The sequence below is a fragment of the Pseudovibrio sp. WM33 genome, from assembly GCF_001623165.1.
Taxonomy (GTDB): domain Bacteria; phylum Pseudomonadota; class Alphaproteobacteria; order Rhizobiales; family Stappiaceae; genus Pseudovibrio.
Genome location: NZ_LMCK01000141.1, coordinates 3550 through 60620, shown reverse-complemented (window position 1 = coordinate 60620; position 57071 = coordinate 3550). Strand labels below are relative to the sequence as shown.

At 53.5% G+C, this 57071-nt stretch carries 53 protein-coding genes (1 of these 53 running past the window's edge); 28 read left to right on the top strand and 25 right to left on the bottom strand.

Annotation, left to right across the window (positions count from 1 at the left end):
• Positions 1-1050, top strand: the 3' portion of a protein-coding gene (gene pobA, locus PsWM33_RS24705) for a 4-hydroxybenzoate 3-monooxygenase (protein ID WP_063301987.1). Its footprint begins 168 nt before the window's first position; 1050 of the gene's 1218 nt are visible here — the last part of the coding sequence; the start codon falls outside the window, past its left edge; it ends in the stop codon at positions 1048-1050.
• A gap of 55 nt (positions 1051-1105) precedes the next feature.
• On the opposite strand, the gene PsWM33_RS24700 is transcribed toward pobA, so the two are convergent.
• The 6 genes from PsWM33_RS24700 to PsWM33_RS24675 all read right to left on the bottom strand — a co-directional run bounded on the left by PsWM33_RS24700 (position 1106) and on the right by PsWM33_RS24675 (position 6325).
• Positions 1106-1999, bottom strand: a complete 894-nt coding sequence (locus tag PsWM33_RS24700; protein WP_063301986.1) for an alpha/beta fold hydrolase — start codon at positions 1997-1999, stop codon at positions 1106-1108.
• 143 nt (positions 2000-2142) lie between these two features.
• Positions 2143-2814 (bottom strand): HAD family hydrolase, encoded by a 672-nt coding sequence (locus tag PsWM33_RS24695; protein ID WP_063301985.1) that lies wholly within the window; start codon positions 2812-2814, stop codon positions 2143-2145.
• Positions 2815-2957: 143 nt separating this feature from the next.
• Positions 2958-3515: a DUF3885 domain-containing protein gene (locus PsWM33_RS24690; protein ID WP_057461494.1), complete on the bottom strand. Its 558-nt coding sequence runs from the start codon at positions 3513-3515 to the stop codon at positions 2958-2960.
• A gap of 120 nt (positions 3516-3635) precedes the next feature.
• Positions 3636-4442: a gamma-glutamyl-gamma-aminobutyrate hydrolase family protein gene (locus PsWM33_RS24685; RefSeq protein WP_063301984.1), complete on the bottom strand. Its 807-nt coding sequence runs from the start codon at positions 4440-4442 to the stop codon at positions 3636-3638.
• 67 nt (positions 4443-4509) lie between these two features.
• Complete coding sequence (locus PsWM33_RS24680) at positions 4510-5484, bottom strand: amino acid ABC transporter permease (RefSeq protein ID WP_063301983.1); 975 nt, start codon at positions 5482-5484, stop codon at positions 4510-4512.
• A 4-nt stretch (positions 5485-5488) separates the two neighbouring features.
• Entirely contained in the window at positions 5489-6325 is an 837-nt protein-coding gene (locus PsWM33_RS24675; protein WP_063296161.1) for a transporter substrate-binding domain-containing protein, read from the bottom strand.
• Between the two features lie 126 nt (positions 6326-6451).
• On the opposite strand from PsWM33_RS24675, the gene PsWM33_RS24670 reads away from it, so the two are divergent.
• The 9 genes from PsWM33_RS24670 (at position 6452) to PsWM33_RS24630 (ending at position 14464) form a co-directional block, all read left to right on the top strand.
• Positions 6452-7387, top strand: coding sequence for a LysR substrate-binding domain-containing protein (locus PsWM33_RS24670; protein ID WP_063301982.1), 936 nt, complete (start codon positions 6452-6454; stop codon positions 7385-7387).
• Positions 7388-8029: 642 nt separating this feature from the next.
• Entirely contained in the window at positions 8030-8962 is a 933-nt protein-coding gene (locus tag PsWM33_RS24665; protein WP_063301981.1) for a LysR family transcriptional regulator, read from the top strand.
• Between the two features lie 184 nt (positions 8963-9146).
• Positions 9147-9845: a glutathione S-transferase family protein gene (locus PsWM33_RS24660; RefSeq protein ID WP_063301980.1), complete on the top strand. Its 699-nt coding sequence runs from the start codon at positions 9147-9149 to the stop codon at positions 9843-9845.
• A 414-nt stretch (positions 9846-10259) separates the two neighbouring features.
• The gene (locus tag PsWM33_RS24655; protein ID WP_063301979.1) at positions 10260-10910 is read left to right on the top strand and encodes a hypothetical protein; all 651 of its coding nucleotides are present in this window, start codon (positions 10260-10262) and stop codon (positions 10908-10910) included.
• Positions 10891-11325, top strand: a complete 435-nt coding sequence (locus PsWM33_RS24650) for an acyl-CoA thioesterase (protein ID WP_063301978.1) — start codon at positions 10891-10893, stop codon at positions 11323-11325. Before PsWM33_RS24655 ends, PsWM33_RS24650 begins: the two co-directional genes overlap by 20 nt.
• A 32-nt stretch (positions 11326-11357) precedes the next feature.
• Positions 11358-12554: an acyl-CoA dehydrogenase family protein gene (locus PsWM33_RS24645; protein WP_063301977.1), complete on the top strand. Its 1197-nt coding sequence runs from the start codon at positions 11358-11360 to the stop codon at positions 12552-12554.
• 61 nt (positions 12555-12615) lie between these two features.
• Complete coding sequence (locus PsWM33_RS24640; RefSeq protein WP_063301976.1) at positions 12616-13164, top strand: hypothetical protein; 549 nt, start codon at positions 12616-12618, stop codon at positions 13162-13164.
• A complete protein-coding gene (locus PsWM33_RS24635) occupies positions 13161-13832 on the top strand; it encodes a M23 family metallopeptidase (protein ID WP_063301975.1) in 672 nt (223 codons plus the stop codon). The genes PsWM33_RS24640 and PsWM33_RS24635 overlap by 4 nt, the downstream gene beginning before the upstream one ends.
• Before the next feature lie 80 nt (positions 13833-13912).
• Positions 13913-14464: a gamma-glutamylcyclotransferase gene (locus tag PsWM33_RS24630; RefSeq protein WP_063301974.1), complete on the top strand. Its 552-nt coding sequence runs from the start codon at positions 13913-13915 to the stop codon at positions 14462-14464.
• A 38-nt stretch (positions 14465-14502) separates the two neighbouring features.
• Here PsWM33_RS24630 and PsWM33_RS24625 read toward each other — a convergent pair whose 3' ends face one another.
• The 5 genes from PsWM33_RS24625 to tsaA are packed head-to-tail and all read right to left on the bottom strand — an operon-like array spanning position 14503 to position 19966.
• The gene (locus PsWM33_RS24625; RefSeq protein WP_063301973.1) at positions 14503-16002 is read right to left on the bottom strand and encodes an ABC transporter ATP-binding protein; all 1500 of its coding nucleotides are present in this window, start codon (positions 16000-16002) and stop codon (positions 14503-14505) included.
• Positions 15989-16873: an ABC transporter permease gene (locus PsWM33_RS24620; protein ID WP_208994737.1), complete on the bottom strand. Its 885-nt coding sequence runs from the start codon at positions 16871-16873 to the stop codon at positions 15989-15991. The genes PsWM33_RS24625 and PsWM33_RS24620 overlap by 14 nt, the downstream gene beginning before the upstream one ends.
• Complete coding sequence (locus PsWM33_RS24615) at positions 16839-17897, bottom strand: ABC transporter permease (protein WP_244276742.1); 1059 nt, start codon at positions 17895-17897, stop codon at positions 16839-16841. The genes PsWM33_RS24620 and PsWM33_RS24615 overlap by 35 nt, the downstream gene beginning before the upstream one ends.
• Entirely contained in the window at positions 17890-19452 is a 1563-nt protein-coding gene (locus tag PsWM33_RS24610) for an ABC transporter substrate-binding protein (RefSeq protein ID WP_063301971.1), read from the bottom strand. Before PsWM33_RS24610 ends, PsWM33_RS24615 begins: the two co-directional genes overlap by 8 nt.
• 55 nt (positions 19453-19507) lie before the next feature.
• Complete coding sequence (gene tsaA, locus PsWM33_RS24605; protein ID WP_063301970.1) at positions 19508-19966, bottom strand: tRNA (N6-threonylcarbamoyladenosine(37)-N6)-methyltransferase TrmO; 459 nt, start codon at positions 19964-19966, stop codon at positions 19508-19510.
• Positions 19967-20229: 263 nt separating this feature from the next.
• Between tsaA and PsWM33_RS24600 the strand changes: the two genes are divergently transcribed.
• The 3 genes from PsWM33_RS24600 to PsWM33_RS24590 all read left to right on the top strand — a co-directional run bounded on the left by PsWM33_RS24600 (position 20230) and on the right by PsWM33_RS24590 (position 23733).
• Positions 20230-21681 (top strand): SLC13 family permease, encoded by a 1452-nt coding sequence (locus tag PsWM33_RS24600; RefSeq protein WP_063301969.1) that lies wholly within the window; start codon positions 20230-20232, stop codon positions 21679-21681.
• A 113-nt stretch (positions 21682-21794) separates the two neighbouring features.
• Positions 21795-23060, top strand: a complete 1266-nt coding sequence (locus PsWM33_RS24595) for a vanadium-dependent haloperoxidase (protein ID WP_063301968.1) — start codon at positions 21795-21797, stop codon at positions 23058-23060.
• 142 nt (positions 23061-23202) lie between these two features.
• The gene (locus tag PsWM33_RS24590) at positions 23203-23733 is read left to right on the top strand and encodes a DUF2938 domain-containing protein (RefSeq protein ID WP_063301967.1); all 531 of its coding nucleotides are present in this window, start codon (positions 23203-23205) and stop codon (positions 23731-23733) included.
• A 75-nt stretch (positions 23734-23808) separates the two neighbouring features.
• Here the strand turns inward: PsWM33_RS24590 and PsWM33_RS24585 are convergent, their stop codons facing one another.
• Positions 23809-24408, bottom strand: coding sequence for a flavoprotein (locus PsWM33_RS24585; protein WP_063296147.1), 600 nt, complete (start codon positions 24406-24408; stop codon positions 23809-23811).
• Between the two features lie 326 nt (positions 24409-24734).
• On the opposite strand from PsWM33_RS24585, the gene PsWM33_RS24580 reads away from it, so the two are divergent.
• The gene (locus PsWM33_RS24580) at positions 24735-25748 is read left to right on the top strand and encodes an NAD-dependent epimerase/dehydratase family protein (protein WP_208994736.1); all 1014 of its coding nucleotides are present in this window, start codon (positions 24735-24737) and stop codon (positions 25746-25748) included.
• Between the two features lie 7 nt (positions 25749-25755).
• On the opposite strand, the gene PsWM33_RS24575 is transcribed toward PsWM33_RS24580, so the two are convergent.
• Positions 25756-26784, bottom strand: coding sequence for a LacI family DNA-binding transcriptional regulator (locus tag PsWM33_RS24575; RefSeq protein WP_057461514.1), 1029 nt, complete (start codon positions 26782-26784; stop codon positions 25756-25758).
• A 152-nt stretch (positions 26785-26936) separates the two neighbouring features.
• Here PsWM33_RS24575 and PsWM33_RS24570 point away from each other — a divergent pair, with 152 nt between their 5' ends.
• From PsWM33_RS24570 to PsWM33_RS24555, 4 genes are read left to right on the top strand one after another with little or no spacing between them, the layout of a single operon-like run.
• On the top strand, positions 26937-27962 hold the full coding sequence (locus PsWM33_RS24570; protein ID WP_063296146.1) for an ABC transporter substrate-binding protein: 1026 nt from the start codon (positions 26937-26939) through the stop codon (positions 27960-27962).
• A 58-nt stretch (positions 27963-28020) separates the two neighbouring features.
• Entirely contained in the window at positions 28021-30231 is a 2211-nt protein-coding gene (locus tag PsWM33_RS24565) for an ABC transporter permease (protein WP_193778465.1), read from the top strand.
• On the top strand, positions 30228-31289 hold the full coding sequence (locus PsWM33_RS24560; RefSeq protein WP_063301966.1) for an ABC transporter ATP-binding protein: 1062 nt from the start codon (positions 30228-30230) through the stop codon (positions 31287-31289). The genes PsWM33_RS24565 and PsWM33_RS24560 overlap by 4 nt, the downstream gene beginning before the upstream one ends.
• Positions 31286-32107: an inositol monophosphatase family protein gene (locus tag PsWM33_RS24555; RefSeq protein ID WP_063301965.1), complete on the top strand. Its 822-nt coding sequence runs from the start codon at positions 31286-31288 to the stop codon at positions 32105-32107. The genes PsWM33_RS24560 and PsWM33_RS24555 overlap by 4 nt, the downstream gene beginning before the upstream one ends.
• A 75-nt stretch (positions 32108-32182) precedes the next feature.
• Here the strand turns inward: PsWM33_RS24555 and PsWM33_RS24550 are convergent, their stop codons facing one another.
• The 3 genes from PsWM33_RS24550 to PsWM33_RS24540 all read right to left on the bottom strand — a co-directional run bounded on the left by PsWM33_RS24550 (position 32183) and on the right by PsWM33_RS24540 (position 35892).
• Positions 32183-33940 carry a TRAP transporter permease gene (locus tag PsWM33_RS24550; protein WP_063302000.1) on the bottom strand — a complete coding sequence of 586 codons (1758 nt, stop codon included), beginning with the start codon at positions 33938-33940 and terminating at the stop codon, positions 32183-32185.
• 69 nt (positions 33941-34009) lie between these two features.
• Positions 34010-34963, bottom strand: a complete 954-nt coding sequence (locus PsWM33_RS24545; protein ID WP_063301964.1) for a TAXI family TRAP transporter solute-binding subunit — start codon at positions 34961-34963, stop codon at positions 34010-34012.
• Positions 34964-35181: 218 nt separating this feature from the next.
• Complete coding sequence (locus tag PsWM33_RS24540) at positions 35182-35892, bottom strand: helix-turn-helix transcriptional regulator (protein ID WP_063301963.1); 711 nt, start codon at positions 35890-35892, stop codon at positions 35182-35184.
• Positions 35893-36005: 113 nt separating this feature from the next.
• On the opposite strand from PsWM33_RS24540, the gene PsWM33_RS24535 reads away from it, so the two are divergent.
• Together PsWM33_RS24535 and PsWM33_RS24530 are read left to right on the top strand one after the other, a co-directional pair.
• The gene (locus PsWM33_RS24535; RefSeq protein ID WP_063288009.1) at positions 36006-36374 is read left to right on the top strand and encodes a VOC family protein; all 369 of its coding nucleotides are present in this window, start codon (positions 36006-36008) and stop codon (positions 36372-36374) included.
• A gap of 174 nt (positions 36375-36548) precedes the next feature.
• The gene (locus PsWM33_RS24530) at positions 36549-38033 is read left to right on the top strand and encodes a metallophosphoesterase family protein (protein ID WP_063301962.1); all 1485 of its coding nucleotides are present in this window, start codon (positions 36549-36551) and stop codon (positions 38031-38033) included.
• Positions 38034-38097: 64 nt separating this feature from the next.
• Here PsWM33_RS24530 and PsWM33_RS24525 read toward each other — a convergent pair whose 3' ends face one another.
• The 4 genes from PsWM33_RS24525 to PsWM33_RS24510 all read right to left on the bottom strand — a co-directional run bounded on the left by PsWM33_RS24525 (position 38098) and on the right by PsWM33_RS24510 (position 41731).
• The gene (locus tag PsWM33_RS24525) at positions 38098-39393 is read right to left on the bottom strand and encodes an amidase family protein (protein WP_208994735.1); all 1296 of its coding nucleotides are present in this window, start codon (positions 39391-39393) and stop codon (positions 38098-38100) included.
• Between the two features lie 204 nt (positions 39394-39597).
• Complete coding sequence (locus PsWM33_RS24520) at positions 39598-39909, bottom strand: hypothetical protein (protein ID WP_063301961.1); 312 nt, start codon at positions 39907-39909, stop codon at positions 39598-39600.
• A 230-nt stretch (positions 39910-40139) separates the two neighbouring features.
• Positions 40140-41354: an HlyD family secretion protein gene (locus PsWM33_RS24515; protein ID WP_063296140.1), complete on the bottom strand. Its 1215-nt coding sequence runs from the start codon at positions 41352-41354 to the stop codon at positions 40140-40142.
• Positions 41351-41731 carry a hypothetical protein gene (locus PsWM33_RS24510; RefSeq protein WP_153039717.1) on the bottom strand — a complete coding sequence of 127 codons (381 nt, stop codon included), beginning with the start codon at positions 41729-41731 and terminating at the stop codon, positions 41351-41353. The genes PsWM33_RS24515 and PsWM33_RS24510 overlap by 4 nt, the downstream gene beginning before the upstream one ends.
• Before the next feature lie 193 nt (positions 41732-41924).
• Between PsWM33_RS24510 and PsWM33_RS24505 the strand changes: the two genes are divergently transcribed.
• Complete coding sequence (locus PsWM33_RS24505) at positions 41925-42932, top strand: helix-turn-helix domain-containing protein (protein ID WP_208994734.1); 1008 nt, start codon at positions 41925-41927, stop codon at positions 42930-42932.
• 70 nt (positions 42933-43002) lie between these two features.
• Here PsWM33_RS24505 and PsWM33_RS24500 read toward each other — a convergent pair whose 3' ends face one another.
• The 4 genes from PsWM33_RS24500 to fucU all read right to left on the bottom strand — a co-directional run bounded on the left by PsWM33_RS24500 (position 43003) and on the right by fucU (position 47232).
• A complete protein-coding gene (locus PsWM33_RS24500) occupies positions 43003-43947 on the bottom strand; it encodes an ABC transporter substrate-binding protein (protein ID WP_063301960.1) in 945 nt (314 codons plus the stop codon).
• A 113-nt stretch (positions 43948-44060) separates the two neighbouring features.
• Complete coding sequence (locus tag PsWM33_RS24495; RefSeq protein WP_063288001.1) at positions 44061-45071, bottom strand: ABC transporter permease; 1011 nt, start codon at positions 45069-45071, stop codon at positions 44061-44063.
• Positions 45068-46594: a sugar ABC transporter ATP-binding protein gene (locus PsWM33_RS24490; protein ID WP_063301959.1), complete on the bottom strand. Its 1527-nt coding sequence runs from the start codon at positions 46592-46594 to the stop codon at positions 45068-45070. Before PsWM33_RS24490 ends, PsWM33_RS24495 begins: the two co-directional genes overlap by 4 nt.
• 218 nt (positions 46595-46812) lie before the next feature.
• Positions 46813-47232, bottom strand: a complete 420-nt coding sequence (gene fucU / locus PsWM33_RS24485; protein WP_063287999.1) for an L-fucose mutarotase — start codon at positions 47230-47232, stop codon at positions 46813-46815.
• Positions 47233-47719: 487 nt separating this feature from the next.
• Between fucU and PsWM33_RS24480 the strand changes: the two genes are divergently transcribed.
• On the top strand, positions 47720-48010 hold the full coding sequence (locus PsWM33_RS24480; protein ID WP_063292884.1) for a DUF1330 domain-containing protein: 291 nt from the start codon (positions 47720-47722) through the stop codon (positions 48008-48010).
• 74 nt (positions 48011-48084) lie between these two features.
• On the opposite strand, the gene PsWM33_RS24475 is transcribed toward PsWM33_RS24480, so the two are convergent.
• Positions 48085-48729, bottom strand: a complete 645-nt coding sequence (locus PsWM33_RS24475; RefSeq protein ID WP_063301998.1) for a GntR family transcriptional regulator — start codon at positions 48727-48729, stop codon at positions 48085-48087.
• A 618-nt stretch (positions 48730-49347) separates the two neighbouring features.
• On the opposite strand from PsWM33_RS24475, the gene PsWM33_RS24470 reads away from it, so the two are divergent.
• The 6 genes from PsWM33_RS24470 to PsWM33_RS24440 form a co-directional block, all read left to right on the top strand.
• Entirely contained in the window at positions 49348-50562 is a 1215-nt protein-coding gene (locus PsWM33_RS24470) for an FAD-dependent oxidoreductase (protein ID WP_208994733.1), read from the top strand.
• Positions 50563-50610: 48 nt separating this feature from the next.
• The gene (locus PsWM33_RS24465; RefSeq protein WP_063301958.1) at positions 50611-50988 is read left to right on the top strand and encodes a hypothetical protein; all 378 of its coding nucleotides are present in this window, start codon (positions 50611-50613) and stop codon (positions 50986-50988) included.
• Positions 50930-51487 carry an enolase C-terminal domain-like protein gene (locus PsWM33_RS24460; protein WP_208994732.1) on the top strand — a complete coding sequence of 186 codons (558 nt, stop codon included), beginning with the start codon at positions 50930-50932 and terminating at the stop codon, positions 51485-51487. The genes PsWM33_RS24465 and PsWM33_RS24460 overlap by 59 nt, the downstream gene beginning before the upstream one ends.
• Positions 51488-52215: 728 nt before the next feature.
• Complete coding sequence (locus PsWM33_RS24450; RefSeq protein WP_063301956.1) at positions 52216-53808, top strand: M10 family metallopeptidase C-terminal domain-containing protein; 1593 nt, start codon at positions 52216-52218, stop codon at positions 53806-53808.
• Positions 53809-54076: 268 nt separating this feature from the next.
• Entirely contained in the window at positions 54077-55870 is a 1794-nt protein-coding gene (locus PsWM33_RS24445) for a type I secretion system permease/ATPase (protein ID WP_063301955.1), read from the top strand.
• On the top strand, positions 55863-57071 hold a 1209-nt coding region (locus PsWM33_RS24440), incomplete at its 3' end, for an HlyD family type I secretion periplasmic adaptor subunit (RefSeq protein ID WP_063301997.1). The genes PsWM33_RS24445 and PsWM33_RS24440, both read left to right, overlap by 8 nt.

The following is a 57071-nucleotide window of genomic DNA, read 5'->3' as shown; positions in this document are numbered from 1 at the left end:
ACAGTTCAGCTGCTTCGCGATTATGGCCTTGCGGAGCGTATGGATAAGAATGGTAAGAGCAAAAAAGGCTCATGGATTACGCGGCAGGGCTTTGAAAGTCATTTCATTGATACGCACAAATGGACTGGTAAGGAGATGATGGTCTACGGCCAGACCGACATCACCGAAGACCTGTATGACGCCCGCGAACGCGCTGGCGGCAACATCATCAACGAAGCCACTGATGTGACCCTTCATGATGTGACCTCTGACAAGCCTTCTGTGACCTACGTGAAGGACGGGCAGACCTGTCATCTGGACTGTGACTACATTGCTGGCTGCGATGGCTTCCATGGTGTCAGCCGCAAGACCATTCCTGACGACATTTTACGCACCTATGAGCGGGCTTATCCGTTTGGCTGGCTTGGCATCATGGCAGAAGTGCCGCCCCTGCCGGATTTGGTCTATGCCTATCATGAGCGTGGCTTTGCACTTGCTTCGCAGCGAAACCGTCTGCTGAGCCGCTACTACATTCAGTGCCCGCTGACAGACAGTGTTATGGATTGGTCCGATGAGCGGTTCTGGGAAGAGCTGATCGCCCGTTTCCCTGCGGATGTGGCGTCAGATATCGTCACCGGACCCTCTATTGAAAAATCCATCGCGCCACTCCGCAGCTTCGTGGCTGAGCCAATGCAATACGGACGTATGTTCCTCGCAGGCGATGCTGCTCACATTGTGCCACCAACCGGAGCGAAGGGGCTCAATCTGGCAGCCTCTGATGTGTTCTATCTCTCACGCGGATTGATTGAACAGATCAAGAGCAATCACTCCACTCATCTGGAGCGTTATTCCGAGCTGGCTTTGCGCCGTGTGTGGAGCTCTGAAAATTTCTCGTGGCGGATGACGCAGTTGATGCACGTCTTCCCGGACATGAACGGGTTCGATGCCAAAATCCAGCAGAACAGCTATGAGCTGCTGCTGCAAAACGAGACCCAGCAAAGAGCGCTGGCAGAAGAGTATGTTGGTTTGCCGTTTGAAGAGCTGGACGCGCTGACCTTATCAGCCGCTTAATCCAGCGATTGGAGAGAGGTCCATCCCTCTCTCCCCACCACGAGAACGCAGCTGACTATTCTGTTTTGTCAGCAATTTCAATAATCGCTGCGGCAAAGGCCTCAGGGTTTTCTTGCGGCAGGTTATGTCCTGTACCCTCGACGAGACGCGCCTCATAATATCCGTTGAAGTTTGTTTCGTGCCCTTTGCTGTGCCGCGGTGGGCTTACGCCATCATTGGCACCAAGCAATGCAATGGCTGGTACATTGATCTTCGGCTGTGCGGTGAGCAGAACCTCGATCTTCTCAAAAGCGGGATCTCCCTCAACCAGCCCAAAACGGTGTCTGTAGGAGTGGATTACAGTCTCAACGAAATCAGGATTGTCAAAGCTCTCGGCGGTTTCGCGGAAGGTTCGGCGAGAAAACTCCCAGGTGGGTGACCATTGCTGCCAGAGCATTTTTGTCAGATCTTCGCGGTTCTCAGTCAGACCATTGCGGCCACGTTCACTCTGGAAATAGTACTGATACCACCAGAGTTGCTCCTCCTCAGGCGAGGCAGGTCGGTAAGCTGCGGGGATGTTCTGGATGTTGTAGGCCACCCCGCCACTCACGAGCCCCCTCACCTTTTCCGGCCAGAGGGCTGCGGCGATACAAGCCGCACGGCCACCCCAGTCATAGCCCGCAACAATCGCCTGCGGCAGCTCCAAAGCCACCATCAGTGACCGCAGATCAAAGGCCAATGCGCCTTGCTGACCGGAGCGCGGCGTTTGAGGAGACAGATATTGGGTTGGCCCGTAGCCACGCAAGTAAGGGATGATGCATCGAAAACCGCGATTGGCGAGAATGACGGAGACTTCGTCATAGCTGCGCACATCATACGGAAAGCCATGAAGCAGAACAGCTGGAACACCTGATTTCGGCCCAACATCCATATAGGCGACGTTCAGCACCCCGGCTTCAATAAACTTCATATGTCCAGTCCCCTATATCGCGCGGTCCCTTGCGCAACACTATAGATCAGGCCTGCTATGAGAAAGTAATAAACTTTCATACTCAAAAGCCTCCGAACAGCCAAAATCGCCTGTTCGGTATGCCGAAAGACCCAAGCCGATATTCAAAAAGCCTTCAATACTCCACTTAACTCTGACAAAGACTGAATTTCTGCATCAGCTCGTGTGGGAAGATCTGTGGGCCAGATAGCCCCATTTGGAAACCAAACGGATTTCATTCCAACTGTTTGGGCCCCGGAAACATCAGCCGTTGGAGAGTCGCCAACAAAGACGCAATCCTCGGTCCGCACTGATAGATTTCCAGCTGCAAGTTGAAAAATCTTCGCATCTGGTTTTCGCAACCCAACCGCCTCTGAGATAATGTAGTCGTCGGCGAGCCGGTCCAAATTTAGAGCCAGAAGAGACCTCAACTGTATGTCGGTCCTTCCGTTAGTGACAATTCCGATTTTTGCACCCAAGGCCCTGATTTCACTAAACGCCTCGTTAAGCCCCTCAAACGGCATCGCAAATCGCCATGCGTTTCGCATGTAGTGATCGTATAACTCAGCTGCGAGATTTTGGTCGTCTATTCCAAACTCTTTGAATAGCGTTTGGTACACTTTATATTTTGACGACTTCCCGCGATTGTCGAGCTCCAACAAACGAGCCACGACATGAGAAGGAGTCGGGAACACGTTCGGGTACTGGTTGTTTAACTGGTCTTCTGCGAACGCCTTCAATGAAGACGTGCGAGCAAAAAGCGTTTCATCAAGATCAAATATTACTGCAGAAATCATAGCTGGACTGTGAACACCTTAACGGCAGTTCGTCAAGTTCCGCTTTGGCCAAACTCCGCCTGCCCAAGCATACCAGTTGTTGGAGATGGTCAATTCAGGATGACGCTTTATTACTCAGTGTGAGATTTTTTGGCTTCGCAACATCAGCATGGAGGAAGCCACTCTGCAAACTCACATTTAAGGCGGGCAACTTCTTCTGCATTTTGCATGAAGCAATCGAAGCCGCCGTCATAAGGCGCAAATATGCGTGATGTTTCCCGGTTCATGAGTAAAAAACGCTCTTCATCCTGTGCTGCATCTTTAAGGGCTTCGCGATAGACCTCAGGAAACCAGCGCACCTCATTGCCGTAAAAGCCTATGGTTTCCTCTTCGCCCCATGGGTCATCCTCATACTTCCATTTGAACCAGTACTTCAGACGAAACTGATCAAGAAGCTTGTGACTGTAAGGGAGAGGATACTTATCGAAATTCGGGAAATACGAGATGAAGAGGCAATTCTGCCCCTCCTTTAAAATCCGATTGGCCAGTACCCTGCCTCTGTTAAAGACAATTGCAGCTTCTTCCGGCGTTTCTGCGTATCGTCTTGTATCCGGTAGTGCATGGAACCTGACCCACCTTTCGGGCAGTACATCACGGAGGTAATGGCTATAGGGAGGGAGGTCTCCAAAATAGCCTTTCCATTCATCAATGAACCTTTTCACAATGATACAACCCTGTCTCAACCACTCAGCGGAACCATTGAATAATCAGAGGACACTTAGTTGAGATTGGTTCGAATTTTCCTAGGTAAATAGCTGCAATGCTCTTTGAATTGTGAGGAATTAAAGAGGCACCTTCACATTCTCATAGCTTTGCATTGCCGCACAGAAGGCTGCAAAAATGCGAGTGGAGACAGGGTTGCTCACCGCTTCAAACTCCGCATGCCACTGAACGCCAAGGAAGAACGCTTTGTCTGGGTGGTGAAAGGCTTCAATCACGCCATCCTCAGAAAGGGCGTCAAGCACAAGCCCTTCACCAAGCCTCTCAACCGCTTGTTCGTGCAGAGAATTTACCTGATGGACGCCTTCGCCAAGGATAGTGGTCAATAGGCCAGTCTCTTCAAGGATAAGTTGATGGGCTGCCCCGTATCTTTGTATTGGTGGCAGCTTGTAGTCGATGGGGTGGTGCAGCGAAAACTCATGGTTCGCATATAAGTCGTTTCGGATTGTGCCGCCAAAAGCCACGTTCATTTCCTGCATGCCGCGGCAGATTCCCAGCAGCGGCAGGTCTTTTTCAAAAGCGGCACGGATCAACGCAAACGCGGCAGTGTCGCGTTTATCATCAAAAGGGCCATGGCTCTCAGAGGTGCCGTCATTGTTGTAATAGGCTGGCTGAATGTTGGAGGCATCGCCTGTCAGAATAAGCCCGTCAACCAAAGACAGCACATGAGCCAGTTCAGCTTCCTTCAGAAGTGTCGGGATGATGAGAGGGATTGCTCCAACAGCCTGCAATGCAGCTGTCAGGTACTTATCATCAATGGTTTGCGTTCCAAGACCAGCTTCTTGCGAGGAATTAGCCAAAATTCCGACAATGGTTCTTTTATCAGCAGCCACGCTCTGCGGCGTGGTTTTGCCAGTATTGCTTGTCATAAGCGTATCCCTTCAGGGCACGAAAACTCGTGGCGCACCTATGCGCTCAAAATCAATGGAAGAATAATTATCGCTTCAGCGATTTTGCGTAATGCGTCTCAATTCGCTGTTGCACAAATTCCAGCATGACCGACATGACCCAGTAGATGATGGAAGCGGTGATCAGCATCTCCAGAATCTTGAAGTCAGATCGTCCCTGCGTTCGTGCAATGAACATGATGTCCCAGACGCCGACGACGGAAACCAGCGAGGAATCCTTGAGCATCGCGATGAACTGGTTGCCCGTTGGCGGCACAATAACCCGCATGGCTTGGGGCAGAATGACTTTTCTAAACGTCAACAAACGCGGCAGGCCCAACGCATCCGCAGCTTCCCATTGCCCTAGCGAAATCGACTGGATGCCAGAGCGGAAAATCTCGGTCATGTACGCCCCATACACCAGCGACAGCGCGATGATTGCTGCTGGAACGGGCGAAATGACATAGCCAATCTGCGGCAGGCCGAGATAGATCAAAAAGAGCTGCACCAGCAACGGCACGCCGCGAAAGTACGAGGTGTAAAATGCCCCGACACCTTCAACCACACCAATGCCAGAGAGCTTTGCAGTGGCGCCCAGCAAGGCAAAGATGAAGGCCAATGTGATCGCAATGGCAGAGACATAGAGCGTGGTGAACGCCCCTGTCGTTATCAGGAAGGGCAGTTTGCGCCCGATAAACTCAAAACTCAGCTCAAAGCTCAGGAAGAACCCGAAAGCACTTGCAGCAAGCAGAAGCCACACAGTGATTAGCTGAGCGCGCCGGGACAGGCTGAGGATGAGAAACCCCAGCCCTGACGCCAGCAGGAAAATCACCATGGATACAGAAAAACGCCCCCACCAGCTGGCAAGTGTTTCTTCACTCATCGCAGGGCGAAGGAATGATCCGATCACGCCTTGATTGAACGCGAGATAAAACGCGATCACAAAGGCCAGTGATCCGAGCGTTGCTGCTGCTTTCAGGCGGGCCGGACCCTGCCTGAAAGCGCCATTGGTGAGTGTGACCATGATCTTACTTTACGCTCACGAGGTCCGCGCCGTGCCATTTCACGGAGAGCTTGGTCAAAGTGCCGTCACTCTTCATGTCCTCAACAATGGAAGCCAGCTTGTCGCTGAGCTCCTTGTCGCCTTTATCAATCGCAATCGCCAGCGGCTCATAAAAGATCGGATCACCCAGCTGTTTGATCGGCAGGCCCTTCTTCATCGCCTGCTGAATAACAGGAACGGACTGCGCCAATGCGTCAAGACGCACGCCATCGCCCAGGGACAGCTCGTCAAACTCGTTGATATCGCTGTAAAGTTTGATTTCACCCGGCGTCACAGCGTATTCGAACGCTGGTGCGCCGACCGCATCAATCTCAAGCTTGTGCTCCAGGTACTTGTGGTAGGTGGACGAGCCCACAACGCCGATCACCTTGCCGTCCAGATCCTTAAGCGATGTTGCCTTGGAGTTTTTGTGAACCGCAAAAGCTGCCGGGGTGTAGTAGTACACGGCAGGGAAATCCAGCACTTGTGCGCGGGCTTTTGTTGGGGTCATGGACCCGACAACCATATGCCATCTGCCAGACCAGCGGCCCGCAGTCATGATTTCCCAACCCGGCGTTACAAACTGCACCTCAACACCAAGACGCTTTGCGATCTCTTTGGAAACGTCAATGTCAAAGCCCTGCAGTTGGTTGTCGTCTCCCATAAACGCGTTCGGGCGATAATCTGAGTTAGAGCCTACGAGCAACGTCTTGCTCTTCATGATCGCATCCAGAGCCTCTCCCGCCTGTGCGCTCATGCCAACAACGCTTGCAGAGACAAATAATGCAGCCCCCAAGATAGCTTTTCCGGTATTTTTAAACATCCCAACCCCCCAAATTCGTCATTATGACGGATATTTCTCAAAGTTTTGGGCAGTTTATAAGTACGGGTCAGAGCAAGACAAATCAGTCTGATTGATCCATGTATAGAAAAACTCTATACATCACTCATGGCTATCTCTCGACGTTTCGTCCCCACCCTTCAGGAATTACGCGCACTCGCTGCGGTTGCACGGCACAAATCCATCTCCGCTGCCGCAAGGGAACTGAACGTCTCACAACCTACTATATCCTATCATATCAAACAGTTAGAAGAGCGTTGGGACGTCAAACTGTTCCGTATGAACGGCCGCAATCTGGAGCAGACGGAGCTGGTTCAGGATATCCTTTCGGAAGTCTCAGCAATCAACAATGGTATAGAGAACCTCTCATACCTCCTCGCCAGCCAGACCGCACGAAAGCAGCTCACAATTGGCATTGCGCCCTCTCTCGCCTCCATTATGCTGGTGCCGCGTCTGGCCCAGTTCTCCGCTTTGCACCCGCACGTGGCGATCCGGATCAGTGCAGCCAATCGCTTCGTTGATTTTGCGGAAGAAAAGCTCGATGTGGCGCTGCGCTTGCTGCCCAAGCCTGAGGGCGATCTCGGCGCGTCCCCACTTATTCCCCTGCCGCAAGAGCGGATGCGTGTGGTGTGCTCACCAAACTACCTGAAGACCATCGCAGGAGAGCCTCTAGCACCGCATTCAGCGCCAGTTGAGCTCTTTGCCAAAGCTGATTTCATTCATGAAGACGACGCCTTCCACTGGCAGAAGTATCTGGAAGCCAGTTGGCCCGACTTTTCCGGCCAGATGGTGCAGCAGCTCACCTTCAACAACACGGATCTTATCCTGCAAAGCGCTATTGCCGGACGTGGCTTTGCTATTCTCAGAGACCTCTATGTCATAGATGCATTGAATGCAGGCACGCTTGTAGAGCCGTTTGCTGAGACGCTCCCTTGCCAGCGTGCTTTTCAGTTTGTCTTGCCAGAAACATCTATCCCCTCAGCCCCGGTTTGGGATTTCATCAATTGGCTGAGCAACGAGATGACTCAGATGCAAATTCGCTAAGCAACTTGCCCCCAAAACCAACTGGATAAGATAGTCAAGCTGACACTCATGCTCCCGACACATTGTCAGCTCGCCCTCACGGTTCCCGTCAATGTGCCAAGGAAGTAATCATCTTTTGCCCCATCTGCTCAAAACATCGTCAAGCAAACAAAATTCTAACTCTAAGTGATTATCAATAATTCACTTTAGAACTATACAATATTAATTGATTATGTATTGTCATATCAAATAAATATAATTCCTATATTCATGAAAACAAATTCTCACATCAATAAATATAACAAAATTAAAATCACTAAACCAAACCACGGAAACAAACTACTTATATGATGACGAGCAATCAAATTATTCATCGAACCCTCAAAATAATTTACTTATCGCGGCGGAATCAAACATCGCTATCACAAGGATTTCAGGAGCGCAGCGTCCGGCCCGGCAACATGACCGGACATGCATCTCTCAGAAGGACAGGCCTTCGAAAGTAGACTTGGTCTGACTGCAGAGATATCGTAGGGTGATAGCAGGGCATACCCGTTAACCGGGTGCCAGCACACTAGCCCAAAGCCAACGGCTGAGCATAGTTATTGTCCTTTTCAGAGCCGAATACGTTCAAGAAACTCTTTTCTTATTGGAAGGAAAAGGATGGACATTCATCAACTCAAAACCTTCGTGACGGTCGCGCGCGAAGGCAGCATAACCAAAGCTTCAGAATTGCTCTTTCGCAGTCAGCCAGCTGTCAGTGCGCATATCAAAAATATGGAAGAGACATTGGGATTAACGCTCTTTCAACGCACACCGCGTGGAATGGCTGTTACACCCGACGGGCAACGCCTCCTCACGGAAGCACATCAATTGCTGGATCGGCACCAGAAATTTCTGGAAGAAGCATCCCGCTTGCGCGGCAGTCTTGCCGGTAGCCTGACCCTCGGCGCTGGCCGCAACTCCAGCACAGGCGTTGTGAGCAATCTGCTTGCGGCTATGTCTCAGGAGTTCCCCGAGGTTGAAGTTGAGCTGCAACACCGCCCCTCTGTGAAGGTGCTGGAAGGCATTCGCAATGGCAGCCTCGATGCCGGATTTTACACGGAAACAGGTGAGGATGACGCCGGACTGTCTACCTTGGAGATCTCCAATTTCTGCGTTTATCTCGCAGCCCCTGCGGATCTTGTGCCCGTTGCGGCTGAGGTGAACTGGAAGGCACTTGAAAGCGTGCCGTGGATCTACCCAAGTGGCGACTCCTGTTGCGGGCGTGTTGCAAGGGACCTTCTGGACACGCACGGCATCAGACCCAAACGGGTGATCAATGTGGATGACGAGGGGGTTACACGGGCCTTAATTGCCAGCGGTGTTGGTATCGGGCTCGTTCATGCCAACTCAACCAACCCTCAAGAGAACCAGGGTGATATCGTCTTGCTCTCTCAGGTGCAAAAATCAGCCCGCGTGTTGTTTGCGCACCTGTCCTGTCGGATAGAAGACCCGGTGATTGCAGCAGTTCGCTCCATTTTGGCGACAGACAACTGCACGAGCCTCTCGTTTGAAGACGACCGAACACTTGGGGCGGCGCTGATCGCCTCCTGACACTTTCAAAAAAACCAGATTTGCAAGACTCCAGCTCAGCCATGAGCTGGAGTCCGCTGCATCCTGCTTTCCAGTTGGGCGGATGGCTGCTCTGTCCAGTTGGCGTTAAAGACAAAAACAATCCGGAATACTGAGGAACTTTTTAACACAAACCCATTGTTTTATTCTCATCGGGAGAAGCCATATGCAAAGACTTCTTTACAGCCTCAGCGGAGCCTCAGGGCAGCACTACTCCCCGCATGTCTGGAAAATTATGATGTCCCTGAAGCACAAAGGGCTCGATTTTGAACTGAAGCCCGTTTCCTTTGGCGACATTTCTAAAATTGAAGATGGATCCTTCACCAGCGTTCCGGTTCTCAACGACCAAGGCACTCTTTTAGGCGACAGTTTTGAGATCGCCGAATATTTGGAAGAGACCTATCAGGATGCGCCTAGCCTGTTTGATGGCCCTGGTGGTCTCCAGCTTTCCCACTTTGTGGAAAGCTACTGCAAAACCGTCCTCCACCCGACATTGGCGGTGATTGCCGTGATGGATATGTACAACATCATGAGCGATGCCGACCGCGCCTACTTCCGGCCTGCCCGCGAAAAACGGTTCGGAAAATCGCTCGAAGATGTCTACGCAGGGCGAGACACCGAACTGAGCACCTTGCCGGAGAAGTTGAACCCTGTGCGCGACCTGCTCACCAACCAGGATTGGTTCGGCGGTGAGAGAGCGATGCATGCAGATTATGTTCTGTTCGGGACCTTGCAGTGGTGCAAAGTGTGCTGCCCAGATCCAATTCTTGCTCCGAGTGACCCCGTCAATTTGTGGTTCGAACGCATGTTGGATCTTCATGATTACATGGGTCGCAAAGCTGTGAGCGAAGCTGTCGCGGCCTAGCGCCACAGATATTTCACGCAGCTCCAAATAACTAACCCCTTCAGAAGGCATCGCAAATTTTGCGGTGCCTTCTTTTTAGGCAAGCCCCTGTATTATCAATAATTTACAAGCAATAACTTCCGCTGAGGCATTCCTCATCTATCCTGAGGGAAGCCATCAGTTTTTTCAGCTTGTTCAAAGCAAACCTTTCCGGCTCCATAGGGTCACACGAAAAAATATTACTGGACGCGAGGAACTAAAATTCACCTCAAACCCGGCAGGGCAAACGGAGATTCATTCGAGTCTGCGCGTGCTCCCGCTCTGCCATGCATAAGAACAACGACAAGCCACGCAGTTTGTCAGGGGGTGCGCCTCGCGCAAATCCTGCATCGGCATTTTTCAGTCTTTCTTCCCAAGTGAAGGATCAGAGAATTTATGGATGCACATATTGAAGCCTCGGACTATTTGGCCAAAGGAACAGCCCCACTGTCCTTTGATTGGGTCCGGCAAGTTCACACCTTGGGGCCGACTGGAACGAACTGCGAAAGGGCAGCTCTGACCTGGGTCAAGCGCCATTGCCAGAACGCCGAGGTCTTTCTTCACCCAACCATGGAAATTGCAGCGGAAGCCGTTGCCAAATGCCGCAAATCCGTTCTGTTGAGTGTCGTCGCCTACCCACATCTCCATTCGATTATTTATGAGCACATCGGCCAACTGAAATTGATGGACGTGTTCATCATGAACACCGACAACATGGTGCTGGCCTCATCTACCGGCAAAACGCCCGCCCTTTGCGCAACACATCCGGCGCCGGAAAAACTGATTCCGGCATCTATTGAGCGCAAATACGTCACCAGCAATGCGCAAGCCGCAGCTGTGTGCGCCAAAGGCGAGGCTGATGGCTGCATCACCACGCTGTGCTCCGCCAACGAGTTTTCACTGACTGTCCTGACAAAGCACGGCCCCGTGCCTATGGGCTTCACCATTCACGGCCCATTGCAGGCCGCAACACATACCCAGCCTTCATTCACCAATGATTTTCAAAACCCCAACAGGAGGGAATTTCATGACACAGAAAGCTTATGAAACACCAATCGACATCCGCTACCGCGATACAGATTCAATGGGCCATGTGAGCAGCCCGATCTACTATGATTACATGCAGTCCGCCTACCTGGAATACATGCATGACCTGCTCAAGCTGCCTAAGTCTGAAAAGCTGCCGCACATCATGGTGAAGACCTCCTGTGACTACGTTTCTCAGGCTCTTTACGGCGACCATCTGGTTGTGCTGAGCCGCGTGACAAAGTTTGGCGGCAAGAGCTTTGAGATGCAGCATGAAATGCGTCTTGGTGATGCAGATGGCCGTGTGGTTGCCAATGCAGCTTCCACTCACGTGATGTTTGATTACGAAAAGCAGGCGACCTATCCGGTGCCGGATGAGTTCAAGACTGCGGTTGCAGCTCTGCAAGAACCGATCGCAATGCACGAGCCAGCTTAAGATCCGTCACTTTTGAAATCTGGAGATCTCTGATGGATCTACAATGGAATGAACGTCAACAGGCTCTGCGAGCAAAGTATGCTCAAATTGGCAGCCAGATTGACCACTCAGAGCTTCATGCTGGCAAGCAGGCATTTGATCAGGACACATGGGACCGGCTTTTAGAAGCCGGTCTCTGGAAGATCATCGTCCCGGCAGAATATGGCGGCGCAGGCACAGACTGGTGGGACTTTACCGCTGCTCTGGAAGGTCTTGCATGTTCCGTACGTACGCCGGGTATTCTGCTTTCTGTCATAGCACAGGCAGGCATGGTTCATGCACTCAACCTGTTCGGCACGGAAGCGCAGAAGAAGGATTATCTTGGCCGTATCCTCAAAGGAAAGCTGAGCGCGACTGCAATTGCGGATCCTGATACAGGCACCGATGTACGCTCCACCTCTTCTGTACTGACACCGGGACCAAATGAGACTTTCATGCTCAATGGTGCCAAATACAACATTGCCCATGCCCCCGTGGCGGATTTCACGCTTGTCGTGTGTAAGCTGGATGGCCACGCTCGTGATGGCATCTCGCTCATCCTGCTGGATGCAGGCACTAAGGGCCTGGAAGTTGGCGACTACGACCAGAAGCTCGGCAATCTGGATTTGCCAACAGGGCCGATGAAGTTCACCAACATCCCACTGCATTACGGCGACTTGCTTGGCATTCCCGGCAAGGGCCTGCGCAACCTGATTACTTTCGTCTCTCTCGGCAGGCTGTATTACGGCCTGGTATCTGCATGGATGATTGAGCCGATGCTGAAGGAAGCGATGCGCTACGCTCAGGAGCGTCAGACCTTCGAAGTGCCGGTGCTGGAGTTCCAGTACGTGCAGAAGAAGCTCACCGACATGCGCATCTCCGCAGAATCCGCCAAGTGGACGGCCTATGGCGCACTCCAGCAGCTTCTGTCCGGTGCGCCGGAAGCCGGCATGACCTGCTCCATTGCCAAGCTGGTTGGGGCTGAAGCGATCACCAGTGGTGCGATTGACCTGCTCAAGCTCTACGGCACCAAAGGCTATCACCAAGGCGAGGTTTCGACCTTCCTGCGCGATGCACTGGCGTTTTGCGCTGTGGGCGGCACTGAAGAAATGCACCGCCGCAACATCATCAGCCAGATGAAACGGCTGGAGGCGAAAGCGGCAAAAGAAGCAGCGCCCGTGCGCGAAGAACGCTTGCTTGAAACAGCATGATTTGATGCAGGCCCCGATATTGCCGGGGCTTTGCACTCTTTTGCATTTACAGGAGACTTTTATGGAATTCGCCAAAGTCGCATTAGCGGCCACTCTTCTGGCAGCAACAACCGCCGCTCCCACTCTGGCAAAGAATGGTGTTGAGCGTGTGCCAACCAAGATCGATTGGCAAGCAGCCAAAACCGCTGCAAAGCAATCACTCGCGCGGGACCCGGCCGCCGTGGAGAAGTTCGTCGCGGCCACCAATGGCAAGCTCAACTATATTGAGCTGCCTGTCCTGATTTTCGGCAATGATGCGAAGATGGAGACACCACAGTTCGGAAGCCAGAACTCATCCTATGCTGCGTTTTACACTCTGGAAGGCGCGCAGATCAGCATTCTCGGTTCTCATAGTGTGCTGACCGGGACGGAAGATCTCACCGAGCATCATAAGGCAACAGCGCATGAGTCCATCGGCAACGGGGCAGACTACAATCTGAACCGTTACGGGGCGCATTACACAATCCGCCTGACTTGCGATAACCCGATCAAAGACACGCGCTGCCGTAAGCCTGATTTTCTTCAAAGCGTCGTTCAGACCCTCCTTGTTGTGAATGGAGCAAACCAATGATGCGATTTATCTATCTCTGTCTGGCCCTGACCTTTGGCTTCTCCGCTCACGCAGATGACAGCTCCCGTTTTATGCAGCCGGGTGACCTGATTGCAGACACCGGAAAAGGTGTTGCAAGCCATGCCATTTTCTTTCCGAACATGCGGTTTCCCGTGGAATCCGGCCCAGCCTATGCCAACTCTCACGCCTATGCACCGGGTGGTTTCAAAGCTGACGGCGGGTCCGAGTGTGATCCGGTGAACTATTCCTACCCATGGCGCGATAACTTCTGCGAGTTCCGCAGGGCTGATCTGCCAGTTTGCGCCTCAGGTGGCCATCAGGGGCAAGATATTCGTCCGGCATCATGCGAAGCCAGCAAGCACTGGGCTGTTGCAGCAGAAGACGGCATTGTTGCTCATGTAGGTCGTTTTGGTGTGACCATCCAGAGCGCCACCGGCACGCTGTATCGCTATGTGCATCTGGACATGGGCACCCTTCAGGTGAAGCCGATGGACAAGATCGTCAGAGGCAACCGCATCGGCAAGATCTCCAACAACTGGCTTGGCCCGTTGCCAATCCATCTGCATTTCGACGCAAAAGACACGGTGATGCTGAACGGCGAACCTAAGTCGGTTTTCCTACCGCCTTACACCAGTCTCGTGGCGTCCTATCAACTGATTATGGATTGATCAGCTAAAGCTCGATCGCAAAGGGCGCCTTTCACGGTGCCCTTTTTGCTTTCCAATGGTCTCCTGAAAAGGGAAAAGAAATGAAAGATATTCTTTGGGTCTTTGGCTACGGCTCACTCATCTGGCACCCCGGCTTTGAACCCGTTGAGCAAGTACCCGCTCGTCTTGATGGTTGGAAACGCCGGTTCTGCCTGTGCTCCCTGCGCTACCGTGGCACCTTCGACAAACACGGTCTGGTTTTGGCACTGGATGCAGTACCTGATGCGTATTGCAGCGGCGTTGCTTTGGGCATTCCCCGCGATGGGCAGGAGAAGGTGCTGGAAGATCTACGCAAACGAGAGCTGTTTAATCCGGCGTATAGAGAAATCATCACCACGCTTAAATTGCAGGATGGACGCGAGATTGAGGCGCTCACTTATGTGGTCAACCGCGAGCATGAGCAATACGGTCAGTTCAACGCCGAAGAGCAAGCGCAGATCATCGCGACCGCTGCCGGTGAGCGAGGCCCGAACTGTGACTACCTCTGGAACACCGCAGACCACCTGACAGAACTCGGCATCGCCGATCCGGATCTGGATTGGCTCTCGGACCGCGTGCGTTCAATTCGGTCAAGTGAAGCAGCCCCAGCCTAAGCAAACCAGCACGTTGCCAAAACGTGCTGGCCCTTTTTTCAGCTCGCAGCGTTTGTTTCCGGGGCTTGGTTGCAAATGAGTTCGCCCTGCTCCAAATGACAGACCTTGTCTGCCAGCGAACGGGCGGCGGCGTGATCGTGGGTGAAAAGCACCAGAGCCATCTTCTTGTTGCGCATCACACTGCGCAGGATTTCCAGCACCTGACTGCGGGCCTGCATGTCCAGAGCTGAGGTCGGTTCATCAGCTACCAGACACTGAGGCCGTATTGCCAGCGCCCGTGCAATCACCAGTCTTTGTGCTTCACCGCCGGAGAGCTTTCTGGTTTTGCGGCGCAGGAAGTCTGAATCCGTCGGCAACCCAACCCGCTCCAGCAGCCGCGTGAGTTCAGACTGATCCCCACCAGACAACATCAGTGCTTCTTTGAGGACCTCATAGACCGTAAAATGACAGGCCATTGCTCGGTGCGGGTGTTGTGGTATTAGCGCCACCACGGATTTGGCCCGTCCACTCTCATTCTGCCAATAAACGAAACCATCCTGCACAGTTTCATAGCCGCTCAACAACCTTGCAAGCGTGGTTTTGCCGCTTCCGCTTCCCCCCAATATCGCGAGACACCGGCCCGCCGGCACAAATGCTGAAATGTTGGAGAGCAAGGCTCTCCCTTCAAAGCTGTGATGCAGTTTATCAAGGGTCAATCCATGACCACTACGTGCCTCCAACTCCGGATACCCCCCTTCTCCACTTGCCAGAATCGGGGCCGAGTTATGCGCGTTTCGCCTCAGTTTCAGCAATTGCTGGGTGTAGATGCTACGCGGTCTGTCGAGCACCTCTTCAGCTGTCCCGATCTCAGTCAATCTGCCTTTGCGCAGCACAGCCACATGGCTTGCCAGGCGGCGTGCCAGTTCAATGTCATGCGTGATCAGCATTTGGCAGCGGTCCTCACTCCCGGCCTGAAACGAGCGAATAGCGATTTCCCGATTGAAACTGTCCAACGCGGCAGTCGGTTCGTCCATGATCAAAAATTCAGGCGAGTTTGCCAGCGCAAGCACCGTCAGCACACGTTGAATTTCGCCGCCGCTCAGAGCCGAGGGGTAACGATGTAAAAGACGCTCTGGAATATTCCCTCTGGCACATTCCTCAAGTGCATCCCGCTCATAAAGCCCATGTGCCTGCAGCATCTCCTGCACATGTTGCAGAACGGTCAAATGAGGGTTCAATGCATCCGACAGCGCTTGTACGATCAAGCCTGCAGAACATCCCCGCATGCCTTGCAATTGTGCGCGTGATGAACGCAGGACATTCATGTCTCCCAGCCAGGCCTCTCCATTCCAGCTGAAATGACTGGAAGCCAATGGCTGTTCATCCGCTGCCAGCCTGCGCCCTTGAATGAGACCCATAAGAGAGCGGGCGAGGCTCGTCTTGCCACCGCCGGGTTCTCCAATGAACGCCAGAGTTTGCCCTTTGTGGATCTCAAAAGAGACGTCCTCAAGCAGAGGTTGGCGACCATAGTAAAGATTAAGCTGCTCAACGCGGATCATGATGTTCCTTTCCGCTGAGGCTGCCGTTTGACATGTAGCCTTCACCAATAATCAAAATGCCAACGAGAAACAGAGAAAGTGCACCCGCTGGCGGAAGCAGGAGCCAGAGCCATGCCTCCGTATAAAGATAGTCCATTGAATCCTGTATCATACTGCCCCAGGTCAGCAGCCTTGGATCAGTCAGACCCAGGAACCCGAAACCTGCAGTTTTGAGGGCTGCCTGCCGTACATTTTGCAAAAACAAACCAACGATTGCGGGCCAGATCGCAGGCAGGATGTGGTGGCGCAGACAATATCTGCGACTGGCCCCCATGCGCCGCGCAAAATGCACGTTCTCGCGGGTTAGCTCCCTCAGTAAAATCGGCAGTGCAACGCGCACATCTTCATGCCAGCCAGTCAGCGACAAAAGCACCACAAGCCCAAGGAACCCAGGCTGTATCCAGGCTGCTAATAACAGCAGCAACAGGATGGACGGGATCACCTGCAGCACGTCCACCAGTCGCAAGACTGCGCTGCGAATGCGCGGCCCGCCAAACGCAGCCAGACTGGATGCAGCCAGTGCCAACACCAGAGCTGCGGTGGCCGTAATGAGTGAAAGAAACACCGTGATGGGAGCGGCTCTTACAAGGCCAACAAAGACATCCTGCCCGATCCCATTTGTACCAAGCCAATGCTGCATGCTCGGAGCCTGCAAGACATCGGGGCTTGTTTTGTATTGGGGTAAACTCTCTGACAAAGCAAAGCCTGCCATAACCAGCACACCCGCAGCAGCAATCGCTCCCCGTGAGATAAAGCTAGTACTTTGCGTGATAGGTGACCAATAACCAAGCATAAGATCACCCTCTACGCGCCAGGCTTGTTGCGACTGCATCAATGATCCAGTTCAGCAGCAGAACCAAACCAGCCATAACGATAACCGCCCCCTGCAACAAAATGTAGTCACGATCCAAAATCGCATTGTAAATTAAGTGCCCTGTTCCGGGATAGGAGAACACAATCTCAACGAACAGGACGGCACCAAACAAACCAGTCAGCGCATCACTCATCCGTGCCAGAAAAACCGGAAACAGGCTTCTCCCGTAATAAGCCGTGCGCAGGCGCCAGCCTTTGATGCCACGACCGCATGCATTGAGAATGAAAGGCCGCTGAGACAGCGTGATCGCCTCTCCCCGTGCCAAAAAATAGAACCGCGATATTTCGTGCAGCGACAGTGCCAGCACAGGCAACACAGCGTGGTGGGCAATATCAAAATCCCGCTGCAAAGGGTTGCTGCTTGGAAAAAAAGGCTCGGATCCACCGGAAGGCAATACGGGCCACAAAATGCCGAAAGCAAGCAGCAATAGCACGGCAGAGGTGAATGGCGGAATGCTGGCTACAACCATCACGACACCAGTCGCAATCCTGTCAAAGAAAGCCCCTGGTGCCTTGCCAGCTTCAATACCTCCGGCAGCGCCTACAAAAAGAAAGATCGGCGCAGCGCAGGAGATCAGAAGCAAGGTCCATGGAATAGACGCTCTGAGCAGTTCCGAAACAGGTGCAGCATGTGGAACTGAGTATCCCAGATCACCCCTGATAAGATCCCAAAGGTAAACGCCAAGCTGCTGCGGCCAATCACCCACCAAGCCGAACTGAGCGCGGAGCTCAGCACTCTCAGCACCGTTGAGGTTGCGTGAGAGATCAGAGGAAAGAAACACCTCAACAGGATCCCCTGGAAGCATTCGTGGGAGAAAGAACACCAGCAAAACCAGCAGTGCAAACACCAGGAGGCGAACGCCAAGGCCAGACAGCATGTTTAAAATAATCGGAGGTACCACAAGAACGGCCTGCCTGTTTTTGGTTGTCTCGTGCCAGCCACCCGGAGGCGGCTGACAATGGGTGTCCAGCTGATCAATCAACCAGATAGGATTTATGCAGTGCTGAAGGCACGCCTATCGCCACTCCCCCTGGCATAAACTGGAGGGAGGAAAGCTTGTCATTGTAGGCAGTCACCATATGAGGGTTTGCGATGGCGTAGGCAGGAAGCTCCTGAGAATAAACCTCTTGAAATTTATCCAGAATTTCCTGCCGTTCCTTCAAGGTGGTCGCAACAGACTGCGCTATCACAAGCGCCTTCAGCTCTTGGCCGTCATAACCATCACTCGCCCACTTGCTTCCAAAAACACGGCGCATAATTCCATTCGGATCGCCAAGAGTACCGGAGGAGTAAAGGGCCAGATCATAATTGCCCTCAGACAGACTGTCCTGAAGCGCGGCTCGCTCTAAAATGCGAACCTCCAGCTCTATGCCAAACGTCTCAAGCTGCTCTGCAAGGACTTTCGCTGTTTTGCTCTCACGTCTGCTGGCAAGAAGGCGCAATGCAACCTGCTCTCCGTCACGGGACCACAGCCCATCTTCTCCTCGATCCCAGCCTTTGGAGATCAGAAGATCGGAAGATCGTTGAGGATTAAAGGAATACTCTGAATGCTTCTCCTGAGAATGCCAGGGCGACTCCTCCTGTATGAAGCCAGTATCTGCCACCTCTGCCGTTTTTTGGAAAACTGTTTGGATGATGGCAGTCCGGTCAATTGCATAAGCAATCGCATGGCGAAGTGACTTGTCGTTAAAGCGTCCGCTATGGTTGAAGCCAAGCCGCAGGGAATGGTGGCTATACGCCTTGGCAACATTCAGACCAATCGCCTCGGCCTGTTCCAAACGATCAGGAGGCAAGTAGGAAATCACGTCGATCTCCCCAGCATGAGCCGCCCGCAACGCCGCATCTGTCGCCATCTTCACAATCGCAATGCGTTTGAATTTCGGCTTGCCCAGATAATAATCCGTATTCCCTTCCAGCACATAGCGCCCTTGCGCCTTACTGTACTCAACAAGGCGGTAAGGCCCACTGCCAATAACGGCATCCGGCTCCGCAAAACGCTGTGGTTCCACCACGCCCTGATAGACGTGTTTTGGCAGGACTGGCATGGAAAGCAGGAGCCCGTTCAGCAACCCGGCATCAGGCTTTTTGAGAGAGATCTTAAGGTGACCAGGGGAGACAACCTCGGCTTCTCTCACATTATCGACGGAGACAAAGACGTAAGGATGCTCCTTCATATAACTGAAGGTGAAAGCTGCATCTGCCGCTGTAACCTGCTGCCCATCATGCCAGGATGCCCGCAGGTCCAGATACACATCACAGGTCAAACCATCCTTAGAAACAGTCCAGTGCCGTGCCAGAGCCGGGACCAGCTCACCGTCTTTCGATTGGCTTAACAGACTATCAAAAACATATGTGGTGTAGAGATAAGCAATACCGTTTCTGCCATGAACATAAGGCGCCAGCATCCCGCGGTCTCCGCGGGCATCGGTTATAACAAGCTGGTTTATGGGACCAGCAATCCCTGCAGCAATTGTCAGCAGCAGAGCCGCGACAGCTGCGATTGCAACGCGCACAAGGGGTTGATGAAAGATGTGCATGTCTCAGACTTTCTGAGCGGGACGCACGGCAACATGCGCATCCTCAGGTTCCGGATCATGGCTGCCACGCAATTTGCGCAGTTGGCTGGTGGTCTTCTATAGGGACATAGGGTTTGAGATCCAGAATTGGCGTGCCATCGATGCAATCCAATCCACTCACTGTCAAAACGTTGCCGTCCCGTCTGATTAATTCAACCGAGCTCAAACCAATCGGGTTCGGGCGGTTGGGTGAACGGCTGGCAAAAACACCACGCGCCGCTTCCTCTCCACGGGCGCGCCGAACAAGCGCGGTTCCGTCAGAGTGGTGCAGCCAGTACATCACCCAGAGATGAGAGGCCATCGTGATGTTCAAAAGCGCATCCGCATAAGGAGAGGCAATTTCCAGTTGGCTCTGGGCAGGGTTGCGACGACTGGATTTCGGGCATTCGCTCGTTTCTGAGAAGCCTGAGCGCACAAAGCCAATCGGGTTCATGATGATGCCTGAAGACACCGTGGTTTCCTGCTGATTATTCATTTGTGAAGCCGTAATAGGTTGCAAAATTAAACACTTAACGTCTCCAAAGCCAAAATCTACCTCAACTACAGATCGATACTTGGAGACGATATCCGAGTAAATTCGATTTATCGAATGGAGCACCTCAGTTTTTCTGAGGTCTCCCTGATCAGCATATTCGAAAATGCTGAGGCTATGCCTCTGATAAATCGATTGGATTATTGGCAAGCGCAAAAATCATAGTTCTGGCACCTCATTTTTCAAAATCAGAATCACAGGTCGCTATGACAGATCACACCCAGCACGATACAGCCCCAGCCTCCGGGCTCAGTCCCACGCCCGAAAAAATAAAATCCTCCTTTAACACCAAACAGACCTGGCAGTTTCTTGGAGTGGTGATTGCTGCAACAATCGCCGGCCTTCTGGCCTCCGCTTATCTGCCTGCTGGCATGGCCGTTGCAGCGGTCCTATCCGTTGGTTGTCTCGGCCTATGGGCAACGGGTGTGGTGCCGGAATACTGGACCGCGCTCGCCTTCTTCTTCGTTGCCATCGTAATCGGAATTGCCCCGCCGGAAGTGGTATTCTCCGGCTTCCAGACCTCAACCTTCTGGCTGCTGTTCGCAGGCCTCGTGCTTGGCGCTTCCATCAAGCACACCAAACTGGACAAACGAGCTGCCGTGCTGCTGATGCGTTTGCCGCTCAACAGCTATGCGGGGCTGGTCTCCAGCATTGTCGCCTTCAGTGTGGCGCTGGCGTTTGTGGTGCCCTCTTCCATTGGCCGTATCATGATTTTGCTGCCGGTGATCTCCGCCCTTGCTGCGCAGATAGGCTTCAAACCCGGCTCCAACGGGCGTACGGGTATGCTTTGTGCGGCGGCCTTTGCGACCTTCGCTCCAGCGTTCACCATTTTGCCTGCCAACGCCCCCAATATGATCCTCGCGGGGATGAGCGAGAGTCTGTATGACCTCAGCATTTCCTATTGGGATTACCTACGTCTGAACTTCCCGGTTCTGGGCATCCTGAAATCACTCATCCTTATCGGTCTGACACTAGTCCTGTTTCCGGACAAGCTCCCTCAGGACGCGCGTGAGACCACTGAGGAGGTACCACCAGTTAGTGCTCCTGAACGACGCCTGATGATCATTCTGGCCCTGTGCCTCATCTTCTGGCTGACGGACAGCCTGCATCCAATTGGCCCGGCATGGGTTGGCCTTGCGGCGGCTCTGGCCTGCTTCTGGCCCAATGCCAAGCTGACCTCCAAAACCTGCATCAATCAAGACCTGAGCTATGGCTCCCTGATGTTCGTCGCGGGCATCATGGGGCTGGGGGCTGTCATCTCAGTCGCCGGACTGGGTGAGGCTTTGGTTCAGGCTGTTGGCGGCAAAGCAGGTTTTGCGCAGGACACTCCAATTTGGAACCTCTCCGTTCTCACTGGCCTATCAACGCTGGTTGCCATGGCAACAAACCTGCCGGGTGTGCCAGCTGTGATGACACCGGTTGCCGGGGACTTGGCCGATGCCACTGGCCTGCCCTTGCAGACTGTTTTGATGACGCAGGTTATGGCGTTTTCCAATGTGTTCCTGCCGTTTCAGGCGCCGCCACTGGTCGCCGCCATTCAGGTTGGAAACCTGCCGCCGAAGGCCGTGATCAAACTGTGTCTGACGCTGTTTGCGATCAGCCTGTTCCTGCTTGTCCCGATCGACATGCTGTGGTGGTACCTGCTCGGATTTCTTTAAGCATCTTCAGACGGGCCCACACAAATTCTGAGGCCCGCCTTCCATTCTTTCGATTTGTGCAAAGCGAATTTCCATTCCTAGCTATAGCCGTTTTCAAATTGCGAGGTTTTAGTATGACGACCCGATTTACTTGGTTGAAGACAATTGCTTACAGCGGCGCTCTGGCGCTTGTGATTACTGGTGGAGCCGCCAAAGCAGAATTGGCTGCTGACTGGCAAGACACCGCTATGGGCCTTTTCAACGCTGAAAAGTGGCCAGGTGCCAAACGCCAGCGCGCCCTGACAATTTTGCATACTGCAATGTTCGATGCCGCAAACGCAGTCGAGGGCACCTACGCTCCTTACGCTTACACTGGCTCAACCAATCCGGATGCATCTGCGCAAGCAGCCGTCACTCAGGCCGCCCTGCATGTTCTGTTGACCCTTATGCCAGAGCGTAAAGCGGAGTTGGAAATTGCAGCAAAGGAGCGCCTTGCAAGCCTGAAGAGCCCTCAGTCCGGCATTGCTCTGGGCCAGGCTGTTGCGGAGCAAATTCTGGCAGCGCGCGCATCAGACAACGCTAACTTCTCGATAGATTACACGCCAGGTCCAGCAGAAGCGGGTGTGTATCAGCCAACGTCTAAACGCCAGATGGTTGCGCCGAAAATTCGTGAGATGAAACCATTTGTTCTGTCCTCTGCAACGCATTTCCGCGTGCCACCACCTCCGGCACTCGAGAGCATGCAGTATCAGCGTGGTCTGAGTGAAGTCGTAAAGTTGGGCGGCAAGGAAACACAGACTAATGAGGACAACGTCTTCATCGCCAAGCTTCATGCTGGCTCCGGCTCCGGTGCATGGAACCAGATCGCCCGCAAAAGCAGTGCGTCCTGTGATCTGTCCATGCTCGAGGAAGCTCGCACGCTGGCGCTTCTCAACCTTGCACTGACGGACTCACTGGTTGCTGGTTTCAACGCAAAGTATGAGTACGCGTTGTGGCGTCCGCAAACAGCAATGGAAGCTCTGGGCAAGACCTATAAGCACCCAACCCTCAAGGCCGATATGGAGTGGAGCTCTTTGGTGCCAGCACCAATGCATCCTGAATATCCATGTCAGCATTGCACCAGCGGCAGCGCGGCTCAGGAAGTCATGGAAGCCGTCTTCGGCGACGGCAAAATGACCTTCACCTTCAACGGCAAGGGCGGTCTTTCCAAAGACTATGTCAGCTTCCAGCAATTTGCTGAGGAAGAGTCAGAATCCCGCGTTCTCGGCGGCGTTCACTACCGCCGTTCCAACGCTGTTGGCGACATGTTGGGCTACCAGATTGGCTCTTACGTTGCAGAGACCTCTTTGCAGCCTCTGAAGCAAATCAGCGACATCAAGAAATGTGCAGGCAGCCGCTAGGTCAGCTCCTCCTGACTTAGCTTGCACTTGCAGGCCGCACTCCAATCCCCTCGCGGCCTGCTTTTTTTATCACCCCAGAAAAGGGAGCACTTGCAAGCGCCACTTCCGGCAAAGCACCCGCAGATCAAAAGGAACAGGTACTATGGAAAATCGAACTGGTTTAGCACTCCGCATTCTCTTTGTTGGCATTGGCGCAACGCTCTTCATGGATATCTGGGCCATCGCAGCAGATAGCCTCTTTGGCATTCCGCAGAGCAACTTCTCAGTGGTTGGCCGCTGGCTGGGGCACATGCTGGACGGACAATTCACGCACGAAAGCATCCGCCGCGCTGCACCTATCGCAGGAGAAGCAGCCATTGGCTGGACGGTGCATTATCTGGTCGGGATCATCTTCGTTGCAGCCTTCGTCATGATTTTTGGAAATCGTCAGCTGCAAAAACCATCCCTGATCCTTGCGATCTTGTTTGGTGTTGTGATGATCGTGTTCCCATTCTTCGTCATGCAACCATCTCTTGGCGCTGGCGTGATGGCTTCCAACAGGCCGAACCCTGACTTCGCTCGCCTGAAAAGCCTCATGACGCACTTCTCATTTGGCCTGGGTATGTATGTCGCGCTTTGGGTTCAGACCAAGATCTTCAAACCAATTGAAGCACCGGTTTCCTCCGCATCCTGATTGTTTCAGGATCACGAGAAAGCCCGCCGTTATTCTGAGCGGCGGGCTTTTTGTCGGTCGGGAAAGCTGCTTTAATTAGCTCAGCTCAAGCTCTCTGCGAACCTGATATTGAGGCAGATGCTTCTTGATCTGCTCCACCACAACCTCAGGGTCTGGCAAGGACTGGTGACCGTGGATCTTGCCCATATGCGGGTCAAAATTCTCACGCCATACCGGATCACACACCTCGTAGCCATCCTCACGGATTTGCGCCACATTGCGTCTGACAGAGGCTTTCTTCCACATGGGTCCGCCCATCACCGGAAAAAAGAGCACCGGAAACTCAGCTGCCAGAATGACGGTGGTCAATCGGTTGAGCGAAGATCCGTTGGCAACACCAGACAGCGTATTGGCCGTTGCTGGCATCACGGCGAGAATATCGTGCTCGGCTGCGATGCGTCCCGGTTTATCGGTGGACCAGTCTTTCGGATCATCTCCGCAGATCACCCGGTCCACGAACAGCGCGATGCTGTCCATGTTCACAAAGTTGATGGCATTGGGTGTGAACATGGCGGTGAGAGTGCAATCAATCGAATTCTTGATCTCTCGCAGATAGTTGGGCAGCAGAGTCGCATCCAGAGATGCGCTCGCCCCAATCAGAATGCGGGCTTTGTCGGGAGTGTCGTTGGTGACCATGGAAAAATCCTCTCTGTAAAATCCATTTCAAGATGATGGAGGTCCCGCGCGATTGGCGCCTTTGGATGAGTGACGGAACCCTAGGGGAGGTTGTTGACTGCACTTTGGCCCGCTCATCGCGCGGTGTCTTTTTCTGGTCGCCAGATGACCTCAAATCATGACTCATATTCCAATTGTTTCTTTGAAATGCTCTCCTCAGGTTTGCTGAGGGCGAGGGCTCAGGTTTGCTGATAGGCCGCCTCAGAACTTCCGATGTGCAATGAGAATGTACTGCTGGCATGGTTCCATTCAGATAAGCCATCAGGCTGCTGGAACTGGAGGGATTGATGAGGGGTGCTGAAGTCAAAACCATTTGCGTTGCAGGAGCCAGCGGGCTGGCCGGATCTTATATGGTCAAAGAAGCCCTCGCGCGCGGCTACCGCGTCAACTGCACCATGCGCGACATTTCCCAGCTTGATAAAGTCAGCGGGTTGATGCGTTTGCCCGGCGCGGCAGAAAGGCTGCATCTGTTTTCAGCGGATACATCCAACTCTGAAAGGTTCGATGCGCCAATGACACAAGCGAAGGCTGTGTTCATCGCCTGCATTCCAACAACCAAACACGGTGTAGACGGGACGCCCGCTGCGGAGTTGGGTCGCGAGCGCGGCTTGAAAGAGATCATCCAACCTGCAGAACAAGCCTGCCTGAACATCCTGAAAGCAGCACATCGGCAAGGGGTTAAAACAGCAATTCTCTGTTCCAGCACAGCCTCCGCAGAACCAACCACACCCTCCTTTGAAAAACAGGAGGACAAAGACATTTCAGATGCCGAGATGCAGATTCAGCAGAAGAAATATGCGCAGGCCCAAAAGACTGTAATGGAAGCAGCGGCAGAAGAGTTCACCGAGCAACATGGCATGAAGCTTTGCACCTTCTTGCCAAGCATGATGGTAGGCGCCCCCCTCCTACCCTCGCATTTGAAAGGTCACGTTCTCAGCTTTCTTGCAAAACTGCGGCACGGCAAAACGGGTTGGCACAGCACGGTTCCAGCAGGCTCCATGTCCCTCACCTCCCCGCAGGATCTTGCAAGGATGGCATTGGCCGCTTTAGAGCAGTCAGAGGCCTCCGGACGCTACTTTGCTGTGAGCGGCAGTTGGACTTGGCTCCGGATTTACCAGGAGATTGCCGAGTACGTGCCGCTGGAGGCGCTGCCTGCCCCACTTGGCAGAGATCCGGAACCGCCAACGCGCTTTGACTTCAGCAAGCGCGACAGCCTTGGTGTTCCCATACGAGGCATTCAGGAGATGTTTGCAGAGTTTTATGAGGCCTATGAGCAGGTCAGGCTCGTTCCTCAAGCCTGATACTTTGCTACTTCATCGGCACACGTGCTTTTTGCACGCTGTTGCGCCACACAAACTTGGCGGGCAGCTTCACCGTTTCACTGGACGGTTGCTCCGTGGTGCACCATTCAAGGCACTTGTCGATGATCTGATCGGTCGGCTGCGCAAAGGTGGTCAGGTCATACCCTTCCCATTCTGCCTGCTGAATATTGTCAAACCCAATCACTGAAAGATCATCTGGTGTGCGCAAGCCAAATCGCTGACGCGCAGCATCAATGACACCGCACGCAATCAGATCTGTGGTGCAGAAGATGCCATCCGGACGGTCTTCACGATCAAGCAGTGCCGTTCCTAGCTCCAGACCTGCCTGATAGGATGTGAAACCATCCACCTCACACAGAACATCAACCCCGGCGTCTTCAGCAGCGGCAAGGAAACCCTTCTGTCGTTCCACAATGCTCCAGGTCGCATTTGCAGAGTTAGCAAGGGCGATTCGCTTACATCCTGCACGCAAAAGAGCCTTCAGTGCGGTTTTGCCTGCTGCTCTGTTATCCGGCCCAATCTGTAGAGAACCCGGGAAATCTTCCTCACGATTGATCAAAACCAGCTTCATGCCATTGCTAAAACATGTGTCGGCTAAGGAAGGATCGGGCGCACCGGACAAAATAATCGCTGCTTCTGTGCGAAAACTGATGGCCTGAAGCAGTGCATCCTTCACACGCTCCTCATATCCACTGGTGTTGATAAGCATTGTTACCTTACCAGCAGCCTGTAGCCTTTCGGAGAGTTCAGCGATCATCGCAGCGCGGTGCGGCGTATCAATCTCAGCAGCAACAAGCGCTACGATACCACTTTCAGAGCGGTTGAGACTGCTCGCGAGGCGGTTGACGCGGTACCCTAGTATTTCTGCGGACTTCAATACTTTAGCGCGCGTCGCGTCAGAAACACTGGCCCCCGGAGTAAAGGTTCTGGAGACAGAAACACGGGACACGCCAGCGTGGCGCGCTACGTCCTCAGCCCTGACCTGCTGCTTTCTTGAAGACACTTTTTCCGACATCAAATTTCACTGATTATTGTACACGTTTGCATCTCCATATCAGGAAATATCCAGAAAATAAATTAGTCTTTCTTGGAATAAAGTTGACATTGCAAAAATTTAGCCGACTATATTATGTACACGTGTACACAACGTGTTTGGGAGGAGTAAACATGAAATCCATTAAGACAGCTTTGTTGGGTGCAACCCTCATTGTGGGTGCTGGTGCAAGCGCGGCGTCTGCAGATGAACTCAATGTCATCTGCTCCGCTGACAACGCTCTGTGCGAAAAGCTCGCAGCAAAGTTTGAAGAAAAGTCGGGTGCTGACGTCAGCATGATCCGTCTTTCTTCAGGCGAAGCTTATGCAAAGATCCGTGCAGAAGCTCGCAACCCGCAGACGGACGTATGGTGGGGTGGAACCGGAGATCCGCATCTGCAGGCAGCAAACGATCAGCTCTCTGTCGCTTACAAATCGCCAATGCTGGAAGAACTTCTGCCATGGGCGGTTGCTCAGGCTGAAACCTCCGGCTACCGCACAGTAGGCGTGTATTCTGGCGCACTAGGCTGGGGCTACAACAAAGAGATCCTCGCGGAAAAGGGCATCGAAGGCCCTAAATGCTGGTCTGACCTGCTAAATCCTGCGTTGAAGGGCGAAATCTCTATTGCAGATCCAAACTCTTCAGGCACCGCATACACCGCACTTGCTACTCTCGTTCAGTTGATGGGTGAAGAAGAAGCCTTCGAATACCTGTTGGCTATGGGCAAGAACGTATCGCAGTACACCAAGTCCGGTTCCGCTCCTGTTAAGGCAGCGGCCCGCGGTGAAGCAGGTCTCGGTATCGTGTTTATGCACGATGCAGTGAAACAGGCTGAAGCAGGCTTCCCAATCGAGGTTGTCGCTCCATGTGAAGGCACCGGTTACGAAATCGGTTCAATGTCTCTCATTGACGGTGCGCCAAACCCAGACACTGCAAAAGTGTTCTACGATTGGGTGCTGACCCCAGAAGCACAGAACCTGATGGCGGAAACTGGTTCCTACCAGATTCCATCCAACAAGGGTTCTACCCAGCCAGAAGCTGCTCCTAAGCTCGAGAACGTACGTCTCATCGACTACGATTTCGCAGAATACGGAAGCAGTGACCGCCGCAGAAACCTGCTGGCACGCTGGGACATGGAAGTTGGCGCTGCTGCAAACTGATTGAGATCGGGGCGAGTTAACGCTCGCCCCGTTTCCCCAAAAAATCTGGTTTTTCCAAATGACAAATGAAAATCGTCGGCTGGACCTCGCACTCATATGCGGCGTCCTTGGGTTGTTTATATTGCCTTGGTTCCACATTCGCAGCGGCTTTTTTGGCGGCGAATGGGTCTTGGATCTATTGAGCAAAGAGCGTTATTGGCCGGGCTTTTTCCAGCTCTTCCTTGGAAAGCTGCAACTGCTCCCCGTGTTTGCTCTTGTTGGTGCTGCCGGATACCTGCGCCTGAAATCTGCGCCGGGCCACCGTGGCAAACTGATTGCCATCATCGGCGCTCTTGGCCTGTTCTGGATGGTGCTGGAAGGCCTTTCCATTGGCCTGCGTGGCTGGAACTGGAGCCTGCTGGAAGCAACATTTGGCCGTATCGATGGTCAGCCCGCATTTGGCGCTGGTGCCGTGTTGCTCGCACTCACGTTCACCACCTTCATTTCATTTGGCCTGGCTGAAAAGGGCGCTCTCAAAGGCGACGCGATTGTCCTCACCGCCGTCTCGCTTTTGATCCTGCTTGTAGCGACCTTTGTATTTTACCCAATTCTGTCCATGTTCGCTGGTGCGTTTCAGGATTTCCGTGGCAACTTCACCACTGAAGGTGTCATGCGGAATATCACCGATCCGCAAATCTGGAAGCTGAACTGTCTGATTGGCGGAAGTTGCGGCATTGCATGGCGCACCATGTTCCTCGCGATTGCAACAGCGGCAGGCTCCACCCTCCTGGGCCTTGCGTTTGCGCTGATCGTAACCCGCACGCAGATGCCATTCCGCAAAAGCCTGCGCACCTTGAGCATTCTGCCAATCATCACGCCTCCTTTCGTGATTGGTCTTTCTCTGACCCTGATGCTGGGCCGTACTGGCTTTGTCACCGAGGCCATTGAAGCTGCAACGGGCCTTGAGCTGGGCCGCTGGATCTACGGTCTTCCGGGGATCTGGATTGCACAGATGCTCAGCTTCACACCAATCTCCTTCCTCGTGCTGGTTGGCGTTGTTGAGGGCATTAGCCCATCACTGGAAGAAGCAAGTCAGACCATGCGCTCTGGCCGCTGGAGAACCTTCCGCAAAGTGTCATTGCCTCTGATGGCACCGGGTCTGGCAAACGCCTTCCTGATCGGCTTCATCGAGTCCATGGCTGACTTCGGCAACCCGATGGTTCTGGGTGGTAACGGCGGCGTGCTCTCGACAGAGATCTTCTTCGCGGTTGTAGGTGCACAGAGTGATCCATCCCGTGCAGCCGTTCTGGCGATGATCCTCCTCGGCTTCACACTCTCTGCCTTCTTTGCGCAGCGTATGTGGCTTGGTAAGCGGAACTTCGCAACCGTTACCGGTAAGGGTGATGGTGGCCGTTACTCAAAACTGCCACGGCGTATTGCAATCCCGGTCGGCACCATTGTTGCGCTCTGGAGCTTGTTCACCGTTGCTGTGTACGGCCTGATCCTGTTCGGTGGCTTCGTGAAAGTCTGGGGTCTGGACCACAGTGTCACGCTGGCGCACTACATCACCGCGTTCTCCATCTCGTTTGAAAACGGCTTTGCCTTTACCGGCGTTGCGTGGAACAGCTTCTGGACCACAATGTGGATCGCTCTAGCCGCAGCCCCATTGACTGCTGCAGTTGGCATCCTATCCGCATGGCTCATCGTTCGCCAGGACTTCCCGGGCAAATCCGCCTTTGAATTCGGCCTGATGATGAGCTTCGCAATTCCGGGCACCGTGATTGGTATCAGCTACATTCTGGCGTTCAACCTGCCACCGCTGCAGATGACGGGCACCGCTCTGATCCTGATCTTCTGCTTCGTGTTCCGCAACATGCCAGTGGGTGTGCGCGGCGGTGTAGCGGCAATGTCTCAGCTGGATAAGAACCTGGATGAAGCTTCCTTGACACTGGGTGCAAACAGCGCGCGTACACTGAAAAAAGTGATCCTGCCGCTGCTGCGTCCCGCCATTCAGGCGGCACTGGTCTACAGCTTCGTGCGTGCGATCACATCCATCTCTGCGGTCATCTTCCTTGTGAGCGCGAAATACAACATGGCGACGGCCTATGTGGTCGGTCTGGTTGAGAACGGCGAATACGGGGTGGCGATTGCCTACAGCTCCGTCCTCATCTTCGTGATGGTCACCATCATTCTCATCTTCCAGCTGCTGGTTGGTGAAAGAAAACTCCGTCGTCCGGAAAACACTCAAAAATCTCCTGCTCAGGGTAAACTGAAGGAAGTCGCAGCATGACACATTCTAAATTTGGTCAGGTCCGCTTCGAAAATACCGGCAAAAACTACGGCGACTTTACTGCAATCCCGAACCTCAATCTTACGATCGAGCCGGGTCAGCTGGTTACCCTGCTGGGGCCATCTGGGTGTGGCAAGACGACAACCCTGCGTATGATCGCAGGGTTGGAGACCCCAACATCTGGCCGCATCATGATTGGTGGAGATGATGTCACCCGTCTTCCACCGAACGAGCGTGACGTGTCCATGGTGTTCCAGTCTTATGCCCTGTTCCCGCACATGAGCGTGCTTGAGAACGTGAAATACGGCTTGGAATCCAGTGGTTTCAAAGACGCAGAAGATCTGGCTCTGAAAGGTCTCGACCTTGTCGGCCTGCGCGAAAAAGCACCGCGTCTTCCCTCCGAGTTGTCCGGTGGTCAGCAGCAGCGTGTAGCTGTCGCCCGTGCACTGGTTCTGGAGCCTCAGGTTCTTCTGCTTGATGAGCCGCTCTCCAACCTGGACGCCCGCCTGCGTCGTCTGGTGCGTACTGAAATCCGTGAAATCCAGCAACGCCTTGATTTCACTGCAGTTTACGTCACCCACGACCAGGAAGAAGCGCTCGCAGTTTCCGACCGCATTGTTGTGATGCGTGATGGCCTCATTGAGCAGGATGGCACGCCCTATGAGCTTTATGAGAGCCCGGCTTCCGAGTTCATCGCGGACTTCATCGGCGAAGCAAACATCCTCGACTGTGACATCAGCGGAGTAAATGCAGAGACCGCAAACGTTCAAATTGGCGGCAAAGGCTTTGACTTGCGCAGCCGTAACCACAGCATTGGTAAGGGTAAATTGGCAGCGCGTGCCAACTCCATCAAGCTCAGCAGAGATGTGAATGGTGGACCGGCCGGCAAGATCAAAAGCGCAGCTTATCTTGGAGATCACTTCCAATACGAAGTGATGAGCGACCTTGGCTTGCTGTTCGTCATAGACAACCACACTGATGAACTGCTGGAAAACGGAACCTCTGTTGGCATCGACTTTGACGCACGCGGTCTCGCACTGATTGGTGGTAAAAAATGACCACCGAAACAGTTCTGGACCAAGCTGCCCAGTTAGAGCAACGTTTCAACGCGGCCCAAAAGATGGCCGATGAAGCGGCAGCGCTCGCTCTTGAGCACTTCGCCAATCGTGATGATTTAAACATCGACACAAAACGGCATCCGCAGGATGTCGTTTCTGAAGCCGACAAAGCCGTGGAGCAAAAAATCCGCAGCCTGATCGCCAAACACTTCCCTGAGGATGCGTTGCTTGGAGAGGAATTTGGCTTTGTGGAAGGGACAACCGGTTACACTTGGGTCATTGACCCAATTGACGGAACTGCCCCGTTTCTCAATGGCTTACCAGGGTGGTGCGTGTGCATTGCCGTAACCGACAAAGACGGTGCTGCCATCGGTATCATTGATGTTCCGGTCCTCAAAGAACGCTTTGCTGCCCTGCGCGGTAAAGGCACCACACTCAACGGTTCCTCTGTTCGGGTGACCGAACGATTTAACCTGCAGACCGGCATGCTGGGCGTTGGCGCGAATGATCGTGTTGCTCCTGCGCAGGTCGGTAAAATGTTCGAAGACCTGATGTCCGCAGGCGTGAGCTACACTCGTTATGGCTCAGGTGCATTGATGTTGGCATGGGTCGCTGCGGGGCGCTTGGTTGGCTACGTTGAGCCGCGCATGTCTGCCTGGGACTGCATGGCTGCATACTGCCTTATCACTGAAGCTGGCGGGAAAATTCTCCCATTTCCGATGGCTGAGAACCCAAGTGCCCCGTATCCTGTTTTGGGCGCTGCTCCGCAGGTGTTCGATGAGGTTATGGACCTCACAAATCTAACCCAGTTTGCCTAGTCTCCCGAGTAGACAACGGGTTAGATCATACTTGCAGGCGCTGTTCACCCAGAGCAGCGCCTGTTTTTTTTGCACTCAGATGAAGAGCAGAACACCACCGCCCGCGATCAGGCCACCGCGGATAAGTGGTGAGAACGGTGCGATGACTCCGTAGGAAATAGCGGAGAGCGCGAGCCCCACCTTGACTGTTGCCAACAACGACCAAACAGGCGAACTCACAAGCGTGATCAGCGTCGGATTTGCTATCATTCCCAACGGGATAAGGTAAAGACCAATACCCAGCGCCATAGCGAACAGAGCGACCTTCAACCAGTTCTCATTTACCATTCCCGCAGCGATAAACACCGCTCCGCAAACAGGGGGAGTAATGGTGGAGAGCAGCGCGAACCAGAACACGAACAGGTGTGCCTGAAGCGGTTCCAGCCCAATATCAATAAGCGCTGGCCCAGCAACAGAAACGCAGATCACATAGGCTGCAGTTGTTGGCACTTCCATGCCCAGAACCATGCAAGCCAGAGCCGTCAGCAGCAAAGCTGGCCACAACATGCCGCCAGAACCGGAGAGGATAAGTGAGGTGATCTTCACCCCAAGGCCTGTCACCCCAAGCGTGCCGATGATGATGGAGGCACAGAGAATAATCGACGCGATCATTGCCACCTGTTTGCCGGAGTTCATCAGCGCTTGCTCGAAGCGCCCACCGATTTTCCGCAGGTCTACCTTAAAGTTCTTGTCGATCAGCAACAACACAACCGCTGCCATAATCGCCAGACACGCTGCGTATTGAGGGGTATAACCCAGCACAAACATCGCCCAGAGCAGCACCGTAAACGGCACGAGGAAGAACAGCGATGTGATGATAACTGAGCGCGTATCCGGCTGGTCTTCCGCCGCCAATCCCTTCAGCTCATAGCGCCGCGCGAAGGCATTGATGCCCATCCAGACCGCGAAAAAGTACAGAAATGCGGGCAAAATCGCAGCGGCCATGATGCCGGTGTAGGGAACGCCGGTTAGTTCCACCATGACAAAAGCGCCCGCTCCCATCAGCGGTGGCATGATTTGTCCCCCTGAGGAGGCGACAGCTTCCACGGCGGCGGCAAGTGCACGCGGGTAGCCCAGTTTGGTCATGGCGGGCAGCGTAATCGCCCCGGTAGAGGCTACGTTGGCGGAAGCAGAACCAGAGATGGAACCGAACAAAGCCGATGAAATCACTGAGACTTTCGCCGTTCCGCCTTTCAGCTTACCTGCGGCGGCGGCAGCCACATTCATGAAACCAGCGCCTGCTTCACCGGCATTCAAAAATGCACCGAAAATGACGAAGATCGCGACAACACCAACAGATACTCCCGTCAGCTTGCCCCATAATCCCCCTTCAGCAATGGTCATGGTGCCGAGAAAACTTTCCAGCGGAACACCAGCATAGCCAAACTCACCGGGGATATGTTGCCCAAACATGCCATAGGCCAGAGCAATCAAAGCCACCAGCGGCAGCGGCCAGCCGATGGCTCTGCGCGCCATTTCTAGCACCGTGATCAGCAGACCGAATGCCAGATAAAGCTGAAAATCATCAATAAGATAGCCATATTGATCCGACAGGTCTGAGTGGTTCCATGCAATCCAGCCAGCAGCGAAAACGCCAAAGACTGTGAGTACATAACCCGTCACCTTCTCAAGGGGATTACGCGCCATCAGGATGAGCGCCCAAGGCAGCGCGAGAGCCATGTGCAGCGGACGGCTGACCAGATTGGGAACCAGACCAGAAAAGATCAGCCCAAGATGAAACAGAACAGTGGCCGCGCCGAGAACGAGCCAGATGTAACGATGAATTTTATTCAATGAAACAGCCCAGGAAGAGAAAGGCCCGAAGATCACTCCGGGCCCAAGCAAGTGTGTTAAATCGTTGGCTTAGCGCTGCGCGTCGGTGATTGTGTACCCAACTTCATCATAAAACTTCAGTGCGCCCGGATGGATTTTGCCGCTGATGTTGCCGAGCAGATCTTTGCTCACGCCGTTCCACCATGCTGCGCCCTTGCCCATTTTTTCCTTCTGGTCCCAGAAGCTTTTGGTCAGCGCGTACGCGGTTGCATCATCCATCTGCGTTGTCGTGTAAGCTACAACTGGCAGAGAAGTTGTTGTAATGTCAGCGTCTTGACCTGCGTAAGTGCCAGCTGGGATCACCAGTTTGGTGCGCTTGGTCTGGGCGATCTGATCATCAGAAAGAGACAGAACATCTACACCGGTACCAGCAGCAGCCTCAATCACGTTTGGCGCCGGGTAAGATCCGGCGGTCACGAAACCATCAATCTGACCATTCTTCAGCGCAGGCACAGCGTTGGAAAGCTCTACATCTGCCAGCTCTACTTCACCTTCAAGGCCAAACAGTTTCAGGTACTTAGCGCCTTCACGCGCACCAAAGGAGCCTTTGCCGATGAGGATTTTCTTACCCTTCATGTCCGCAAAGCTCTCAATGCCGCTGTCTTCACCAACAACAAAGTGCATGGTCAATGACGGGATTGGGAACAGTGCACGGATTTCACCAAACTTGGGATTTGCCCGCTTCTCGAACATCGCCTTCCCGCCTTTGGCGAGTTTCACCAACACTGGCGGTGTGGTGAAAACGTAGTTGCCCGGGCGCACCGCAGATTCCATCACGTTCTGAACAGAACCCTGACTTTCTTCAACGGTTACAATGATATCTCCACCTGAGGCTTCTTTCATTGCTTCCGCAATCTGTACTGCCATCTGGTAATAGGAGGATGAGGTTTTCGCTGATTTATAAGTGACGCGGGTTTCCGCCTGCGCGCTAAACGAAAACGCAACAAGAGCTGCAGCAGCCACGCATGAGTGTAATAGTTTCATGGATCATCCTCTGGAACGACAAATACTTAAAATTGCTGAGAGATTTTATCGAGTATGTGAGGTGTTTCAAGTAGGGGGATCAGCTTACCGCTGATCTGAGGCGGAAATTTTCTCATGAATGCATGACAGAACGAACAGCTTGCGCGATTTTGCGTTTTTTACGTGAAATCTGCGTTACTCGCGTTTTGCATGCGTTGAAATGAGTGTTTGTCGTGCGATCATATCAGAAGGCCGTTTTTGTCTAAAGTCTCCTGAAACTCTTCCTTCGGTAGCAGTCGGAAATGATCCGCCGTCATCTCCGCCGTCATCTCCGCCGTCAGAATTCGATCACACCGAAATGTGCGCGGCGCATTGCGCAGATGATCAAATGCGATCACGTACCAAACAGGATAATTCAACATGAGGTAGTGAGGCTCGATCCGCCGTTCGGAACTTGCACCGTCCTCACGCTTATATCCGATTGTGAGCATCACCTGATCAATGAAGGCCTGATGCAGCGCCTGCACGACATCTTTGGGAGGCGCATTGATCGTCCGCTGCACATAAGTGGAGGCGGTGGACCCAATCAGAATACGAGACTTCAGGCGGTTTACCTTATGCCGCTTTTCCGGTGAGAACGACGCCACCAGTTGTCGGCGAACGGAACCGAGGCTCGCCAGAAACATGGGCGAGTCCATTTGCTCTGAGACCGCGATGCTGATCAGCAGATCGACCGCTTCCGGGTACGCTAGGTTCATGCGCCCAACACCCCAGTTACGATCAAGGCGGACACCACCACCGCGACCACGATCAGCATCAATAGGCAGGCCCTGCTCGCGCATCAGCTGAAGGTCCCGAGTGATCGTGCGTTCGCTGACATCATGCTGAAGGGCCAGATCTTTGACTGTGCAAAGCTCTTCCTGCTTCAGCTGAACAGCCAGCAATTCCATCCGTCTTAATCTGCCATTTGAATTTGTGCGCGCCATAGAAAAAATAGGACATTAAATGTCCTATTTGTCAATACAACCGAGGTGACCCGAGTTCAACACATGGAGATCACACGATGAAAATTGGCTATTTCACTGTCGGAACAAACAACAGAGAAGCCTCCGCCAAGTTCTATGACTCACTCTTCGAGCAAGGCGGACCGAAGCAAGTTGCGGCCAATGAAAGGCTGACCTATTGGCAAAATGAAAATTTTGCATTTGCGACTGCCTTGCCCATTGATGGGAAGCCTGCAACGCATGGAAATGGTGCAATGGTTGGCTTTGGCGTCGACACTGTCGAAGAGGTCAAAAGGCTCCACAAACTTGCCATCGACCTAGGCGGCACCAATGAGGGCGACCCAAACCAGCGAGGTCCTTACATTTCAGCTTATGTAAGAGATCTCGACCACAACAAACTCATCTTCTTCACAGAGGCTATGAGCTGAGCACCTAACCCATTGCTCAGACTGTCTTCATCCCCCAGAAGCGGTCATGAGCTGTGAGAATGCAGGTATTGCAACCTTTATACATAGGTCGCCTAATGCCTGCGGGAATGATGCTCATGTGCAGCGGTTTCGACGCGAGATCGCTGCACCTATCAGCTTCAGTTGGGGGATAATATGAACACGCCAAACGCCGATCTGCAAAACAAGATCAACCAAATCAGAGAGCAACTGCAACATCTGAAAACGACCGATACAAAGCCGAAAGTCGTCGCAGGGCCTAGCCTGAACCAAGCCTTGCAAGCCAGCGAGCGAATGCTGTTTGGCGAGCTTAACAAGCAGGGCATTTTGAAATCTGCACCACCTCAAATCGACCTAGATGGAGGTAATATTGAGTTCGGCCTTTCCCTCTTCTGGACCTTCAATCCACCCGAAGATTACGAGGATGTGTTTGCAGTCGTAAAAGAGTTTCTGGAGTGGGAAACAGGCGGACAGCTAAAGGCACCTCTGCTGGATGATTACAGCACCATCAAACAGCAAATCGACCTTGGCGGTATTGTCATGTCAGACGGCTCAATTTTGGGCTTCGGCAAATATGAGATGGCCGATGTTGGGTGGGCCGTCTGCCTTGTCTATGTGATTTACTACAGTCTCTTCCCGAATAAAAAGGCGCCCTTCAACACCGCACCAGCAGGCGTCATCGATTTGGCGGCGGGGACCTCTCAAAACGAGGTGAGCATCGCGATCCTTGGAGATTGGGGGACTGGAGATTACACCAGCGACGGCGGCCCCGCCAAGGCCGTGATGGATGCGATCAGCAAGAGCGCTACGATTGATAATCCTGACTACATTATCCATCTCGGGGATGTTTATTACGCTGGCACGGAATCCAGTGAAGAGAACGATAACCTCCTCCAGATGTGGCCCGCAGACCGCTTTGCTGGTGGCAAAATGGCCGGAACGTCCTTCACACTCAATTCCAACCACGAAATGTATGATGGAGCGAACGGTTACTTTAAGATCGCTTTGACGCCTGCAAACACGCCTTTCAACGAGCAGCAGAAAGCCAGTTTCTTTGCGCTAAAGTTTGGCGACTGGATGATGCTGGGCCTCGACAGCGCCTACTACTCGTCCGCCTCAACACTCTTCATGGACGGCACCTTGGGCGGCAGTAAATCGAGCGTCCAAAAAGACTGGTTACAGCAAGTCGTTGGAGGTAGAAAAGGCAAGGATGTCATTCTCCTGACCCATCATAATCCGATCAGCTTTGATGGCCTTACAAGAGAACCACTGTGGGATGAAACTCTTGCAGATCTGGGCGGCACGCCAGACTATTGGTACTGGGGTCATGTTCATCTGGGTGTTGTCTACGGCGACCAGCTGCCAGCTGCGAAAGGTCCTGATGGACGGTTTGCGAAAGTAAGATGCTCTGGAAATGCAGCGATCCCGAATGGAGCTCCCTCCGGTCTGGATGGCAAACCAAACATAGATTACTACTCGCATACGCCATTGAAAAATAAGGAACCTCGGGTTCGCAACGGATTTGCTGTAATTACACTGTCTCTTGATGGGCAGATTAAAGAGCGCTTCTACGAAGTCTCTGATGGCTCGGAAGAACCCGTCGAGGTCTGGAAGTCATCACACCAGAAAACAACAGTATAGCTTTAGTCTCCATGCTCAGGCGAGAAAGCAGCCTGCCTGAGCATGGAGGTTCATAGATTGAGCGCTATCGCAGCACATGCTCCACGGCTCGTCCTGCTGCCAACACCTGCTCATCGTGAACCGCAGCCCCACAGATGGAAATGCTGTGCGATGGTTTGCCGGGGTCAACCGGCAAGGTGAGCGATGGCATGTTCAGGAAGGCGGTGATCATGGTCAGCCGCAAAGCCTGTGCGTTGGCTTTCTGGAACGCCTCGATGCTTTCCTCTACCTCTGAGATAAGAGGCGGTACATCCGGTACCGTCGGCATCAGGACCAAGTCCTCTTTCAGCTGCGCCTCCACCTCTGACTGAAGCACCGCCCGCTGACGTCTGAGATAAGCCAGTTTCTTTGGCGTCATGGGCAGGGCGTGTTCCAGACGGGCTATGATCTGCGGGTCGATCTGGTCCTTGCTCAGGTCCACAAACTGCGAGATCTGCTCCCGCGCTTCCACGCTGACCAGCGTTCCATGCTCAGAAAACAGCAGATGCGCCTTCAAAATTGGCCGCAAATCACGGCGGACGATATGGATGCCAGCGGCAACAAGCGTATCGATGCAATGCTCAAACATCTCCATAATCTCAGCGGAGATGCCCAGTCCTTCCAGATCCGGCACCACAAAGCGGAAGGCCCGTTCCTCTGCATCCTTGTTTTCAGGCAAGGTTTTGCCACTCATCACCGCATCAAGCGCGCAGATACCGTCAACCGTTCGTGCCATCGGCCCCAGCACATCAAGGCTCGCCCCAAGCGGCACAACACCTTCCATGGGATATCGCCCCATGGTCGCCCGATACCCGCAAATGCCCTGAAAGGCTGCAGGAACCCGTGTAGAACCGGAGGTATCGCTGCCAATCGCCAGATCACAAATGCCGTTGGAGATCGCTGCTGCACTGCCAGAGGACGAGCCGCCCGGAATAAGCGCGGCATCCAACCCGTTGGGTGCATTACCATAATGGGGGTTGAGCCCGATACCAGAAAACGCAAACTCGGTCATGTTGGCAGGCCCGATGGGAATGCCCCCTGCCTCAATCACCTGCTGCACCACCGCTGCATTCTCAGCTTCAATCTCGGTGGCATAAACAGCAGAGCCCGCCGTCGTTGCCCGCCCTTTCAGCGCAATATTCCCTTTGATCGCAACAATCTGCCCATCAATAGCACTCAGCTTCTGCCCTGCCACGCGCCGCGCATCCGCCGCTGCAACCAACTCCTCAACCTGCTCCCGATTGAGCCCAATAAAGATGCCCCGGAGTTCCTCCCCCCCAAGCCGCTGCCAAAGCCCCGCAAGATCACCCAGTTCCACCATCCCAGAGCTCCATCCAACCATTCACCCCACCCATACTAAAACCAGCAATTCCAAGGTGTCAAAGCTGGAATGTGGGAGAACAAGTCAACTTTACGCAATCCATCAGCCTGCACTCTCACCACTAGCCGCAAACAGAAAAAAGGCCTCTCGTGATGAGAGGCCTTTTGTGGTTGGTCACCCATGATGCCAGGACGGTGGGACATCTGGGAGGGACGGTAGTCTCCCTTATGGATTTACAACCACATAAACTGTTGCGCCGTTTTCAACGACGGCTTGGTAATAGACGCCACCGCAGTTGTAGTAAGCGTTGCAAGGTGTGCAGCCTGCGATGTCTTGGCGACGGTTGACACGGCGGGATGTGCGACGTGCGGTCCGGCGGGCTGCGTTGCGTTCTGCTGTCTGGGCATTTGCCTCACCTATCTTGAAGGAGATTGGTGAGATGGACTTGGTGCCAGGCTGTGAAGGTCTTGGGTTATAGTCGACTGTGTAACCAACGGAGAGGGCAACTGCTGCGATTGTCAGGGCTTTAATAGACATTTTTCTTCTTCTTTTTATTGGTGGTCGTAAGGCTTTAATTCGGCTTTCAGGGTTCTCGCCGTTGGTCCTTACTGCTCTGACCACTGGGTTGCTTTGAAGAGACCGGATTGCTCAGATTGCCAGTTGGGCTGCTCTCTTCGATGGTACTCCCGAGTGGAACCAGTTCGGATCCTTGAGTTCTTGATCGGTTTGCTTTCCGACTTTGGGAGAAACTTTTTGAAACTACGCTCTTAGTGAGTGGATCCTGCAAGGCCAATTCCGATTGCAAGGCCGAGCCATGCTTTCACTCGAAGACCGACTGCTTTGATGACGCCGAGGGCTGAGATCACGTGGGCTGTTACACCGCCTGCCATGTCATCTTTCAGGTCTGTTGTATAAGTCTGAACAACACATCCACTGCCAGGAACGAGATACTTCTGGTGTTCCGGGTAGACCAGATCGAGGTGAGCTACAACCTGACCACGTTTGGCGCGTTCTCCTGGTTCCATCAGTCGACCTGTTGGTGCCATCTGGCCTGAAGAAATAGATTCCTGAATGCGAGTGATCCGTGCTGGAAGAACCGTGTGGTACATCGCGATGTTGAAGTTGCTTTCACAAGCGATCTCAGCAGCCATGCCTTCGTAAAGTTCAGTGCGGGAAACCTGAGAGAAACCTGCAACCACTCGGGAACCTTCACGCTTTGTCCGGTCCGGGATGATGACCATTGCGGGGGCCATTGCCGCCTGAGCAGCTCGTGCTCCAACATGCAGGGTCACTTGCTCAACCACACCATCAACCAGGCTGTAAACTTTTGTTTTCTTAAGCTCAATTTCTGCCTGCTCCAACGTGGCTTTCGCACTGGCTAACTGAGAAGGAAGCGTAGAATGGGCCTGAACTTTAGCTGCTTCCAGCTTCGCTTTTGCCGCTTTCACATCAGCCACGCTTGTGTCTCTTTGAGAGATTGCACGCTCATGTCTGCCACGCTGAAATGCGGCGGAGTTCTTCAATTTAAGCTCTTCGTGGTCCGCTAGTGTCATTTCAGCCTGTTTCAAGCCAGTTTTGGCGGCATCCAGGGCTGCATCAGCTGTTTCCACTTCAAGATGCGCTGTTTTAATGGCGCTCTTGATTTCATCAATCTTGCGGCTGGCATGCTCAACCTTGGCTTTTTCCATCGCACTTTCAGTGGTGAACAATGGATCACCCACTTTGACGTGGTCTCCACCTTCTACGAAGACCTCGGTAACTGTTCCGCCATTTTCGGCAACGACAGGAACCGTTTTGAAAGGCACGATGCCGGTGAACGACTTCGGGTAGTAATAGAACACCGCAAAGAAGACAGCGAGAGCCATAAACACCCACAAAACCAAGGCATAATGCACATTGTAGAGAGTAATCGGCATGCCCTTCCAGCGCAGGTACCATACCCGCAACACGAAGGGAAAAGAGGTTACAAGAAGCTCAATCATTTGTTCGCCTCCTGCATTTTAGGAGTCCACCACAGCATAAAATCGCGAGCGATCGCTGTGAGGATCAAGGATGCCGGAAGCAAAATGCTGAAATGAGACAGTGCCGGCATAACTTCATAGGCAAGGGCCACAGTCAGCATCACCGGCACTGTTGTGCGAAGCGGTGTTCCCTTTGCCTTGTGTTCCGCATAGCGGTCAAAGCGGGAATAAAGATGCACAATCAAAAGAAAGGCCAGAAAGAAAACGATAAGACTGACAATGGAATAACTGTCAGATTCTCCTGGTGGAACCCACCAGCGTGGTTCACCACCTGCTGCTGAGGCTTCGGTGGTTAACGCGCCAACTACCATGACGCTTGAAAGGATGATCGACTTCACGGTGAATGTCCTTTGCTTTGATTAGAAAGCTACCGTCCTAGGCAGCACCGTTTGTTGATCTCAGTAAATTAACGTATGAGCAAAGGACGTTCTTTAGAGTTCTGGCCATCGATTTTTGATTTCTGGACATTTGAGAGGCTAATCGACGCAAAAGAATGTTGAGGCGCCCCTCTCAGACAGAGTGGAAGTCAGCATGACACGCATAAGCGCCTACCGATTGCGCCATGCGGCGCAAGTATACGGACGAGAGCCAAACGCGGCTCTCGGCTTCGACAAGATTCTGGAAGCTGTCGGTGTTTCAGTGGAAGAGCTGAGCAACGCAACAGCCAGAATAGATCTGCAACGAGAAGCCGCTGCACTGGAAACAGCCTGCGAGGCTTTGGAAGACCCAACCTTTGCTGCGCGAGCCGGACTGGCTTCCCCTGGCGCAAAAACACTTCTGGCCTATCTGGCGCAGGCCAGTGACAACATCGGACAGGTGTTTCGCTTCGCGCAAAAATACTACGCATTGGAAGACCCGGATCTTCGCTTTGATCTGGATGGCAGTGAAGCTGAGCCCACCATTTGCCTGAGCAGTGACATTCTCAGCGCTCATCAGTTTCCGAGGCATCGTGAGTTTCTGGTTTTTGGTTTGCTCAAACGCACAGAACAGATTGCAGGCGATGATTTTGGGAAGATGTCTGTTTTGCTGGAATGCGAAGATACGGAGCACTGTGCACGGCTATCTCAACTGGCAGACTGCGAGGTTACAGGCGTTCAATCAATCAACGGCGTAAGATTGCCCACTGGTGGGTTCGAGTTTCAGATCGCGACTTCCGACACAGCTTTGCGAGAGCATTTGCTGAAGCATGGAGAGGAACGACTGAGCCAGCTGCCGAAAAACCGAACCGGCCTGTCTGCCAAAGTCATCAAACTGGTGCGCTCCCGCTTACCCGGCAGCCTGCCGAGCGGCGATGAAGTTGCCAAAGAACTCTGCATGACCCGCCGGACCCTGACGCGCAAACTCTCCGAGGAAGGCACAAACTTCAAGTCTCTGGTGGAATCTGCCCGCTGTGATCTGGCAAAGCGCTTGCTGGTGGGAACAGACAGCATCGCCCAGGTCGCTTTCCTGCTCGACTTCGCCGACCAAGCCGCCTTCTCCGTCGCCTTCAAACGCTGGACCGGCGCCACCCCCGCAGTATTCCGCAAGGCGAAGATATAAAACACGGCCACAAAAAAGGCCTCTCGTGATGAGAGGCCTTTTGGTTTTGTGTCAGATAACCCGGAGATGCTTAGTCGTAGAGGACGGCTGCGATTTCTGGGGAGTCCATGTTGGAGGCGTCGTAGTAGTAGAAGCCGGTGTCGATGTTGGATGGGACGTCTTTGCCCTGTGAGGCCATGACGGCGGCTTTGACGGTTTCATAACCGATGCCGACCGGGTTCTGGGTGATCGCACCTGCCATCAGGCCGCTGCGGACGGCGTCTTTCTGGGCGCGGCCAGAATCGTAGCCGATGATCACAACATCTTTGCTGCCCATTTCACGTACGCCGTTGGCAACACCGATGGCAGACCCTTCGTTGGTGCCAAAGACGCCTTTGATGTCCGGGTTGGCTGTCAGGATCGCTTTGGTCAGCTCGGTGGACTTGAGCTGGTCGCCGCCGCCGTATTGAACGGTGACAATTTCGATATCCGGATAGTTCTTCATCTGGTTGAGGAAGCCATCGCGGCGGTCGATGCCGGTGCGGCTGGTCTGGTCGTGCGCAACCACGGCCACTTTACCGCTCTTGCCGATCAGCTCTGCCATCTTGTCAGCTGCAAGGCTTGCTGCTGCAACGTTGTCAGTTGCGGCCAGCGCCACTGGAATTTCGCTTTCCACGCCGCTGTCGAATGCGATGATTGGAATGCCAGCAGACTGTGCCTGACGCAGCAGTGGAATAGCAGCCTGACTGTCCAGCGCGGCAAAGCCGATTGCTGCCGGGTTTTTCGCCAGCGCTGCGGCCAGCATGTCGATCTGGCGATCCACCATGGCTTCGCTGTCCGGACCTTCAAAGGTGATTTCCACGTTCAGCTCAGCGGCTGCATTGTCGGCACCTGCCTTCACAGCTTGCCAGAACTGGTGCTGGAAGCCCTTGGAGATCAGCGGGATGTAAACCTTATCCGCTGCGAATGAAAGCGAGCTGGTTGCAAGCAATGTTGCAGAGGCCAATGCGCCAATCAGAGTACGTCTTGTAAACATAACTATTTCCTCCCAATGAAATAATTCAGAGCGTGTTCCGTTGGATTGGATTCAATCAAACGATAAGAATTCGCTCCACTAAAGATGCTGGGACAAAAGCGCCCCAACCGAACTTATGCATGAGCTTTTTTCTTGCGGGCCATATCCGCATAGACTGCCAGAATGATGATCGCGCCAGTCACCACGGTCTGCCATTCCTGAGCCACGGAGAGCACACGCAAACCGTTGGTCAGAACGGCCATGATCAGTGCCCCAATCAGCGTTCCCATGATGGTGCCGCGACCACCGGCCAGAGACGTTCCGCCAATCACCACAGCAGCGATTGCTTCCAGCTCATATCCAAGGCCAAGCGCTGGCTGAGCGGAATTAAGGCGGGACGCGATGAGAATTCCCGCGATGCCGCAGATCCCACCTGCAAGCGCGTAAATTCCCATTTTCCAGGCATCCGTGTTGACGCCGGACAGGCGCACGGATTCCTCGTTGGACCCAAGTGCGAAGGTGTAGCGGCCCAAAACAGTTCTTCCCAGAACGTAGGAAGCTGCAATCGCAACAAGGAACAGGATCAACACACCATTCGGGATTTGAAAGCCCGGAAAGACAGCACCGATCACGGAGCCGCGGGAAATGAGATCAAACCCCGGCGTGTCGTTGAAATAAATTGGGCGTGTGCCGGAGATGACGAGGGACAGGCCCTTCAAAATCAGCATCATGCCAAGCGTTGCGATGAAGGGTGGCACCTTCATTTTGGCAACGAATGTGCCGGAACACAGGCCACAGAGTGCACCAGCGCCAATGGCAGCGACAACACCAAGCGGCAGGGGCAGGCCCCAGTATGTGAGCACGACTCCGGCGATCACGGCACAGAAGGTCATCATGGTGCCGATGGAAAGATCAATACCGCCGGTGATGATGATAAGCGTTGCTGCAATGGCCAGAACGCCGTTGACCGATGTCGCCTGCAAAATGGCGATCATGTTGGACATCTGCATGAAGTTTGGCGAGGCCAGACCAAAGCCGATGAGCAGCACAATCAAGCTGGCAAAGGCGAGCAGTTTCTGGTGCGCGCCGGAGCTCACAAAACGACCGATAAGGTTCTTTTGCGGGGTTAAGGTGGTGTCTGTCATTGTACTTCACTCACAATTTGCGCTGCTGGGTCGCGTTGTGTTGCGAGGCGCATAATGTCTTCTTGCGATGTTGAACTGCCACCCGGCAAAATGCCTGTCAGGCGGCCTTCGCACATCACCGCGATGCGATGGCTGAGGCGCATAACCTCTGGCAGCTCGGAGGAGATGACGATGATCGCGCAGCCCTGCTCTGCCAGTGAGTTCAACAGCTTATAAATTTCGGATTTTGCCCCCACATCAATGCCACGTGTAGGCTCATCAAAAATGAGGATGTCGCAGTCGCGCAGCAGCCACTTGGCAATGACCACCTTTTGCTGGTTGCCTCCAGACAGGAACTGAAGCTCCTGCTTGTCAGAAGGTGTTCTGATTTCCAGCTGCTTGATGTACCTGGCGGCGACCTCTGCCATGCCAGCTTCATTCAGCACGCCAAGACGATTGCAGAACTGGTCCAAGCTGGCCATAGCTACATTGGCGCGCACATCCATGCCCGTTGCCAGACCGAAATGCTTGCGGTCCTCTGACAGATAACCAATGCCAACCTGTACGGCATCCGACGGGCTGTTGATTTTGCATTTATGGCCATCCACCCAGACTTCACCTGAATCCAGCGGATCAGCGCCAAAGATCGCGCGGGCCACTTCTGTGCGCCCTGCCCCCATGAGCCCTGCAAAGCCGAGGATTTCGCCTTTCTTGAGCGCAAAGCTGACATCGCGGATTTCAGTTCCCCGGTTCAGGCTTTTCACTTCCAGAGCAACGTCTGCCGCTGAAAGATCCGGCACGTCCACGGCTTCTTCTTTCACCTCACGTCCAACCATCATGGAGATGATCTCATTGACCGGCGTATCAGTGGCAGGGACGGTACCCACATACTCGCCATCACGCATGACGGTGACGCGATCGGAGATCTGTTTCAGCTCGTCCATCTTGTGGCTGATATAGATGATGCCCACACCTTCCGCCTTCAGACGGCGGATGATGGTGAACAGCTCGGCGATTTCCTTGTCGTTCAGCGCGGCGGTCGGCTCATCCATGATCAGCACCTGCGAGCGATAGGAGAGCGCCTTGGCAATCTCCACCATCTGCTGTTTGGCAATGGTCAGGTTGCCAACCAGCACGTCAGGCTGCAAATCCAACGCCATGCTCTGAAAGATGTCGCGGGTCTTCTGGTTGAGCGCAGCCTCATCGAGACGTCCAAATCTCAGGCGCGGCTCGCGGCCAATGAAGATGTTCTGCGCTGCTGTCAGATCGTTCATCAGGCTGAGTTCCTGATGGATGATGCCTATTCCGAGGTCTTGCGCTTCTCGCGGCCCTTTTGGGTCAGCCGCTGTACCGTTGATTTCAATCTTGCCGTCGTCACGAGTGTAAACACCGGAAAGAACTTTCATCAAGGTGGATTTGCCAGCACCGTTCTCTCCCATCAGGGCGTGAACTTCACCGGCACGCAAGTCAAACTGCACATTCTTCAGGGCGTGCACACCCGGAAACGTCTTTTCAATACCCGTCATCCTGACGATGGTATTCATTTTTTTCTCCCCCCAATACTGGCCTGCAAACCTCAGTGAGAACGCACAGATCCCGACTGGTGCTGCGACTGCAGATCAGCAATATGAAATGGCTGAGACACCCGGTTGATACCTGACTGCTTGCAGCACTCCTCCCAGAGTTCTGCCGCAGCCTCCGTTGCCTCATTTGCACGCCCCCCCCCAATCCGAACACCGGACCCACTTGGCGGGGAAGCGCTTTAGCTCTGGATCACGCCCTTCTTGATAATGACGTTGCCATACTTGCGTGTCGTGCCTGTCACCACAACGCAGGTGGCTTTCTTTGCTTTTTCATAGAACGCAAACCGCTCAACAAAGGTGATTTCAGCTCCTGCAGGCAGAGCGCTCTGGTAGTCGTCCACCAGTCCATCCGGCAGTTGGTCACCTTCCACGGCGGCCATCATCATCACGTTTTCGGGGTCATATTGGTCCAGCTCCCAAAGCGGCATGACGGCTTTGAGCAGATCTGTCGCTTCGCACCCATCAGCGCGCAGCACGGTGTCGCAAACGGAATAGGCCGGAAAATGCGCATCGCTGAACACGATCTCTTCTCCATGTCCCATCTCGTGCAGGATCTTTAACAGGTCCGGGAAAATGATCGGGTTGATCCCTTTAAGCACTTAAGCCCCCACTCACACCATGTGCCCGCCACCACCGGGCGGGTCAAACAAACACCCAGACTTCCAGCAGGGTTGAAGAAAGCTCAGAAGTCCGCCGCGAATAAATGTACTATGAAGAACCAGAGAGGCTGTTCGCCTCGTGATTCCGTCTTCAGGCTGATGCCGTCGCATTCCGACAAACGCTCTCGGGGCCAGCCCTTTGTTTTCCCGGAAAAGGCAACATCAATCCATTGCTAATTCGTGTTAGCAAACTAGCAAAGCTCGCCGTTTAATCAAGAACAATTTTCTATTTTGCCGATTTTGAGCGCATTTTAAGAAACGGCCCTAGCGTTAGATTCACTTGAATTTTTGGTTGGTCAAAAGCCGGTAGTAACGCCTGCAGGCAAGCGCTCTATAATGCACGAACGACAATGATCTGGCTCCCGTGAGACCCAAAGATTATGGTCTGCCGCCGGTCAGAAACCTTTGATTCAGGAACAAAAAACAGATGCCAAAAGCCTATTGGATTGCCCGCGTCAATATCAAAAATCCTGATATCTATCGGTTCTATATCGAGGCCGCTCCGAGTGTCCTGCGAAAACACACTGGCCGCATCCTTGCGCGCGGCGAAAGGGCGGAGCAACTCGAGGGTCAAGAATACCATCGTCATGTCATCGTGGAGTTTGACAGCATGGAAGATGCGTTGAACTGCTACAACTCCCCCGAATACCAAACCGCCCGCGAGTTTCGAATTGGCATCGCTGATGTGGAAACCGTGATCGTTGAAGGCGTGGACTAACCGCATATTGGCACGAAAAACGGGCAGGTCTTGCGACTCACCCGCTCTCAATTCAATGCTTAGATTGCGTCTGCTCAGCCCAGTTTTGGGGCCTTGAAAGCAGATTCGGTCAAGTGCTCCAGCAGCAAGCCGGATTGCTTGACGGCTTCTTCTTCATTGCCCATGGCAACCGCGCGCATGATTGCTTCATGATGATACGAGCACAGCAGGTTGTCGGATTTGTCTTTGTTGGCAAACCAGAACCGGCGTGACTGGCTCTGCACGCGAGCAAGGGAATGGTGGAAGTATGGGTTGTTGGTCGCTTCTGTCACGATGCGGTGGATGTCTTGCAGATTGGACAGCAGCGACTTCTCATCCTCATCCTTCGCGCTTTGCACGATGAGTGACCCGAGCGCCAGCATCTCGCGGCGTTGATCAGTTGAGGCGCGCATGGCTGCAAATCTCAGGCAGATCGGCTCAATCTGCTTGCGCACTTCCAGCAGCTGCAATTGCTGCTCTGCGGTGATGGAGAGGAATTGAACCCCTTTGCGCGGATGGATGGCCAGCATCTCATCCTGCTCCAGCGCCTGAAGCGCCTCACGAACGGGCGTTCGGCCCAGATCCAACAGAGAGGCGAGTTTGTTTTCAGAGTACAGAGCTGAAACATCAAGCTCGTTGAAAAACAACTTTCTCTCAATTTCCGTGCGCGCAAGCTCAGCCTGAGTTTTCTGGTGAGCCACGGTTACCCCCTGTTTTAAAAGCATTATTTCTGCGTCAGTTGTATCACAGTGTAGCACAGTGCATTCCCGATTTGCCAGCGGTCTCTTCTTTTCTTTTGCTGCTATGTCAGCCGATTGGATCTTGTTTGGCGGTTTTTCACTCGGCTGCCATATCAGTTCTGGACCCCTCCTAGATAATGTAACCTATCAGTCTTCGGCATTGTGTCATTCTGTCACGCAAAAACTACATAGTTTTCATGGGTTCCCCGCGCTTTGCGGATTTTAGATAAACTACAAAAGCTAAAGTAATTAGGACTTTATCGCGAACTGACACTCTGAAAAATGCTGAATCTCTCTGGCATGTCAGTAGATCAATATTGGTATGTCAGCGTTCATTATTTCGCGGTTTTTATCGATTTCTAAGGGTTATTACCATTGCTACAGCCACCAGTTTTTGCCTTTAAGGTTGCTAATATGGCAGATTTGACAATATGTTTCTGAAAACAGTCCTCATGGACTCAGAGATAAAGCAAACAGGCATAAAGTGTGGCATACAAGGTAAGCACCCATGAAAAACTGGAAAGAGACTGCCCTAGCAGAAACCGCATCTCCTGTTCTTGCTGAAGCAGATGTTGTTGTTTGCGGTGGTGGCCCATCTGGTGTGGCGGCGGTGTGGTTGCCGGCCTGTCAGGTACTATCTGCGGTCTGTTCCTCACCCAGGACGACATCGAAAACAAAAACGCCAAGCAAATTGTTTTCGGTTTCGCAGAAGAGTTTCGTGCTCGCCTACTGGCCAAAGGCGGTGCCACCGCCCCACAAATCTACGGCAACACTCACGTGGTGACCTTTGATCCGCTGATCTGGCGCGAAGCAGCGGACGATCTTCTTGAGGAATCCGGCGTACAGTGCCTCTACCACACCTACATGACCGAGGTGGTCCGCGATGGTGATGAGATCACCGCGATCCGTGTGGAATCCAAAGCAGGCAGCACCTTCCTTAAGGCAAAAGCATTCATTGATACGTCAGGAGATGCGGCTCTCGTGACGAAAGCGGGGTGTGAGTACAGCTTCGGGGATAAGGGGGCCATTCAGAACCCAACCATGATCTTCCGTCTGTCAGACGTGGTGGAAAGCGATTTCTACGATTACTTCGGCAAGAACACCATCTGCCCGCCTGACATGATCGAACAGCTGAAAACAGCTTTCGAGAGCAGAGAGTACGACACACTCCGCAACAAAGTCTGGGCGTTCCCAACCCCGCAAAAGGGTGTGTTCCTGATGAACTGCACCCGTCTGGCAGGTCAGGACAATCGGCTGTTGAACGTGGTGGATCCTGCTGACTTCACATACGCGGAAGTCTATGGCCGTCGTCAGGCGCGCGAATACCACCGCTTCTTCAAGGACAAGATCAAAGACTTCGAAGAATCCCAGCTGATTGACATGCCACCAGAAGTGGGCATTCGCCAGACACGGACCATCAGCGGCGAAACCACCCTGACAAATGAGCATGTTGCAAACTGCGACAAGCCTGAGGACGGCGTGGTCCGCTCCTCCTGGCCGATTGAGATGCACGCCGGTGAGAAGAGCAAACTGCACTGGCTGATGGAAGATTACTATGAGGTTCCATACGGCACGCTGGTGCCGAAGGAGCTGGACAACGTGATTGTCGCGGGACGGCGCCTGAGCGCCGAACACGAAGCGCTCGCTTCTGCCCGCGTTACTGCCCAGTGCTTTGAGCTGGGACATGCGGCGGCTGTGGCGACAAAACAGAAAATCGACAAAGCGATCAATTACAGGGATGTCGACACAAAAGAGCTGCGCGAGGCGATGCGTGCGGCTGGCAGCGCTCTGTAAAAAGTCGGGCAATAAGGAAGGTGCCTCAAGGCACACTGGGAGTTAAAAATGGAAGACTGCAGAATTAGCCGGGTCGAGCTTTATGCTTTGGCTGATGAGAATGCGCCCCCTATTCCCTGGGCGGATAATCAGGAACCTCTGCTGTACACCAACAACATTGTACGCCTGCTCACCGAGGATGGAACCGAGGGTCTTGGCGCAACTATGAGCTACACAGAGAACTTCTTTGATCGGTGCATCATTGAATCTCTGCGTACCATCGTTCCTGGTCTCATCGGCAAAAATCCGCTGATGACTCAGGGACTCAACAACTGGCTTGGAGCACGCTGCACCTGGGGTGGACTGCCAGCGAAGTCTCCAATCGACATTGCAGCATGGGACATTAAGGCCAAAAAAGCCGGAATGCCGCTTTACAGACTGGTATGACGTTGCACGCCTGCTCAATTCCATTGAGGATCTGGAGCTGTACTTCGCAGAAGCGACTTTGCAGCACGATGATCAGAGCGGCCACGCCAAACTGGTAGAAAACACCCACTCCCGCATTTGCGGTGCGGAAATGAGCACCACCCGCTTTGAAGCAGAAGAATGGATCACCAAAGGCAAGGTGCATCTACTTCAGTCTGACTATAACCGTTGCGGTGGCCTGACAGAGCTGCGCCGGATCACCGGGATGGCGACCGCGCACAACGTGCAGGTGATGCCGCACAACTGGAAGACAGGCATCACCTCAGCGGCAGCGATCCATTATCAGTTCGCAGTCGGCAACGCGCCTTACTTTGAGTATGTGCATCCGGACTTCTGTGACGGGGAGCTGCGCAAGTATCTGGTGACGCCAGAAGCCGAGTTGGTGGATGGGGGCTTTGAAAAGCCAACCGCACCGGGCTACGGAATCGACCTGAACCAGCAATTTATGGCGAACCTGTGATGACGTTCTTCACTCAGCACCCCTCTGCGGGCTGAAGATACACACAGGAACGTTCTCCGCCCCACCTCCATCTCGCTTTACAGCCTCGCGTATCTGCAAAGTGTGCTCAGGGGCGGAGAATCTTCTCCTGAGCCATTCAGGAATATATTTCCCCTGGGTAGAGACGTACCCTGCCCGCAACTCACCCTGGTCAAGCCCCATTGACCGGGGTGTTTTATGAACTCACTTCAGCATACACACTTACCTATAGGTCAACTTGCCGGATGAATTCCGTTAATTTGATAAAACGTTCCACCAAAATCACGCATTTTCACGTATATACAGGCATGTTGCCAGCAATCTCACAGTTTCGTGAATTGATAAATTCTTCGAATCAACAAATATATTTAAGTATTAAATATCTCTTTATTAGAATAGATCAGAAGAAAAACATGCTACAATTATTTGATCAACTGGTCAGTTTTTAGAATTATTTATCAGTAGGCAAACTTATTTTATCTAAATATATTAAGATATTGAATTGATATATTTGAAATATTCAAATGTTTTATACCTAAAATAATATATTTTGTATTCTATTCACACACAGAGGGCTCGTCAATGATTCAACCAGTAGATATGTTAATACTACTTTCTTCTGTGAATCTAAAGATCATTTATATTGCCTTTCAGTGCATCCTTCATACGTTTAGGTGGTTTACTACTACTATTACTCTAGGGGAGATAATATGTTTAGAGATAATCACGTTGAAGAGGCAAGAGTTATTGAAGGAGGTGATGCGCCATATAGCACGACCACTCCATACTCTATTTCATCGGGTGACACTTTTGAGGGAACGCTGAGTTTTTCTGGCGATAAAGATGCAATTAAACTCGAGGTAGAGGCCGGAGTAACTTACACCATTTCAATGGATGGCATCGGAAGTGGGGGCGTTTCCGATACATACCTGTACCTTTTCGATTCCAACACAAACGAAATTGCAACAGACGATGATGGCGGCAGCGGACGCAACTCCGAAATCACCTTCACCGCAACATCCAGCGGCACCTACTACATCGGCGCAGCATCCTACAATGACCGTTACACCGGGGACTATAGAATCTCCGTTGACTCTGACGGTGGCCCAACTGACCCGCCGACCGATCCAAACGCATTCACTAACGACCAGATCGCAAACCAGCTGACCGACGGTTACTGGAACAGCAATGGCCGTGGTCGTCGTGCGTTTGACGTAAGCCCGGGCGAGTCCCTCACCGTGAACCTCAACGGTTTGAACTCAGCAGGCCGGGAGCTTGCAACCAAAGCTCTGGAAGCCTGGACAAAAGTCACTGGCATCGAGTTCCGGTCCGTCAACTCCGGTGCTCAGATCACATTTGACGACAACGACAGTGGCGCGTATGCCAACTCGAGCACACGCGGCAGCACTATCGTTTCTTCAACCGTGAATGTGAGCACCGGTTGGGTTGCTCGTTACGGCACCGGCCTGGACGGTTATGCCTTCCAGACTTACGTACACGAAATCGGTCACGCTCTCGGTCTGGGTCATGCTGGCAACTACAACGGCAGCGCGACTTACGGCGTGGACAACCACTACTCCAACGATTCCTGGCAGGGCACAATCATGTCCTACTTCGATCAGGTGGAGAACACCAGCGTCGACGCTAGCCGTGCCTACGTCGTCACGCCAATGATTGCAGACATCCTTGCTATGCAGGACCTGTACGGCACAGCAACCGATCTGCGTACCGGGTCCACCGTTTACGGTGAAAACTCCACAGCAGGCGGTTACTACGACGACATCGCAGACCTGAACCCGGCCACATTCACCATCATGGACAATGGCGGCACCGACAGCATCAACTTCAGTTCTGTCCGCGCTGACCAGAAAATCTCTTTGGTGGCAGAGACTTACTCTGACGTGAACGGCCTGACCGGCAACATGACCATCATGCGTGATACTGTGATCGAGAATGCTTATTCTGGTTCAGGTAATGATGAGCTGATTGGTAACGAAGCCGACAACGGTCTCTATGCCAATGCTGGTAACGATACCCTCGAAGGTGGTCTCGGTGACGACACCCTTTCCGGCGGTTCTGGTCGTGATACCTTCGTGTTCAACATCAACTGTGGTGCGGACACGATCGTTGACTTCTCCAATGGCCTTGACTTCATGAGATTTGAAAGCGGTGCAGACAGCTTTGCAGACCTTACGATTCAGGACACTGGTGCAGACACACTCGTCAGCTACGACGGTGGTTCCATCACCCTTTCAGGTGTTGATTCCAGCCTCATCAATGCAGACGATTTCACGTTTGTATAAGAGGTAGAAAAATGTGCGACCTGCCGCAATGGCAGGTTGCATAATTATTTAATCAAATCATAAGTTTGCGGTATTTCCCTCAAATTCAATAGATGAGCAAAATTAAGCGTCTTACCCCTTTCAAATAGTGTGCGATTTACATACTATGGAGACCACAATTTTTGTTGGGGCATAACCACGAGTTTTGTAGCGTAACAGGCGTCCTATCGTTCTTTGGGAGGTCGTGACGCGCACTGAAGTTTGGGGCCAGGTGGTTTCGGGAGTATCTATGAGTACATCGAAGAGTGGGCAGCCAAAGCGCCCTATGGTGGCTGAGGCGTTTGCGGCGTCTCGGTCCGGGTATGCGGGCGTCGGGGTCTTGAGTCTGGTCATCAACCTGTTGATGCTGACGGGTCCGATGTTCATGCTGCAGATCTATGATCGCGTGCTCGCCAGCCACAGCGTGCCAACACTGGTGATCATCGCCAGCTTCGCCGGTATCCTCTACCTGTTCTTCGCCCTGCTGGAAGGCATCCGTGCCCGTGGCCTGTCGCGTATTTCTCAGGAAATTGATGCCCGTCTGTCGCGCACCGCGTTCCTTGCCAACCTGCGCGTGCCACTGCGCATGGGCAACAGCGGCAAAAACGTAGACCCGATCCGCGATCTGGAGACCATGCGCCAGTTCTGGGGTGGTCAGGGTCCAGCCGCGCTCTTTGATATTCCATGGATGCCGATCTATCTGGGTCTGGTGTTCGTGCTGCACTTCTGGCTCGGCATGCTGGCACTGGCCGGTGCGGTCATCATTCTGTCTCTTGTGCTTGCCAACGAGTTCATGAGCCGCGACCCCTCCAAAGAGCTGGCCTCGCAAAACGCACAGCGCAGCAACACCCGCTCTGGTGCACGGCGCAACGCAGAAGTGGTGCGCGCCCTTGGCATGAGCTCAACGCTCACCAATAAGTGGGATGAAGCCAACGCCCGCTTTTATGATGCCCAGACCAAAGCTGGCGACCGCGCCTCGCTGTTCGCCACCGCCATCAAAGCCTTCCGCTTCCTGCTTGGTTCTGCTGTTCTGGCTGTGGGTGCATGGCTTGCGATCCTTCAGGAAGTCTCACCTGGTGTTATGATCGCAGCCTCCATCATCACCTCTCGTGCTCTGTCTCCTGTTGAGCAGGCTGTTGGCCAGTGGCGCGTGTTCATCGCCGCCCGTCAGGCCCGCACCCGTCTGGAAAAATCGCTGGAAGGCCTGGACGAGACCTCGCCAGAAACCGAGCTGCCGCTGCCAAGCAAAAGCCTCAATGTACAGCAGATCGCAACAGCCCCTCCGGGTGCACGCGCTGTCACGCTGGCTGGCGTCAACTTTGAGCTCAAAGCAGGCGATGGCATGGGCGTTATCGGCCCGTCCGGGTCCGGTAAAACCAGTCTGGTCCGTGCGCTTGTGGGTGTCTGGCCTATCCTGCGCGGTGCCGTTCGTCTGGATGGCGCTGAGATGAGCCAATGGTCGGAAGACCGTCTGGGCACAGCAGTTGGCTACCTGCCACAGGATGTGGAACTGTTTGACGGCACCATTGCCGAAAACATCTCCCGCTTTGCAGCAGAACGTGATGACGAGAAGATTTTGGAAGCCGCCCAGCTCGCCCATGTACATGAGCTGGTCACCAGTCTGGCTGATGGTTATGACACGCAGGTTGGCGAAGGTGGGGCCTTACTTTCTGCCGGACAGCGTCAGCGTGTGGGTCTGGCCCGTGCGCTTTATGACAGCCCGTTCCTGATCGTGCTCGATGAGCCGAATTCCAATCTGGATTCAGAAGGCGAAGCAGCACTGACCCGCGCCATCAAGCTGATGCGCGAGACCGGCAGCATTGTCATTGTCGTTGCCCACCGTCCAAGCGCAATCTCAGCCGTTGATCTGCTGCTTGTTGTAAAGGATGGCCAGCAGGCCGCCTTTGGCCCGAAAGACGAAGTCCTGCCAAAAATCAGCGCCCCCGCTGGTGTGCCAGCCCCCGGTGCGGCTCCAGCCCCCGGCGCAAAACCAGCCCCAGCTGCTGCAAAAACAGGACCATTGAGCGTGGTGCCACATGCCTGAGCAAACAACACTTACCACCATTCAGACCTCTCGTAAGAAACACATGCGCTGGGGCCTCGTCCTTGTTGGCGTTCTTGTGCTCGGCCTTGGCGGCTGGTCCTCCGTTGCCAAGATCAACAGCGCTGTGATCACCTCCGGTTCCATCGCTGTCGATGGTCAGGCCAAGAAGGTGCAGCATCAGGAAGGCGGCATTGTCGGCGAAATCCTCGTCAAAGATGGCGATGAAGTCAAAGCCGGTGATGTGCTGTTCCGCCTGGATGAGACCGTGGTGAAAGCCAATCTGGCCATCACTCGCAAGCGTCTTCACCAGATGCAGGCGCAGGAAGCCCGCCTTTCTGCCGAATGGCGCAATGACGCTCAGGTCACCTTCCCGGACTATCTGGTTAAGCTGGCGAAAACCGACAAGATTGCCGCCACGGCTCTGGATGGTGAGCAAGCCCTGTTCGCTGCCCGTCAGCAAGGCATCAAAGGCCGCAAGAAGCAGCTTGGCGAGCAGATTGCTCAGCTGGAGCAGCAGATTGAAGGCTTGCAGGTGCAGCGCGATGCGAAAGCCGAAAGCATTGATCTTGTCACGCAGCAACTCGCCGACTTTGCTTCTCTTTTGGAAAAGCGCCTGATCAACGCCTCTCAGGTCACCGCCATCAAGCGGGAACGGGCCGAGTTGGTTGGTGATCGTGGCGGGCTGATCTCTCAGGTCGCCCAGACCAAGGAAGCCATCAGCGAAAAGCGCGTGCAGATCCTGCAGCTGGACGAAGAGTTTTTGGAAAAAGTTCTGTCTGACCTGCAAAACATCCGCTCGCAGATTGCCGAACTGGAAGAGCAGGAAGTTGCAGCACAGGACCGCCTGAAGCGCATCGACATCCGCGCGCCGCAGTCCGGTTATGTGCACCAGCTCAACGTTCATACCGTTGGCGGCGTGATTGCACCGGGTGATACCTTGATGCTGGTGGTGCCGGAAGACAGTGATCTGGTGATCGAAAGCCGCGTTCAGCCCGTTGATGTGGACCAGCTGCAAGTGGGACAAGACGCCTATGTGCGCCTCGCCGCCTTCGACCAGCGCACCACACCAGAGCTGAGTGCGGCTGTACTCAACGTCTCTCCGGACCTGACCCGCGATGAGGTCACCGGCGAGCCGTTCTATCTGGCACGCCTGAAGATCCTGGAAAGCGAAATGCCAAAGCTGAACGGTCAGACCCTCGTG

What these genes read in the sequence shown, in the direction of transcription:
- PsWM33_RS24700 (WP_063301986.1), bottom strand. Translation starts at nt 1,999, where the DNA reads ATGAAGTTTATTGAAGCCGGGGTGCTGAACGTCGCCTATATGGATGTT.
- PsWM33_RS24695 (WP_063301985.1), bottom strand. Translation starts at nt 2,814, where the DNA reads ATGATTTCTGCAGTAATATTTGATCTTGATGAAACGCTTTTTGCTCGC.
- PsWM33_RS24685 (WP_063301984.1), bottom strand. Translation starts at nt 4,442, where the DNA reads ATGACAAGCAATACTGGCAAAACCACGCCGCAGAGCGTGGCTGCTGAT.
- PsWM33_RS24680 (WP_063301983.1), bottom strand. Translation starts at nt 5,484, where the DNA reads ATGGTCACACTCACCAATGGCGCTTTCAGGCAGGGTCCGGCCCGCCTG.
- PsWM33_RS24675 (WP_063296161.1), bottom strand. Translation starts at nt 6,325, where the DNA reads ATGTTTAAAAATACCGGAAAAGCTATCTTGGGGGCTGCATTATTTGTC.
- PsWM33_RS24670 (WP_063301982.1), top strand. Translation starts at nt 6,452, where the DNA reads ATGGCTATCTCTCGACGTTTCGTCCCCACCCTTCAGGAATTACGCGCA.
- PsWM33_RS24665 (WP_063301981.1), top strand. Translation starts at nt 8,030, where the DNA reads ATGGACATTCATCAACTCAAAACCTTCGTGACGGTCGCGCGCGAAGGC.
- PsWM33_RS24660 (WP_063301980.1), top strand. Translation starts at nt 9,147, where the DNA reads ATGCAAAGACTTCTTTACAGCCTCAGCGGAGCCTCAGGGCAGCACTAC.
- PsWM33_RS24655 (WP_063301979.1), top strand. Translation starts at nt 10,260, where the DNA reads ATGGATGCACATATTGAAGCCTCGGACTATTTGGCCAAAGGAACAGCC.
- PsWM33_RS24650 (WP_063301978.1), top strand. Translation starts at nt 10,891, where the DNA reads ATGACACAGAAAGCTTATGAAACACCAATCGACATCCGCTACCGCGAT.
- PsWM33_RS24645 (WP_063301977.1), top strand. Translation starts at nt 11,358, where the DNA reads ATGGATCTACAATGGAATGAACGTCAACAGGCTCTGCGAGCAAAGTAT.
- PsWM33_RS24640 (WP_063301976.1), top strand. Translation starts at nt 12,616, where the DNA reads ATGGAATTCGCCAAAGTCGCATTAGCGGCCACTCTTCTGGCAGCAACA.
- PsWM33_RS24635 (WP_063301975.1), top strand. Translation starts at nt 13,161, where the DNA reads ATGATGCGATTTATCTATCTCTGTCTGGCCCTGACCTTTGGCTTCTCC.
- PsWM33_RS24630 (WP_063301974.1), top strand. Translation starts at nt 13,913, where the DNA reads ATGAAAGATATTCTTTGGGTCTTTGGCTACGGCTCACTCATCTGGCAC.
- PsWM33_RS24625 (WP_063301973.1), bottom strand. Translation starts at nt 16,002, where the DNA reads ATGATCCGCGTTGAGCAGCTTAATCTTTACTATGGTCGCCAACCTCTG.
- PsWM33_RS24620 (WP_208994737.1), bottom strand. Translation starts at nt 16,873, where the DNA reads ATGCAGTCGCAACAAGCCTGGCGCGTAGAGGGTGATCTTATGCTTGGT.
- PsWM33_RS24610 (WP_063301971.1), bottom strand. Translation starts at nt 19,452, where the DNA reads ATGCACATCTTTCATCAACCCCTTGTGCGCGTTGCAATCGCAGCTGTC.
- tsaA (WP_063301970.1), bottom strand. Translation starts at nt 19,966, where the DNA reads ATGAATAATCAGCAGGAAACCACGGTGTCTTCAGGCATCATCATGAAC.
- PsWM33_RS24600 (WP_063301969.1), top strand. Translation starts at nt 20,230, where the DNA reads ATGACAGATCACACCCAGCACGATACAGCCCCAGCCTCCGGGCTCAGT.
- PsWM33_RS24595 (WP_063301968.1), top strand. Translation starts at nt 21,795, where the DNA reads ATGACGACCCGATTTACTTGGTTGAAGACAATTGCTTACAGCGGCGCT.
- PsWM33_RS24590 (WP_063301967.1), top strand. Translation starts at nt 23,203, where the DNA reads ATGGAAAATCGAACTGGTTTAGCACTCCGCATTCTCTTTGTTGGCATT.
- PsWM33_RS24585 (WP_063296147.1), bottom strand. Translation starts at nt 24,408, where the DNA reads ATGGTCACCAACGACACTCCCGACAAAGCCCGCATTCTGATTGGGGCG.
- PsWM33_RS24580 (WP_208994736.1), top strand. Translation starts at nt 24,735, where the DNA reads ATGAGGGGTGCTGAAGTCAAAACCATTTGCGTTGCAGGAGCCAGCGGG.
- PsWM33_RS24575 (WP_057461514.1), bottom strand. Translation starts at nt 26,784, where the DNA reads ATGTCGGAAAAAGTGTCTTCAAGAAAGCAGCAGGTCAGGGCTGAGGAC.
- PsWM33_RS24570 (WP_063296146.1), top strand. Translation starts at nt 26,937, where the DNA reads ATGAAATCCATTAAGACAGCTTTGTTGGGTGCAACCCTCATTGTGGGT.
- PsWM33_RS24565 (WP_193778465.1), top strand. Translation starts at nt 28,021, where the DNA reads ATGACAAATGAAAATCGTCGGCTGGACCTCGCACTCATATGCGGCGTC.
- PsWM33_RS24560 (WP_063301966.1), top strand. Translation starts at nt 30,228, where the DNA reads ATGACACATTCTAAATTTGGTCAGGTCCGCTTCGAAAATACCGGCAAA.
- PsWM33_RS24555 (WP_063301965.1), top strand. Translation starts at nt 31,286, where the DNA reads ATGACCACCGAAACAGTTCTGGACCAAGCTGCCCAGTTAGAGCAACGT.
- PsWM33_RS24545 (WP_063301964.1), bottom strand. Translation starts at nt 34,963, where the DNA reads ATGAAACTATTACACTCATGCGTGGCTGCTGCAGCTCTTGTTGCGTTT.
- PsWM33_RS24540 (WP_063301963.1), bottom strand. Translation starts at nt 35,892, where the DNA reads ATGGAATTGCTGGCTGTTCAGCTGAAGCAGGAAGAGCTTTGCACAGTC.
- PsWM33_RS24535 (WP_063288009.1), top strand. Translation starts at nt 36,006, where the DNA reads ATGAAAATTGGCTATTTCACTGTCGGAACAAACAACAGAGAAGCCTCC.
- PsWM33_RS24530 (WP_063301962.1), top strand. Translation starts at nt 36,549, where the DNA reads ATGAACACGCCAAACGCCGATCTGCAAAACAAGATCAACCAAATCAGA.
- PsWM33_RS24525 (WP_208994735.1), bottom strand. Translation starts at nt 39,393, where the DNA reads ATGGTTGGATGGAGCTCTGGGATGGTGGAACTGGGTGATCTTGCGGGG.
- PsWM33_RS24520 (WP_063301961.1), bottom strand. Translation starts at nt 39,909, where the DNA reads ATGTCTATTAAAGCCCTGACAATCGCAGCAGTTGCCCTCTCCGTTGGT.
- PsWM33_RS24515 (WP_063296140.1), bottom strand. Translation starts at nt 41,354, where the DNA reads ATGATTGAGCTTCTTGTAACCTCTTTTCCCTTCGTGTTGCGGGTATGG.
- PsWM33_RS24505 (WP_208994734.1), top strand. Translation starts at nt 41,925, where the DNA reads ATGACACGCATAAGCGCCTACCGATTGCGCCATGCGGCGCAAGTATAC.
- PsWM33_RS24500 (WP_063301960.1), bottom strand. Translation starts at nt 43,947, where the DNA reads ATGTTTACAAGACGTACTCTGATTGGCGCATTGGCCTCTGCAACATTG.
- PsWM33_RS24495 (WP_063288001.1), bottom strand. Translation starts at nt 45,071, where the DNA reads ATGACAGACACCACCTTAACCCCGCAAAAGAACCTTATCGGTCGTTTT.
- PsWM33_RS24490 (WP_063301959.1), bottom strand. Translation starts at nt 46,594, where the DNA reads ATGAATACCATCGTCAGGATGACGGGTATTGAAAAGACGTTTCCGGGT.
- PsWM33_RS24480 (WP_063292884.1), top strand. Translation starts at nt 47,720, where the DNA reads ATGCCAAAAGCCTATTGGATTGCCCGCGTCAATATCAAAAATCCTGAT.
- PsWM33_RS24465 (WP_063301958.1), top strand. Translation starts at nt 50,611, where the DNA reads ATGGAAGACTGCAGAATTAGCCGGGTCGAGCTTTATGCTTTGGCTGAT.
- PsWM33_RS24450 (WP_063301956.1), top strand. Translation starts at nt 52,216, where the DNA reads ATGTTTAGAGATAATCACGTTGAAGAGGCAAGAGTTATTGAAGGAGGT.
- PsWM33_RS24445 (WP_063301955.1), top strand. Translation starts at nt 54,077, where the DNA reads ATGAGTACATCGAAGAGTGGGCAGCCAAAGCGCCCTATGGTGGCTGAG.